We start from the raw sequence: 55,400 nt of genomic DNA, 5'->3' as shown, positions 1-55,400 counted from the left end.
CCGCGGTGACGGTGGCCTCAGACTCCCGCAGGTACCGTGCAGCTCGGCGAATGTCAGCACTGCGCACCAGCAAGTAGCGCCGACCGTCGACCTTGTGATCGGCGACGATGTCGTCGTCCCCAGTCCAACCTAGCTCGGCAGAGACGTCCGAGCTGAGCCGCACAAGGAGCGCGGCGAGGCTGCTAGGACTATCCAATTCGTCGTCGCGCTGCACCCCTCGCAGCCGAAGAGCCAGGACGAAGCTGAGCCGCTGCACCGTCTCCGCAGCCAAGCTCCACGGCAACGCGATGGCAACGCAGGAGGTGTCCGGTTCGCGGGGAATGTATCGCCTCCCTGCGTAGTGGACCGTTCCACACGCCACTTCCTCAGCGAAGCCGGCGCGCTGCCAAGGCGGCGTCGGATCGACACGCTCAACCAGCGTGGGCGGGGCGTCCGGCTGCACGACGTACTCCGGAGCGTCCATGATTGCCGCGGACTGAATGAGGCGCCGGTGAGCCTCCTCCCACGTGATCGGGATGCCGTGGCGCTCCACGTTCTCGACGACGCACGCCGCGTTCTCAAGCGCCCAATCTTGAAGGTCCATGGCAGCTCCCGCTGTTGAGGTCGGTCGGAACCGAACGGTCATGCCTTAAGAAGCAACCGTCGAGGTGGCGGATCGGACAGCTCAGCTCCCGACAGCTTTCGCCATGCAGCGTGTCGCCCGGCCGTGAGCTCACGCCCGGGCTCGGTGCCGACCACGCCGACGACGCCGACGACGCCGACGACGGGAGGGGGTACGACCGGGGAGCGACGATGACAAAGAAGGACGCAGCGGCGCGGACAGGGGCGAAGCGCCCGAACGGGGCTCAGATCGCGTCGGGCGGGTGTCGAGATGCAACGGAGATGGCCGAGCTCCCCGCGGGGAACTCTGACGAAACGGCCACGATTCGCCGGGCCTGTCGATGTCCGTGTCGCGCGGATCGCGGCTATGACCGGGCCGGTCTTGCGGCAGGACCCGGAGCGTCACATACGGGGCTCTGCACGGAGTTCGCTCGTACGTGACTGGCTCCGCCAAACTGTCGTTCCGCTCGCGTAGGCTGTGAACACACGTTCGAGGAGCCGCCCGTGCACACCGTCCGAGAAGTCGCCGACCGCTACGGCGTCACGACGAAGTTCCTCACGCTGGCTTTGGAGAAGATCGGCTATCACCTAGCCGAGCCAGACCAGCCACTGTCGGCAGCCACGGTCGCCCGCTTCGAGTCGGCGTACCGCGACAAGATCCGCGCTGCCCGGCCGGCTCCTGAGCCTGAATTCGCAGGCGAGACTGACGTCCAGCCCGCGACGCGCCACACCCGGCAGCCGAAGCCCCACGTCATGCGGGTCGCCCACGCCAAGGTCACCGGCAAGCGCGAGAACGGCTTCGCTGTTAAGGCGTTGCTCGACAGTCCTGGGCTGGTACACGCGATTGACGCGGCGGGGACGCAGGACGGCGACCCGTGGCACGGAGTGATCGTGCCCGGCGCGGTCCACTTCTATGGCGGTCCCATCGGCAGCGGCCCGCCCGCCGCGTGCGGCAGGAAGGTCCGCGCCGTGCTGGGCGACGAGTTCGTGCCCGAGGAGGAGGCCGTCGCGAACGGTCAGTGCCTGACGTGCGCTCGATTGGTCGCTGAGGGCAAGGGCTTCCGCACGCCGCCCGACCCCTACGGATACCGCTCGTACTTCTGCGAGGCGTACCTGCGAGTGCGGATCGACGGCGCGGTGACGGTCAAGGACTGCTCGTTGGGCGACTTCCACGAGGGCCCGCATCGCGCTCGCGACGGTGCGGAGTGGGACGTGGGCGTCGACGACTATGTGCCGTCGCCCCATGAGGTCGGCAGCCGCATAACCAAGGCCTCCTGAGCGCCCAACCACGCCGAGCCGGCGACCATCCCGCTGATTGACGTAACGCGAGTTGTTCAACAACACGTAGGCATTTTCAAAGTTCGCTGCATCTCGGCAGCGGGGGGACAGCCGCCGCAGCGGTGGCGGCGAACCCGCCACTGGTCGAGTGTCGTCGCGGAAGGCGCTCAGAAGGCTTCCTGACGCACTTTCGGTCCCGAATCGGCCCTTGTTGGGCGCACATGCCGCCCGGACTTCGCTCAGCGCGATTCTGAGCGAGGTGCTGTCACCGGGCAGGTCCCGCGTGCTCGGGGCCTGTTGGCGGCGCGTCGAGGCGCGGCGGGGGCGTGGTGGTTGTCGCTGCGAGCCGCTGCTCGGCTGCCCGGCGCCGGGACTGAGGATCGGCCTTGGCTGTCTTCTTGCGCTCTTCGGCGTTGATCTCATCGATGCGGGCCTGGGCGTAGGCCGGGCGGTTGCGGTCGCGCTCCATGCTCTCGGTGACGGTCTGGTGCTCGAGGATGCCGGGCGCGAGGTGCAGCTTCTGGCGCAGGCGTTCGAAGCCGTCGAGCCAGCGTTCGGAGCCGCGGGAGCCGAGGATGCGCGCGGCCTGGTGGATGAGCTTCTGGCGGACTTCGGTCTCGGACCAGTGTCCTGCGGTGCGCAGTAGGTGGTTGATCATCGCGTCGCCGAGCGGGGACGGGTTCTCGATGGCGGCGGTGATCGCGTCGGCGCCCTGGGTCTCGAACAGCTTGGCCGGGTCCAGGCCGTCGGGCAGTTCGAGCTGGGTGGGGTCGAGGTCCGCAGCGGTCAGGTGCCAGAAGGCCTTCTGCGCCGACTTCCACCCGGCGGGGTCGGAGTCGGTGGCCACGGCGATGTGGTCGCGGCCGTTGACGATGTCGATGTTGGCGCGCAGCAGCTTGATCTGGTTGATGGTGAGTGCGGTGCCCATCGGGGCGATGCCGACGGCTGCGCCGTTGCTGCCCAGAGTGATGGCCAGGGCGTCCATGGGGCCTTCGACGATGACCGGGAGCGCGTCGTTGGCGAGGAGTTTGCGGGCTTCGGCGTACCCGAAGAGCGCCTCGCCCTTGGTGAAGACCGGGGTGGTGCGGGTGTTGAGGTACTTCGGTCCGGCGTAGTCGTCGTCGGTTTTGGTGGGGTTGCGGCGGCCGACGAACCCGAGGATCGCCTCTCCCGTGGGGTCGTGGGGGTCGCGGATGGGCATGACCAGTCGGTCGCGGAAGAAGTCGCGGTAGTACGTCGTGCCGTCGTCGCGTTCACGCTGGGAGACGAGGCCGGCCTGTGCGAGTTCGTCGAGGGTGGCGCCCTGGTCGGTGAGGTGCCGCATCAGGCTGCGGCCACCTCCGGGTGCGTACCCGACGGTGTAGGTGGGGTGGTCGGCGAGGTCGGTCCCCATCCGCTCGCGCAGGTAGTCCGGCGCCCACGAGCGCGGGTAGCAGGACTCGAAGTAGGCCAGTGCTTGCTGGTTGAGTTTGTGGATCCGCTCGGCAGGGATCTCGTTCGGGTCGGGGAAGGCGTTCTCGGCGGTGACCTCGTCGGTCTGTTCCCACGGCAGGGGCGTCGCGTACGGGTCCTCGACGTACGGGTAGTCGACGGCCGCGATGGCGTCGTACGACGTCGGGTCGTGCTCGTCCGGTGGCGGTTCCCGGTCGACCGGCTCGGTGGCGAGGGCGTCGTACGGGGCGGGGGAGTGGAATGCGGGGGCGCTCTCGTCGTCGGGCTGGGCGCGGTAGAAGGCGGCCATGAACTCGTCGGCGTCCTCGGGTGGCAGCAGGTCGGGGTCCGCGGGGATCTCGTCCTCGGGGTACGGCGCCTCGTCGTCGCGGGGCGGCGGCGCTTCCGTCGGCTGATCGGTGAGCATGGCGATGCGGAGTACGAGTGCGTCGGCGACCTCGACGCCGGTCAGGCTCCCGTCTTGAGGGACGCCGGCCAGTGCGCTGGAGAGGATCTCGGTCGGACTCCAGCCGTGGTGCTCGCAGGCCTCGTCGACCGCGGCCACGAGCGCGGGCCAGGCGGGAGCCTTCTGCAGGTAGTCGGCCTTGGTGGTGCCGACGAGGTCGGCCAGTGCGGTGCGCCAGGTGGGCTGCAGCAGGTTCGCGGAGTGCTCGTCGGCGCCGAGTGCAGCCGGCCCGAGGTGGGGAACCATGCGCCACCAGAGCGCGGCGGCCTGCTGCTCGTCGGGCAGTGGCCGTGCGGCCGCGGCGGTGTCCGTGTCGGTGTCAGCCTGGCTGCCCGAGAGGGATGGATCGGTGGCGAGTGCCTGCTTGATGTAGTCGGTCACGGGCAGCCCGGCGCGCTCGAGCCGGGCGAGTCGCTGGCACAGCGGGGTGATCCACGGGTCGGCGCGGACGTTGTCGGGCAGCACCTGGTACCAGGCGCGTTGGGAGAACGGGTAGCTCGGACGTGCCGAGCGGACGGCCCGGTTGAGCTTGGCCTGGTAGGCACCGGGGGCGCCGATGGTGCGGTCGCCGGTGGGGCGCAGGTCGCTCTCGTCGGTCCCGGCAACGGCTCGCCAGACCGCGAGGTCGGCCCGCAGGTCGGCGTCCTCGTCCTCGAGGAAGGGCTGTGCCCACACGGGTGCGGTGGCTCCGGTCCATCCCCGAGCCTCCTCGCGTACGGCGTCGATCTGCTCTCGCACGAGCTGGTGGTAGGCGGACGCGAACGGCCCCCAGTCGTGGGCCTCGGCCAGCCGGGCGGGGATGCCGGGCAGCCACGCCAGCGGCCCGTCAGTGGAATCAGGAGTGGCCGGGGGAGCGTCCGGGTCGTGTGGCCGGGCCGCGTTGAGTTCAGCGATCCCATCATTAAGGAGGTCGTCGATGCGGGCGTCGAGCACGGCCGCGGGGTCGCGTGCATCGGCCAGCGAACCGACCCCCACGGCGGCGGTTAACAGCTTCAAGGGGCTGTGCTCGTCGAGCGCGATGAGGGCGAGATGGGAGCGCAGCGTCGGCCACGCGGGGGCCTCGGTGAGCCCGGTGAGTAGTGCTTCGGCGTGCGCGTCGATCTTGTCCATGCCGACCGGACCGATGAGGTTCTCGGCGCCGGCAGTGACGGCGTCGTGATAGCGGGCCGCCATGTCGCCGAGCAGCTGGTCGGGGTTGGTCTGCTCACGCAGCGCGGTGGTCGCGGAGACCGGCGAGCCGTCTCGGCGCAGCATCTCGGCGATCCGGTCGAGCGCTGTCGGCGGGATCAGCGCCTCGGGCCGGATCAGGTTGTGCGGGTCACCGTCGCTGGCGACGTTGAGATAGAGGTGGTTGGCGAACTTGCCACGCGACAGCGCGACGTAGAGCAGGTTGCGGTCTTCGTCACCGGTGAGGACGACGTGGCAGGTGCCGGTGGTGATGCCCTGCGCGCCGTGAACGGTGGTGGCGTACCCGAGCTGGACCGTCTTGGAGACGTAGTCGGAGGGCAGAGTGATGGTCTTGCCGAGTTGGTCGTGGACCACGCGCAGGGAGCCGTCGGCGTTGGCCTTCTTGACGTGCCAGCGGTCGCCGTTCTTGACCCAGTTGGTGCGGCTGATGGGTAGGCGGCGGTCGTTCTCGCGGGTGATGATCCGGTCCCCTGCGGACACCTTGGTGCCGTCGGCCAGCGTCAAGACGGGTCCGATCTCCTTCTCGTCGAGTCCGGCGAGGCGGTCGTTGCGGGCGCGGGTGTTCAGCTCGGCGACGAGGTCTCGGGTGGGCGCGATCAGGACTGAGTCGGTGCTGTCGGCCCTGTCGGCGGCCCACGCGGCATAGGCCTGGTCGGCACAGGCACCGAGGTCGCCCACATGGATGCGGCCCCGGTCGGCGTAGAACGCGATCGCCGACGGGTCGCCGTCGCGCAGCGCCAGGGTGGCGGCTGCTTCGGCGTGGTTGAGGCTGCCGTCGGGGTTGCGGAAGCGGTGGACTTCGCTGAGGGTGACGGCGCCGATCTGGTGGGCGATGTCGCGCAGGACGCCGCCGGCGGCGACCGAGGCGAGCTGTCGGTCGTCGCCGACGAGCCGCACCTGGCCACCGCGGGAGGTGATGTAGTCGATCGCGGCCGCCAGATCGGTGGTCGCGGCCATGCCCGCCTCGTCGATCAGGACGAGGGTCTTGGGGTTGATCCTCTCCATCCACGTGGGTGCTCCGCCGTTCTTGGCGTGCCACACGAGCTTGGCCAGCGTGTCGGCGCGAACCTTCTTTCGACCCGGGCGCCACGGCCCGTTCAGGAGCCCCTTGGCCTTCGCCGCCGCACCCGCATCGCTGGTCTCGGGGTTGATCGAGGCGCCGAGTTCTTGCGCCGCGACCGCGGACGGAGCGAGGCCGATGACGGTGCCGCCGGAGTCCTGCCAGGCGCGGGTGAGGACCTGCATGGCGGTGGTCTTGCCGGTACCGGCGGGCGCGAGGGCGAGCTGGACGGCGCGGCCGCTGGTGGCCATCTCGCGGACCAAGGACTGCTGGGCGGCGTTGAGCTGGAGCTCGTTGGCGGCGGCTTCGGCGATCGCGATGCCGACGCGCACCTCGCTGATGGTGCGGCCGCCGGTGCGTCGGGCGGACTCGACGATGCGCCGTTCGGCGTCGATCACGGCCTGGGATGTGTACTGGCGGGCGCCGGCGAGGCTGTAGACGCTGACGATCTCCTCACCGTGGCCCCCGTGTTCGCTGCGCTGTAGGGGAGCGGGGATCGGCACGTCCTGCGCGGCCGCAGTGGCCGCGTGGGTGAGCGGGTCAGGGTCGTTGAAGGCGATGGAGTGCTCGCCGATTGCGGTGGCCACCACGCGGTCGACGGCGGCGTCGAGGTCGGGCAGCCGGACGCCGTGGGCGCGGGCCTGGCGCTGCGCCTCGGCGCGCAGGTGCCAGACCTGCCACGTCGCACGGTCCTCGGCGACCCGCGCGACAACACGCTGCGCGGTCTCGGCGACCCACTCGTCGGTGACGTCCTGGGCGTCCGGGCGGTGCCCGAGACAGGCCTCGACCATGTCCCGGACGGCCTGCTCGCTGCCGATGATCGCGGCGGCCTCGGCCAGCCACGCGGCCCGCTGGTCGGCCTCGGCGCGGGGTGCGTGCTTGGCCTGCCGGGTCTGGTCCCACGCCTTCTCCGCGAGGGTGACGGCTTCACCTTCGGTCGGCGGGCGACCGTGCTCGGCCTGGAAGGCCGCCGCCAGCTCGCGGCGACGGGCATCGATGGCACTGTGCCGCTTGGACCAGGTCTGCGCCATTCGCTCGTCGACGCCGACGATCTCGCGCACGGGCCGCTTGTCGACACCCTTGTCCAACCCGCTCCTGCGGTTCTCGAAACGAACCCCCAGCCGGGCGATGAGCTCGGACTCGATGAGGGTGTTGTACATCTCCGCGAGGGTGACGTTGGCCTTGTAGAGCACCCGTCCGTCGACCGCGAGCCAGCGGCCGGTCTCGTCCTGGACCTTGTTGCTGACCGCGACGTGGGTGTGCAGGTGCGGGTCGGAAGAGCGTGCGTCGCGGTGGGTGAACATGCCCGCGATCAGGCCCTTCGCCTTGACCTGCTGGAGGCCGCCGCGGCCGCGGCGCGTGAACAACACCTCCTTCTCCAGCCACGACAGCGTGGCCTCGACAGCCGAGTGATGGGCGGCCTCGAGCTCCTTGGCAACGTCGCGATCGGCCAGCGCCCACAGCGTCGAGACGGATTTCACCGGAGCGAAGGTGAGGTCGTACCCAGCCACCGCGGTGGTCTGCTGGCGGGTGGCCTTGGCCATGAAGGAGCCGCGCTCGCGGTCATCGATCGGGGCCCGACCGTGCTCACGGAGGAAGTGCTCGTTGCCTAGTTCGGTGCGGATCTTCGCCCGCACCTCGGCCGGCACCGGAGTCTTCCAGTGCTCACCGTGGGCCAGGTTGTAGGCGACGTAGCGCTTCGCGGTCTCCTGGATGAACTCCGGCTGGTTGCCCAAGTAGCGGGCGAACACACGGCCGAGCTGGGAGGCCTTCTTGGCCTGCTCGACGCTCTTCCCCGCATCCAGGGCGGCGTTCTCCAGCCGCTCCGCGTCCGGGTGGCGACCCTCGCCGAACAGGTTCCGCATGTGGGCCTCGGTGACCTGCGAGCCCACCTCGAGGTCGAGCGCACCGAGCCCCGCACCGAACCAACGACCCGGCGACTCGCCCTTCTCGGCGTAGTAGTCGGCCAATCCCGCATGGCCGCGGTCGGTCGCATCGTGCACGGCGACCTGACGGGTCAAGTACGTATACCCGTCGCCCGCGGTCAGCTTGTGCACACCCATCACGCCTGGAGAAGCAACCGCGGCGACCCGGTTTCGGACACCTGCCCGGCACCAATTCCGTGAATGCATGGGGTGCGAGGGATCTGGTGAGTTCGGGAATGTGGAGAGTCGAGTGTCGGTGCTGGGTTCGTGGTGTTTGGAAATTTGGTGAGCTCGAGGTGTCCGATCCGGGTCGGTCGAGGTTGCTTCTCGCTTGTGAAGGGGTCGCGGTGGATTTCCGTGACGTGACGATCAAGGAGAGGTGATCCCCGATGGGGAAGGCGGCACAGGCACAGGCACGTCGGGACCGGGCTCGGGATGCCCGGCTGAAGGCGGCGCGGGAGCGCCGGCTGAAACTGGATCCGGATCAGCTGGCGCGGGAGCGGCGCATCGACGAGGCGTCGGTCGACGTCGAGGTCGCCTGGGAGGAACGGGCCCAGGCCGAGCAGGCGGTCACGGATGCGGAGATCGCGGCCGCGGCCGCGATCGAGCGGCTCGTCGCGGAGCGGCTCGCGGTCAAGGACGTCATGCAGCTGACCGGTCTCGACCAGGCGACGGTACGTCGACTGCGTCAGCTCGAGACCGACTCCAACGACGACGCCGGCACCACTGGTGAGGGTGCCGACGCCGAGGTGGCGTGATGGCGAGCCAGCCGACCATCGTGACCGGCCGCCGGCGGCAGCACGAGCTGCTGCGGTCGTGGTCGGGCTGGGCGCTGACCTCGATCCTGATCGACCCTGCCGAGGTCGCCCACGCCCGGGAGTCCGGCTGGCCGGGCACCAATCACCACGACCTTGACACGGGGGAGCGGATCGTCGGCACGGCTGGCGGGCTCGGGTTTGGCGTCGACGGCGGCTGGCACAACCCGGTCGAGGTGATCCCGTGGACAGAAGTCGAAGCGATCGCGCGCGCGGTGCCCGATGAGGTCCGTCAGCAGTTGGTGGAGTTCCGGGCGAGGTGGCGCGACCACCAGGTCGCCTACCCGCGGTTCGTCGCGAGCGCGGACGCGATCGGGTGTGGCGCGATCGTTCCCGGTCAGCCACTTACGCCACGCCAGGAGGCCTACGTGCGCGAGCACGAGGCCTTCGAGGCCAGCGGCGTGCTGCCGGCCTGGGAGCAGAAGCGGGCCGTCCTCGACGCGCAGCGGCTGGGCCTGCACGTCCGGGCGCTCTCCGTGGACGCCGATTCGGAGGCCGGTGATCTCCTTGAGCTGCTGGACGACCAGCAGGTCGACGGGAGCGCGGAGAGGCTGGGCACCGCGGTCGCGGCCGGGCCGCCAGCGTCGACGGATCGGCCGGCGCTGCGGCCGCCCTCACCCGGCACGACCCCTGCGGCGCTGGCAGCGGGATCGTCGAGCCCGATCGCGCCAACCAGGGGAGGAGTGGGCCGATGATCGCGAGCAAGCCGGTGCGGCTCCTGTCGCTGGCGATCGTGGCACTGGTGGTCCTCGTCGGCGTACGGAGCATCGTCGGCGGCATCGGCTCTAGCGGCGACCTGTTCGAGGGCGCGGGCGCCGACTCCGTGGCCGCCGCCGGCAAGCGGTCACCCGGCGTCGTCGCCTACGTCTTGGACGGAGACACGGTCGAGGTCACCACTCCGAATGGCCGCGTCGTCCGAGTGCGGTTGCTCGGCATCATTCATTAGTCAAGTCTGGTGTCGGGATTAGACCTGTCGCGCCCCGTGGGCAGCGAAGCTGTCCTAGTCGGCACACGGGCAACACCGAAAGGGAAGGTCCCGGTAGCGGGATTGACTTCTGCTGTGGGTATGTCACATAACGCCCCCGTCCCGGCTATAGAGTCCGGACGGCTCCTATGGGACGTCCGCCGGGTTGTCGGGCCAGGATGGGCGTCTAGCCTGTGCGTTCACCGTTCTGGGTTCCGCATGTGGGGACCGCCTGTAACCTGAGCGCCCAGTTCAGCCCCCTGCGGAGCTCGCAACGCATCAGGTCGCAAGACCGACGAGCCCTGGGGCTGTCGTGCCCCCAGTGCTGCCAAGTCATCGTTGCTTGCCAGATCGGGCGGGTCGGGGTAGGTGAGATGACCTCGTCGCATGGCCGCGTAGTGCGCCCCTGAGGCGGCTGGGACAGGCCGAGAGCGAGGTCGGCCAGGGTATTTCCCGCGAGGGTGTCGCTGCTGAGATACGGTTTCAGCCTTTCCAGCCGCCGATCATGTTTTCCAGCGTCGCGTTCGCTCGGTGTGAGTCTGTCAGCATTCGTCCATGCCGGCGGGCGGATCCTGGGCGGCTAGCCCACTGCACCGAGAGGGCCCAAGGAGAACGAGCCCTGACAGAGCCCCACCAGAGACCGCCTCCATAGGCCAAGTCGTCCATTCGACGGCCGACGAACGCGGCGACGGGTCGATCGCGCACTCCCTCCGAGGCGGCTGCCACGACGTCGACGACGCAGGCCGTCACGACGGCACGGCGTACCGACCGGCTCGCGATCGCACCGACCACGGCCGCCGGCCACCAGTGGCGCAGCAGCAGCGACGACTCCTGACGCAACGACCACCCGAGTCCGCGTGCGGAGAGCTGGGTTACGAGCCGGGGCGTGACCACGAGCTCGGGGAGACTCGCGGCGAGGGACGAGGCACTGCGAGCGAGGCACGCGGCCGCCACGGGCACGGACCAGCGTCGGCGAAGGAGCAGCGCACCGGCCGCCAGCGCCATGGCCGGCGAGAGCCGGGCCACGGCCGTGTGGTCGCCGTGGCGCTGGGCCAGCACCGCGCCCCCCGTGCCGTAGGCGAACTTGCGCCCCAGCCACCCGGCAAGCGTCGGCCGCGTGTCGTGTCGTGCGACCACCGTGGGGTCGTAGCGGACCGTGTGACCGGCGGCGACGAGGCGCCACACCAGGTCGACGTCCTCGCCGATCCGCAGCCTGTCATCGAACCCGCCGGCGAGCAGGTGCACGCGCCCGACGACACATGCGCTGGGCAGCCAGCCGACGGCCGCGCCGGGACGCACGGAGCAGGCACGACCACCCAGGTCGAGGGACGAGGTGTGCTCGTCGTAGCGCTCGTGCCATCGTGGCTGCACCGAGCGAGCCACGCTGACGACCCGAGGTCCCACCAGGGCCACGCGGGGATCCTCGAAGTGCCGGGCCAGTCGCATCAGCCCCTCGGCGGTCACTTCGACGTCTGAGTCGACGAAAGCGACGTACGGCGAGGTCACCGTCGCCAGCCCGGCGTTGCGAGCGCCCGCGGGCCCCACGTTGACCCGAAGCGGGACGAGGCGGGCACCGTGCCGCGCCACCACTTCGGCGACGGCCTCCGGGTCCGTCGAGCCGTCGTCGACAACGAGTGTGGGAAGCGGGTGCAGCGCCGCCAAGGCATGGTCCAGCTGCTCGGGCCGGTCTCGCACCGGGATCACCACGGTGATCGAGTCGGTCGGGGTCATCGTCGCCAGGACGGGGTCGGCGACGTTGGCATCGAGGAGGCGCTGGGCGAGCACACCGCTTCGGCGGTCGACGACGCGCAAGCGGCCGCGGTCCATCAGCTCGACGGCACCCTCCGTGAGCCTGATGGCCCGCAACGGCGAGCCACCCACCAGCACCCGCCCGTCACCCAGGCACCGTACGTCTGCGCGAATGCTGACCTCGAATCCGTCCGGCAGCCCGGCCGCGAGCGACGCCGTCACGGCGCGAAGCCGCCGTCCGCGTGCAACACACTTCCGTTCACCACGCTACCTGCGGGCGACGCGCAGAAGGCGATCGCGGCGGCGATCTCGGCCGGGTCGATCAGTCGGCGGATCAGCTGGTGGCTCGCGAGCTCGGCGGGCGTGACGTCGTAGAGGTCAGCGGTCGCCTGCAGCATCTGGCTATCGGTGGCACCGGGCGAGACGGCGCAGGCCGTGACACCCGTGCCGACCAGATCCGCCGCCAGTCCCTTCACGATGCCAACGACGGAGTGCTTGACCGCGTTGTACGCCGCCAGGTGGAACATGCCCTGGCTGCCGGCCGCCGACGCGACGGCCACGAACCGGCAACCCGAGGGGTCAGGCCCGGCCAGCATCGCCGGCACCGCGACGGCCGCCGTGTTCCAGACACCCTTGGCGTCCACGTCCCACAGCAGGTCGAGGTCGGCCTCGCTCGTCTCCCATAGCGGCGCCCCACCACGGATGACCGCCGCGGAAGCGACGGCGACGTCGAGTCGTCCCCAGGTCTCGAGAGTGCGCGCGACAGTCTCGGTCAGCGCACCCCGATCTCGTACGTCGACGACCCGGTGCAGCACGGCATCGCCATGGACAGCAGCGACGGCGTCGAGCTCGGCGCGCGTCGCAAGAGGCGCGCCCTCGCAGGAGTCCACCGCCATCACCCGGTAGCCGTCGGCGACCAGCCGAGCGACGGTCGCGGCACCGATCCCCCGGGCCGCTCCGGTGACCAGGGCGACGCGGCTCATGTCACCGGGACCGCGGCCCGTGCCAGGACGTCGCGCACCATGCGCTCGAACAGCAACGCCCCCTCCTTCGCCGAGGCACCGGCCGGATCGCCGAGCACTCCGTTTGCCGAGACGTCACGCACCCCGTTCGTAACGAGCGCGGGCAGGAGCTCCGTGAGGGGCCGGGTGTTGCCGGCCTCGGCCAGGTCGAGACGAACGGAGTTCGGGCACAGGAGCAGCATCAGCGAGGTCTCGGTGCGTCCGGCATGCAGGTCGACGTCCTCGGTCGTGCAGGGCGCCCAGGCAACATCGTGACCTTCGTCCACAAGTTGGCGTACTGCGTCGGTCAGCGCTTGCACGTTGCCGCCGTGAGCATTGACGAAGAGCACACGGCGCGTCCAGGTCCGCATGGACCGCACCAGCTCGACCAGCATCAGGTGCAGGACATCCGTGCCGATGGAGCTCGTCCCCGGGAACGCCTGGTGCTCACCGCTGGACCCGTAGACGACCGGCGGCGCCACCCAGGCGCCGCCTAGGGCCGCGGCGACGGCCTCCGCCACTCCGACCGCGATCGTGGCGTCCGTGTCGAGCGGCAGGTGCGGACCGTGCTGCTCGATCGACCCGACCGGCACCACGACGAGCTCGATCTGCTCGAGCTCGGGCCAGGTGGCGTCCGCGATCCGTCCACTCATGGGCCGGCAACCTCTGTTGCGTCAGCGCCGAGAGCGCGATGGAATCCGGCAGGCACCAGCACGTGGTCAGGAGTCAGCTCGTCGACCGAGGACACGCCCAGGCCCATCAGCGCCGAGTCGATGCCGCCGCGCAGGACGTCGAGGACGTTCTCCACGCCCGCCTGGCCGTTGGCTGCCAGCCCCCAAAGATACGCACGACCGATCATCACTGCGCGCGCCCCGAGGGCGACCGCCTTGACGACGTCGGAGCCGCGGCGAATGCCACCGTCCATCACGACATCGAGGTCGTGACCGACCGCGTCGGCGATCGGCTTGACCATCCGGATCGCGGCCGGCGTGCCGTCGAGGTTGTTGCCGCCGTGGTTGGAGACCGAGAGGCCGGAGACCCCGGCATCGCGGGCCCGCAGGGCATCGTCGACCCGGCAGACGCCCTTGAGCACGAACGGGGTGCCGCTGATCTGCGCCCACTGCTCGCGCATCCACGCCACGTCCTCCCAGGACGGCGGTGGCGTCGTCATCCACTCGTAGTAGGCCATGAAGAACGTCGGCGCACTCCCCAGCTTTCCATCGGCACCCTGGGGTGCGAGGTTGGGGGCGGTGAGGTCGGGGAGCTGCCCGGAGCGTCCGAACTCGTAGAGCCAGCGCGGCTTGGTCACGACCTTGGGCGCCATCCGCACCATCGTCTTGAGGTCGACCTTCTCGGGGATCTCTGGGCTGCCCCAGTCGCGGCCCATCGAGAACGACCAGTCGAGGGTGGCGATCAGACCGACTGCTCCTGCCGCGTGCGCGCGCTGCATGCGTTGCACCACGACGTCGCGATCACCGGTCCAGTACATCTGGAAGAAGGTCGCCGCTCCGGTCGCCGTGACCTCCTCGACGGACTTGGAGGCGAAGTTCGACAACCCCATGATCGTCCCCCGCGTCGCGGCCGCGCGCGCCACGGCCACCTCGCCGCCGGGATGCACCGCCTGGACACCGGTCGGGCTGATGAGGACCGGCAGCGAGATCTCCTGGTCGAGCACGGTCGTGGCCATCGACCGCTCCGCCTGCTGGCCCGCGACGTGCGGTGCGAAGCCGAGCTCGCGGAACGCCGCCTCGTTGTCGTCGATGGTCTGGCCGCGTTCGGAGCCGGCCACCAGGGCGCCGTACACCGGAGCGGGCAGCCGCTTGCGCGCTCGCCGTTGAGCGACGGCGACCGACTCGAACCAGGGGTTCTGCTTCCACGGGTTCTCGAGCTTCATCAGCAACAGCCGCCCTGGCTCGAAGGCTCGTAGCCGGCGAGCGGACTCTCCGCGCACGCCGACACCGGAGGTCGCGTCATCAGCTGGAGCAGCACCGGCTGGTTGCGCGTCGCCCCGGACCTCGAGTGGTCCTGACTGGCGGCCGGGATGCTCCGCTCTCCGGCCAGCGCCGTCTCCCCGTAGCCCTGGACGCACTCCGGATCGGGCCCGTCGAGCGGCAGGCCGGTGAAGAACTTCGCGGCCATGCACCCGCCGCGACACGAGTCGAAGAAGCTGCACTTCGCGCACGCACCACCGGTCTGCGGCGAGCGCAGCTCGGTGAACAGCTCGGAGGTCTGCCACACCCGCTGGAAGCCGCCCTCGGCCAGCAGACTGCCCGCGAGGAAGTTGTCGTGGATCGCGAACGGGCAGGCGTAGACGTCGCCGATCGGGTCGATCAGGCACACGACACGTCCAGCGCCACACAGGTTGAGCCCCGGCAGGCTCTCGCCGAACGCCGCGAGGTGGAAGAACGAGTCGCCGGTGAGGACGTCCTCACCGTGCGCCATCAGCCAGTCGTAAAGCACCTTCTGCTGGGCCGGCAACGGGTGCAGCTCGTCCCACACGTCCGCCCCACGACCCGACGGCCGCAGCCGGGTCAGCCGCAACGTCGCCCCGTAGCGGTCGGCCAACTCCTTGAACTCGTCGAGCTGCCCGATGTTCTCGCGGGTGCAGACGACCGAGATCTTGGCGTCCTTGAACCCCGCGTCCTGCAGGTTCTGCAGCGCGGCGAGCGCGGTGTCGTAGGACCCCGGTCCCCGCACGTAGTCGTTGACGTCGGCAGTCGCGCCGTCCAGCGAGATCTGTACGTCGACGTAGTCGGTCGACGCCAGGAACCGGGCGCGCTCCGGCGTGATCCGCACCCCGTTGGTGGAGAACTTCACCCCGACCTGGTGGTCGACGGCGTAGGCCAGCAGGTGCCAGAAGTCGGGTCGGATGGTCGGCTCCCCGCCACCGATGTTGACGTAGAAGACCTGCATCCGCTGCAGCTCGTCGATCACCGCCTCGCACTGCTCCGTGCTCAGCTCGCGCGGATCCCGCTTGCCCGACGAGGAGAGGCAGTGGGCGCACGCCAGGTTGCAGGCATAGGTGAGCTCCCAGGTCAGGCAGATGGGTGCGTCGAGCCCGAGCTCGAACTGGTGGATGAGCGAGCCGCCCACTGGTCGTTCCTGCACTGCCGTCATCTCGCCAGCTCCTTCTCGCGCGGCCGGATCATGTCGGTGCGGGCGAGGCCACGCAGCGCTTCGCCGTACGCCGCGTGCTGGGACGGCGGAACTCCCGCGGCGACCAGGGCCGACCGGACGTCCGGGTGCTCACCGAGCACCCGGACGACGATCACCAGCTCTGGACGCTTGAGGAAGGTGAGCTTGCGGTTGCCGAAGTGGTAGGCCAACGCACCGAAGGGCTCCGGGCGAAGCGCGACCGACGGCGACAGCGCCCAGGCCCCCTCCAACATGGGGTCCAGCAGGAGGTCAGGCATCAGTAGACGCCACACATGCCGTCGATCGAGACCTCCTCGATCAGGTCCTCGGCAACAACCTCCTCGGCGTTGTCGTGGGTGGTGTCTTCTGGGGGTGTCATGTCTCAACCTTTCGATCAGATGGCGATGTTGACGGACTTGTTCTGCGTGTAGAGATCGATGGCGCCTTCCCCGAGCTCGCGGCCCCAACCGGACTGCTTGAAGCCGCCGAAGGGCATGGCCGCGTCGAAGGCGTTGTGGCAGTTGACCCACACCGTGCCCGCGTTGATCTCGCGCGCAGTCCGGTGGGCCTTGGAGACGTCACGCGTCCAGACGCTGGCGGCGAGTCCGAACGGAGTGTCGTTGGCTTGACGACGGACCCCCTCATCGGCCTTGAACGGAGTCGCGACGGCCACCGGACCGAAGATCTCCTCGCGGTAGACGCTGAACGAGTCGTCCACATCGACCAGCAGGGTGGGCTCGACATAGAAGCCCTCCGTGCCGTGGCGAGCGCCGCCGGTTAGCGCGCGGGCGCCGTCGCGAAGACCTGCCTCGATGTAGCCGGTAACACGTTCGAGCTGGGTGCCGTCGACGAGCGGACCGACCTCGGAGGTGGGGTCGAGGCCGTGGCCGATCTTGCTCGCCCCGGCCACCTCCGCAACGCCTTGGGTGAACTCCTCGAAGATCGACTCCTCCACGAGCAGCCGCGTGCCGGACGTGCAGGCCTGGCCGTGGTTGAAGAGGAAACCACTGGCCACACCGGGGATCGCTGCGCTGAGGTCCGCATCGGCATACACCACCTGCGGGCTCTTGCCGCCCAGCTCCAGCGAGACCTTCTTCAGGTTGCCGCGAGCCGCGTCGACGACAAGCTTGCCGACCTCGGTCGATCCGGTGAAGGCGATCTTGTCCACGTCCATGTGCGAGGCCAGCGCAGCGCCGGCCTCGCCGTAGCCGGTCACGACGTTGAACACACCGTCGGGGAGACCGGCCTCGGCCATCACCTCGGCCAGGAGCAGCGCCGAGAGCGGCGTCTGCTCGGCCGGCTTGAGCACCGACGTGTTCCCGGTGGCCAGTGCGGCCGGCACCTTGAAGGCAGCCATCAGTAGCGGGAAGTTCCAGGGGACGATGCCGCCGCACACGCCGACGGGCTGGCGCAGCGTGTAGGCGTGCCACTGCGCGCCGGGAGCCCACGGGACCGAGACCGGGATGGTCCGGCCCTCGATCTTGGTGGCCCAGCCGGCGTAGTACGCGAAAAGCTCTGCGGTCCACAGGACGTCGACCGCCTGGGCGACGCCGGCAGACTTGCCGTTGTCGAGAGACTCGATCTGGGCGAACTCCTCCGCGCGATCGCGGATGGCCTCGCTTATCTGGAACAGGATGCGCTGCCGCTGGGCGGGCGTCCAGAGCGACCACTCGCCCTCGAACGCGGTGCGCGCGGCCGAGACGGCCCGGTCGATGTCTTCGGCGCCGCCGCGGGCGGCCGTCGTGAGGACTCGACCGGTGGCCGGGTCGATGGTCTCGAACGTCTCGCCGCTCGCGGCGTCCACCCATTCGCCACCGATGAACAGTTGCTTCGGGGCTTTCAGGAAGTCACGCACGGCAGGCAACACCGAAGCGTGCAGGTCGGGTAGAACAGCGGTCATGGGATGCCTCCGGGTACGGGGGCCAGCACCGTGCTAGGTCCATGAGACAGGATCACTCCCGTTGGTCCGCGCCGTTGTTCAGTCTCTGGACACTCCACGGCGACGACGACGGCGATCAAGGGCGATCAATACGTCGTGATGCGCAGCGTTCGCATGCGCGCGTAGAGAGTTGTGCGCGACATGCCCAGTTCGTCGGCTGCTCGCACCTTGTTGCCGTCTGCTGCCTTGAGCGCCGTGACGATCACGTCTCGCTCCGCCTGGTCCAGGGCCGTCAGCCGATGATCGGGCGACGTCACGCGGTACTGCTCCGGGAGGTCCGGCACGGTGAGGGCTCCGACAGTTCGCTGCTGGGCCAATTGGTGGATCACGGCCTTCAGCTCACGCAGGTTGCCCGGCCACGGTTGGGCGGTGAGGGCCCCGATGAGGCTCGGAGCCAGGTGAACCGCCCCGTTGGGTGCGACCTCGCTCAGCATTGCCGCAGCCAGGCCGGGGATGTCCTTGCGTCGCGCGGACAGCGGGACGAGCTCCTCTCGACTCATCGCCATCCCGGCCAGAGCGGCCGCGCGACCGGTGAGGCCCGAGACCGGTCCTGCGGTGAAGATCAGGTCTGGGCGCGGGTCCCGCTCCACCCAGTCGACGACGAGGTCGAGCAACTCATCGGGCAGCAGGTCGATCCCGTCCACGCAGACCGTCCCTTTCGGACGACGCATCGCGTCCTCGAACTCGCACGCCCACTCGGCACCACCTTCGAGGAGTGCCGCCGCAGGTCGCATCATCTTCAGCGGGGGATGCTCGGCCGCCAACTCCCTCGCCCGCGTGGAACGACCAGTTCCCGGGACGCCCGTGATGATGCGAGGGGCACCGATCTCCTTGAGCTGGGTCTGAGTCATCACCGCCCGAGCCCGGTCCCCGCTCACGCGGTCCACCCGCAGGAGCGCGCCCCGTCGAGCGCCTCCCACTCGCGAGATCTCGATGCTCACAGCGTCGCCTCCCTCGAGCGTGAGCTCCAGGGTCTGCTCCTGTCGCTGCGGCTCCTCGGCAAGCGCGCGAAGCAGCGCGATGTCGCCGGGACTGAGCAGGTCGTTGGCGGCGTGGTTGGACAACACGATGTCCTCCCCGATCGCCAAGATGGCTCGGCGGCGCAGGCCGGCGGCCGCCTGGAACGCCTGGAGCAGACTCTTCTCCGACGTTCGGCTTCCGTCGAGGAGTCGCTGCTCGATGTCGTGCACAGCCCGGGAGACCAGCGGCGGCAGGAGCGGGCTGCTCTGCTCGGCGATCGTCGTGATGTCGAGGACGCCTTCGATGCGTTTGGTGAGCGGGTGCCTGATCGGGTGGCCGTAGCAGCTGAACCTCTGGAGGGCCTGCGCGAAGTGTTCGCGCCCGTTGATGCTGATGCCCTGCCGGGTGACCATGGCGGTGCCCAGCGCGTTGGTGCCGATGTTCTCCTCCAGAAGGCTGGCTCCGAGCGTGACCTTGAGCGAGTCGAAGCCGTCCTCCAGGCGCGGGTCGTCGAACCATCGCCGAACGACGCGGCAGTCGCGGTCCACCAGCAGCGTGGAGTAGTTGCTTCCTCGCAGATGATCCTCGAGCTCTTCGAGCACCGGCGTCGCACCCGTCAGCAGCGAACTGCCCGGGTCGACGTCGTGGGCCGCGGTGTCGAACTCTGCGGACGGGTCGAGACCCGCCATGGTCACGCGTCTCCACGACAGCGCGATGTCTTCGCGGACGCTGGTGCGTGGTGGTCCAGCAGACAGGTGCGGGTCCATGTGGCGGGTTCCCTTCGCAGCCGGCGGCCGGGTGACCGCCGTCACAAAGTCTGGGGGACGCCGCGATCGCGACTTGTCCAGATATTGAACAGAATCTCTGCCGATATCTTGCCACGGTGTGAGCCCGATCACAACCTAGGAGCCCCTGTGAAGACCATCGCCGCCGTCGTTTACGAGACCGGTAAGCCGATTGAGATCGAAGAGCTCGACCTCGACGGACCGCAAGCCGGGGAGGTCCTGATCCGCTACACGCACGCCGGTCTGTGCCACTCGGACGTGCACATCGCGCATGGTGACCTCGAGGCGCGCCTCCCGATGGTGCTGGGCCACGAGGGCGCCGGCATCATCGAGGAAGTCGGCCCCGGCGTCACGCGCGTCAAGGTCGGCGACCATGTCGTCTGCTCGTTCATCCCCAACTGCGGCAGCTGTCGCTACTGCGCCAGTGGCCAGCAGTCGATCTGCGACATGGGTGCCACCATCCTCGAGGGCTACCTGCCGGGCGAGCGCTTCCCGATCTCCGGTCCGCGCGGTCAGTACGGCGCCATGTGCATGCTCGGCACCTTCAGCCAGTACGGCGTGATCCACCAGAACTCCTGCGTCAAGGTCGATGACGACCTGCCGCTCGAGAAGGCGGTCCTCGTGGGCTGCGGTGTGCCGACCGGCTGGGGCGCTGCCGTGAACACCGCCAACGTCAAGGCGGGTGACACCGTTGCGATCTACGGGATCGGCGGCATCGGCATCAACGCCGTGCAGGGCGCCCGCCTCTCGGGTGCCAAGAACATCGTGGCCATCGACCCGTTGGAGAACAAGCGCGAGAAGGCGATGGAGCTGGGCGCGACGCACGCCTTCGCCAGCGCCGAAGAGGCACAGGACAAGATCGTGGAGCTCACCCGTGGCCAGGGGGCCGACTCTGCGATCCTCACGCCGGGACTGCTCACCTCGGAGATCGTCGCCAGTGGCTTCAACGCCATCGGCAAGGGCGGCACCGTCGTAGTGACCGGGTTGAACAAGCTCGACGAGCAGAACATCGAGCTGCCCGGCTCGATCCTGACCCTGTTCCGCAAGACCATCAAGGGCAGCCTCTTCGGCGACTGCAACCCCACCGTCGACATCCCCAAGATCCTCGGCCTCTATCAGAGCGGCGACCTCAAGCTGGACGAGATCATCACGCGCACGTATCGCCTCGACCAGGTCAACGAGGGGTACGACGACCTCCTCGCCGGCAAGAACGTGCGCGGCGTCGTGGTTCACGAGCACTGAGTGAACACAGCACCGATTCCCGCCAAGGGTGCGACGACGTCCCTCGTCGCGCCCTTGGCCGCGGTCGCCCGCGCGGACGAGGCCCAGATCCTCGAAGCCGCGCTGCTCAGTGGCGCCCACGTGCTCCTCGAGGGCCCACCCGGGACCGGCAAGTCCACCCTGCTCCGGCAGGTAGCTCGCGATAGGGAGATCCCGTTCGTCCTGGTAGAGGGCAACGCGGAACTCACGCCCGCGCGCCTCATCGGGCACTTCGATCCGGCCCTGGTCCTGGAGCGCGGCTATGCGGCCGAGATCTTCGAGGACGGGCCGCTGCTCGAGGCGATGAGGACCGGCGGCCTGCTCTATGTCGAGGAGCTCAACCGGATTCCCGAGGAGACCCTGAACGTGCTCCTTGCCGCGATGTCGGAGAAGGAGATCGCCGTACCCCGTCTGGGACGCGTCTTCGCGGCGCCCGGCTTCGGCGTCGTCGCCGCGATGAACCCCTTCGACGCCGTCGGCACGGCGCGTGTCTCCAGCGCCCTGTATGACCGCACCTGCCGCATCTCGATGGGCTATCAGTCGGCCGAGGCGGAGCGCGACATCGTCTCCCTGCACTCCCCCGACATCGACCCGTCCTGGCGTGCCAAGGTGGTGGCTCTCGTGCGTGCCTCCCGCGAGCACGATGGCCTCGAGTGGGGTTCGTCGGTGCGCGGCGCGATCGACATTGCCCGGATCGCGGTGGAGCTGGCCGGGCTCCGCGGCGTGCCGGTCGATGACTGGCATGTCGGCCTGGCCGCTTCGACGGTGTCCCTCAGCGGCCGGATCCGACTCCACGACTCCACTGGCCGCAGCCCCGAGGACGTGGTGCGCGAGATGTACGAGCGGATCTTCGGGCCCGAGCCGACAGACGACTCGACGGACGACTCCGACTCCGAGGGGTCGCCGGGGGAACCCTGAGCCCGCCACCCCCGGCGGGCTCGCCCCAGCCGAAGCCCAGCCCGGAAGCGCGTGACCGCCCGCGCGGTGAGCGCACGACCGGCCGATCCGACCTGGCCCGCAACCCGCGGTTCGCCGAGCTGTCACCGGAGGTCGGCGTCCTCGACCAGGAAGCTCTGAACTCGGCGCTGGCGGACGGCGCCGACGAGACGCTGTCGCTGCTGGTAGAGATGTCGTTGGCGACCGACCCGGAACTTCGCAGCCAGGTGCGTCGCCTGGCTCCTCGGCTCATCCTGGATCAGACACGGCGTGGACTGCCGAAGTCATCCGGGATCTCGAAGCGGCGCATCCGCCCAGCCCTGGACGCCGGCGACGTCGACCTCGACCGATCCATGGACCGGGTGCTCTCAGCCCGCGCGGAAGGCCGCAGTGCGCGACTCGACGAGCTCCTCGTCAGCGACTGGTCGAAGCCTGAGCTCGCGCTGTGCCTGGTGATCGACAGGTCGGGCTCGATGAACGGTGCCCGCCTGACGACAGCGGCGGTGGCGGCTGCCGCTTGTGCCAGCCTGGCCCCCCGCGAGAACGCGGTGATCACCTTCGCCGCCCGGGTCGACGTGCTCAAGTCGATGACCGAGCGGCGATCGGCCAGCGAAACGGTGGCGTCGATCCTGTCCCTGCGCGGTCACGGGACGACCTCGCTGGCCGCCGCTCTCGAGCAAGCCCGCTCGCAGTTGACCAAGGCCGGCGCTCGGCGCAAGGTGACCCTGCTCCTGTCGGACTGCCGGGCCACCGAGGAGTTCGAGGCCACGGCTGCGGCGTCCAACCTCCAGGAGCTGATCATCCTGGCTCCGAGCGACGACGTGGAGGCAGCCGAACAGTTGGCTCGCGTCTCGGGAGCCGCCTGGGCCGCGGTTGAAAGCGTGCTCGACGTGCCGCGGCTGCTCAATCGGCTGATGGCCGACGACCGCGTCTAGGTGATCGATTTCAGCTCGGGGAACTTTGTAGAGGCCATGGAGCGGGCCATTGGGGCGAAGGCAACACATGACTCATGGGAAACGCGCGAAGAACAGGCGGAGCGACTGCGCGACAGACTTTTGAGCCGTCCCGGCGGGGAGGACCTCATCAAGGTGGCCGAGTGGGCGCTGACACTTGATGAAGACAATGACGACGACATGGCTTCCTTGGTCCGCGTTCTGCCCTGGATGGATCTCACCTCAATCAAGTGGCTATGGGAGTGGGATGCGCCGGCCTTTGGTCGGGTCATCCAGCGCTTTGCCGAGCACGTCGGTGTCGGCAGTTTCTCCTTTGAATACTGCGACACTCTCGCCAACTTTCTGCGTCGCGTGGCACGGGGAACTCAGAGTCCGAAAGCGTTGGGTCAGGTCGTCCGCGCTCTCGCGCGGCTCGGAACACACCACAACCGCTGGCACGTCCGCGATGTGCTTGTAGAGGTCCTGCAAGACGTCAAGTCCGAGGAGGCCGCCAGTGAGGCGGTGGAGGCGCTTCGCTCGATCCCACTCGACGAACTGCGTTGGTCGATCACCGACTTCACGATCCGAAGTCTCCCGGCGACGGTGCGGGCTGGGCTAGCGTCGCTCGTCGCGACCGCTTCTTAGATCGGATGCACCGGTAACGCGCGAGCGACTCTCGCTTTGCGTAGGCCGATAGGTGTCCCCTGAGTTGTTGCGCGTGTTGCAGTGTCTGCAGCTTTGGCCTTGGTGCGCGGCGCTTCCATCGATTCAAGATCCTGGTGAGAGATGGCTAGATCCGGGATTGGACATCCAGCGACCTAACGAGAATGCAGTGGGCGACGAGTAGCTGCTCGGAGCGATGCCGGGCTCAGGTTGCTGCACCTGCAGGAAGTCGTGTCTCCCCGTGCGGTATTGCAGCCAGTGGGTATTCCGTCGAATGTCGTCAGCTTCCCGGGGAGACGACAGCTACAGCCGCAACCCCATGCGGGCTGTAGTCGAGGCACTCAGGGCGGGAGTCCCTGCTGGAGCGAATCAGCGCTCTTACGGACACTCGGTCCATTCCCGCGTCCAGCAACCATGGCGCTAGATAGGGTCCACTCATGGCCGACCAGGAGTTCACCCCCATTCTTCCGCAAGACGGAGCGACAGAAGCTTGGGTCAGGTTGCCCGCAGGGAAGTACGTGGTGAGCGAGGCTATCTACAGCTTGGGCTCCCTCGACCACGACAGCTTCTGGAAGCCGCTCATTGATCAGCCCTCGGTGGGAGGCATCCGCGCCGGTGCATGGGCCGGACGGGCCGCCGCGGTCCTGGAAGCCAGCGAGATGGGCTTCCCCCTATCTGCCCCGAACTCCTGCACCGCGCTCAACGGACTCATCGGTGTGGTTTCCATAGACCTGCTCAAGGTCAATGGCGTGGATGTTGAGCCTCTCCTGGGCAAGGAGATCAACCTCGGGAACTGCTCCGATTCCATGCGCGAAAAGGCAGCCACCAACAGTAGGTTCGCCAAGGATCTGGACCGGGGGTTCTGGGTGGGTGGCCATCCCTACGTGGAAGTCTGCGAAGGAGACACCCTGACCCGCAGGCGCTTAGCGGCGGATCGCCTTGAGTTGGATCTCGCAGGGCTCATCGTGGATGCGAAGGCCTGACTCGCACAGTCACAATCGGTAGAGGAAGGTCGAGTCACCTTTGTAGACCTCCAGGCCACCCGCACCTGCCGGAACCAGCAAGGGCATGACGACGAAGCGCTTCCGCAGCTCAAGCCAGTTGGGATGCTTGAGCATGGCGGTGAGGTTGGCCCGATCCTCAGCGTCCGGGGTGATGTAGAAAATCTTCTCGAAGCTGGTGGAGCGGTAGGTCTGGAGAATGTCCTCCATCCTCGCCTTCCCCTTCCAGTTCAACTCAACCTCCACGGCAGCCTTAAAGTCGTCTCGCCCTACGACCAGATCCGGGATCTTCACTGCTGGCTTGCCCCGCACCTGGGTGACCTCCTCGGCTAGTGCGGCATAGGGAGCGGACTCAGGAAGGTGGGAACGGCGTCGAGCGGCAGTGATGAGGGGTTCGGCGTAGATGGTCCAACCGTTGGCTTGGAGACGCTCAGCGTTGCGCTCACGGACACGCTGATTGTGGCGAGCGGCATCCTCGTACTCCTTGGACCCGACCGTGGCTTCCAGCTCCTCAAAGCTGGTCATGCCGAGAACATTGAGCGAGCCGCCTTGGAGTGCAGCGCCGATGTAGGCCATCACGAAGTTGTGGGGCATGCGAGCCCACTGTGCTCGGGCGGGAGCCTTGGCCGGGATCACTCCCTTGAAGGGCGACTGCTTCACGCTCTTGGAGGTCGGTGCCCAGAGGCTGGTTGTGTCGTGGAGCGGACGCTCCGTGACGAAGCCATATTCCTGAAGCCCCTTTAAGCGTCTGTAGGCGTTCTTCTCGCTCGTGTTGTGGAGCAGGGCCAGATGCTTGGCCTTCGCGTACTGGAACTGGGTCAGGAACGCCAGGAAGTCCTTGTCCTGCTGGGTGAGCCCACGGCGATACCAAGTGGGGTGGGCAGCGTGGTTGGCCGCTCTCTTCACGGCTCGCTTCGCTTTGGCAGCCTCCCGTCGCTGCGTTTCCTCCAGGAGCTTCAAGGCCTCAGCCTCGTGGGGAGCCTTCTCGTCGGCGGTGAGCTTGCCGTAGTCACTGGCTCCCTCGCCGGATAGATCGAGCTTCCGAGGAGCGGGGGTGATCTCAAGGCGCGTAGGCCAGGGCGTCTCTGGCCGCACTTCTGGCTCCTCATCATCGTTGGCCAGGTGCTCCAGCTGTTCAGCTATAGCGTCTTTCAGCTCGCTTTCGCTGGGTGGCATTGGTGGGCTTGCTGGTGCTGGCAGGGGAAAGAGGGCGTCTAGCTTCGCGGCTATCCACGCCTCGTCCTTGCCCTGGGTTCGGTAGTTCTGTGCGGCGAGTGCGCGGTTGTCTTCGATGGTGCTCATGGGTTTAGTGGCTTCCGTGGGACCACACTGCCTTGGGAGAGCCGCGTGGTGGGGGTGTAACCCAGGCCAATATCGGGGTCCCAAGTCAGGTGCACCCTGTTGGCCACCCCCTACACGCACGCGCAGCAAGAACGGGGGAAAAAGCAAATGACGCTTCGCGTCATAGAAAGCACTGGCAGCGATGCTGCACAGTCAGAAGCTAGAACTGGCTGGACCAGTTCTGAGGGGAAGAGAAAGCTCTTCCCCTGACCCCATCCCGCCAGACCCCCAGAGGGGGCACTGTCGGCCGCCCAGTCAGGCACTGTAAACAGTGCGACAAGATGCTCACAAGGCGCGCAAGCGCTCTCCGCATTTCGGGTGCCCTTCGGGCCCCTCGCTGCGGTATGTAACAGGTCGACACCCCGATTCTCACCCTCCAAACGTGGAGAGGCGAAGCCCCGACACTGGGAGTAGGGGAGCGGGCAGCGGCAGCAGTGTGCCGCGCCTCAGCCCAGCGTCAGCAGGGCTTTCTTTTTTCTGGACCAGCTCTCGGCAGCTACTAGCACCTTCAGACCGAGGGTCTGTCTGGCCGGAGGAAGGGGACGGTTCAGCCACTAATGTGGACCCGACCGCACGACCCTGAAGACCGCTGGCGAGGTGCCTCGAGGATGCCCGATGACGACGCTGTCGAGGATTACTGCGACGAGTGTGGGGCCCTCATCACTTGGGGATCTGTAAAGACGCTCGTCACGTCTTCCGATGGCTCAGAACGCGTGCTTTGTGGTCCATGCGCGGAGGCCGAACACGACAGGCTCTGGAACGGTCCGTAGCGGGAAGTTCCTAGTCGCTTGCAACGGGGATGCCCCAGGCGGTGCCTTCCCGATTCAAGGGGTGCTGGTCAGAGTGCCAGGCGAATGAGTATCCAGCCGTCAACAGAAGGTTTGCCTGCGTCAAAGGCTTCGATGCCAATGCCGACGTCCACCGTGTGTGCTCGCTTCTGAACGTCACTGAATGCGCCCGCGAGGATCTGGCGCACGTGCTCGGCTGTGGGCTGGTCGGGAGCGGTGATCCCGGTCCCCCGAGGAGAGGTCGCAATGAGTAGAACCGGCATGGTCACATCATTGCGACTCGTACCGACAAGGTGTGGCGGCGGGGCCACGGCCAGTCAGAGCCAGTGGGAAAGTTTCTGTTTCACCCGGTCGAGCAGCGTAGCTACGCTCTACCACTTCGGTAGCCAGTGGACTCCTGCTCTAAGTCGCCGAGCGCAGGGCTTGGGCTTGCTGGTGCGCTGTCCTGAGCGTGCCAACAGCTTTGGACAACTTCGCCGAGGCCATAGGGAAAGGGACGGTGTACAGGTCCCACGTGACGCCGTCGTTGGTCTTATGTCGCTGAATCAGGTCAGGCTCGGTGATGGCCAGTCGTCTCACTGTGGACCGGCGCATTGGCAGGGGATGGGTGCCTCTGCCGTCGCTGATATCTGTACTCAGCGGTCAAGTCCTCAGCACCAAGGGGGTGTCCTATGGCTCAGTATCACGTCAATCCGAAGACCGGAGATCCCTCGCTATGTAGAGCTGGTGATCCGGCGAACTGCCCGTTCGGTGGTTCCGCTGGCCACACCCAGGACCCGCTTGCTTGCTATGAGATCTACGCCCGAGTCATGGCGGACTACCTCGTCCCTCGTCCCATCAAGGCATCTCAGCGAAAGTTTCCAGTGAGCGCTGAGCGACGAGCAGCAGTGGAGGCATGGGTGCACCCCCTTGTGCTTGAGAGGCGGGCACGACGAGCCGGAACACTCATCGGAGGCGGGTTGTGGTGAGTGCGAGGTTCCACATCAACAGCAAGGGTGACCCTGCTCCCTGCCGGGCCAGTATTCGCGACTGTCCGCTCGGCGGAGAAAGCCCTCATTTCGACAATGCGGAGCAGGCCGCTCGATGGGTCTTCGAGCAAGAACTGGCAGCGAGCGAGGAGGAGTTCTACAACCAGCGCCTCAGTGATGAAGCCATGGATGAATGGGACGACCAGTACCGACAGCAGGAGCTTGATCAAGCTGGGCTCGATGCATTCGACGCCTACAGACTCGAACCCGCTGAGATCGAAGCACCAGCTGACTTGCACGATTCCTTCGCGGTGTCCGCCCATGAGGAGAAGCGGCTGCTCGCCATGACCGAGGAGGAGCGGGAGTGGGAGTTCGGGCTGGACGAGGAAGCAGGCTAGCCAGGCCCTAGCCGCGTATGCGAGCTATTGCGGGTGGAGTTCATTCCGATAGTCAATCTCGGCCTGTTTCGCAGTGGGCCACTTGACTGAAGGAATCCAAATGATCGACACAGCTCTACCGGAGCCAACCCTGCAACCCGACGAGATACTCGTCCTCGACCTCCAAGCAGCCCGAGGCATGCTCTTCACTAAACGAACAAAGGTCGGCAAGACCTATGACAACGCGCTGAAGATCCTGGAAGAGGCCATCCCCACGATTCTCGTTCGCGGCTTTACTGTCGCCAAGCTCGGCAATGCTTTCCTCGCTGACCAATGCGGACTGACCGCCTACGAGGCGAAGGAAGCGAAGAAGCTACTGAGTCGTCAGGGGATCATCACGCTCGTAGAGATGAGCGTCGCAGGAAAGTCCGTGGCGACTTGGAGGCTCAACGACGCGCTACTGAGGGTGGAGAAGCGCAAGTTCAAGAACATCTGGAGTCTCCGCTACTACTGGCAGGAGGCCTTGGGTGCAGAGCGAGCAGATCGCCTGTGGGACCACTGCTATGAGAAGACCGATCCACGACGAACGCCTAAGAAGCTCCTCGTTACTGCTCGGACGCTCAACGAGGACGAGTGGGTCGAGCTGAAGAGTCTTGATAGAACACCTGTGTCTTGATGCGCTGCGAACTTGCACAACGACGCTCACGAAAGCCCCTGACGTTCCTTCAGTCTGTTGGGGGCTTTCGTATGGGAGCCGCCCAGGGACCGTTCGCCACGCTGCCGAACTCCACCCGCAATAAATAAGCTTCGCTAATGCTTGTTGGCAGGAGCTCCGCCGTGCGGGGCTCTGGTAACAGCCAGTCAACACTGTGGCTGTGGCAGCGTTGGGACTGTCGGAGCGCTGAACATTGGCATCGAGGTTCAAGCGCTGCGCAGCAGCAAGACGCTTCCGAAGCCCCCGGAGGGAAGGGGGCGAAGGGTGGCGCAGCCACTAGATCTAGGGGGTCTGGGGGAGGCGGTCATGAGCCGTCCCCCAGGTATCGGCACAACAAGTGACTCCGCAAGACAGGCAAGTGCAGCGGGCAAGAGGCGGAACGTGCCAGCGCCCCGCTGCCTTCTAACAGACTTTAAGAACCCCGCAGGCGCGGGTGGCCAGTTGTAAGGAAGCGTCTCCCGGCGAATGAGTCGCACGCGCACGCACGCGAGGCAGGGACGGGGCGGCGCCGCCGTGACCTTGTGTCGCTGACTTCCGATAGCTATCTCCATGAACAAGGACAGACTCCATAGAAGCCCCGATGGGGTCTACCGCAAATGCCAGATCCAAGTGGAGGGTTGCCCCTTCGAGGACCGAGAACACGTCACGATCACCCAGCTGGCGATGGCCGGGGGAGCCACCGTCAACTACGGCCATGGGGACCGGAAGATCTCGCGAGTAGTGGAGGGCGTCTTCATGGTGGAGGACCAGCGAAAGCGCTGGTATCGAGTGAACGGGCAATCGTTGAGCGGTGGAGCCTTGCGGGCATGGAAGCGGCTGCACTTGGAGTACTTCCTGGAAGTGGTCGCCGGACGCGTCAACTACGTGGCCGATCGCAATGCTCAATTTCGATCCTGAGATCACCCGCTACAGCCGCGCTGGTGCCTGGGTTAGCGCCGACGGTCGCTGCTGTCGCCGAAGTGTTCTCGGCGAAAGACTGGGTTCTGCACGGTCACGCAGCCGGTCGTTCCCCTCGACAGGCATCCCGTCCTGAGCAAGCCTTCAGAACTCACGGAAGAACGGCCCGACTACCTCAGTAGTCGAGCCGTTCGGCGGGTTTCAGCTCAGGAAGTTGGAGTGCACACCTTCTTCATAGCATCGAGATGAACCGCCGCCGTCGCTGTTGCCTGATCCTCGGTCTTCTCAATGTTGCCTCCCCAGGTACAGACAAGGACGGCACCGGAAGAAGAGCTAGCCACGAGCCCGGCGAGGGGAATGAAGCCCCCGGTGTCTGGTTCGCTTCCTACATAGCCCCAGGAGTAGCCCTCCGCTGAGATCTCCTTGAAGGAGCCTGCTCGGGCCGCCAGGAACGCCTTGTAGGAGGCGAAGCGTTGTGCGTCCTCGCTTCCAGCGCTCAATGCACTGAAGCCAATGACGTGCACCGGATTCTTGGGGTCTCGGGAGACACGGGTGAGGTCTTCCTCGCTAGAAACTTCGTCGCTCAACGGGGACGTGAGGGTTGGATCAACCGAGCGCACTGCCCGATCTGGAACCGCATTGACGGTCTTGGTGGGATCAACGGCGACTGTTGTTGCAGCGGGAGGCCTGGCCTCAGGCTTCTGCGTCCCTTTGTTGCTTGAGTTTGTGCAGGCGGTCAGGCCCAGGGCGAGGGTGAGTACAGGTAGCAGCAACGCCGCCTTAGGTGGTTGTTTCATGGTCTTCTCCTAGAAGGTCTGGTGTTAGGTGCCCTCCGCATTTGCGGTAGAGGGCGAGCACGAGCGCACGCTCGATGCGGATACGGCCGGTGTTGAAGAGAGGCACCTCTTCCCGGTAGAGCAGCTCGCGCATGCCCTTCGGGGTTAGCTCGAATAGTGCGGCGGCCTCACGCACGGTCATGAACTTGTTTGGTGCAGTCATGGGGTTAGTCCTCCTCTTTCTGATAGTGGAACGTATGGCAACTATCGGAACGAGAAGCACTATTCAGAACTGGCCGAAGGAGTTTCGGGAGCCCATTGTGGACTAAGTTAGTCCTGATAAAATAGAACTATTTAAAGAATGACCAACATCGGAGAATACAAATGCTCAAAAGAATCCTAATCGTGGTGGCTGCCGTCCTTGTCTGGCTCGCCGCCACCGCTGTTCCTTCGCAGGCCGCAGGCAACGGCATGCACTGCCACAACGGCGGTGACCCTTCGCAGACCTACTCCTACTGCACCGTGACCAGTGCCAATCCCACGATCACGAAGATCAACTACTTCCACGGCAACACTTTGGTGAAGCGTGTGCAGGGCGGACCGGGCACGAGCTACAGCACTCCGAAGGCGATCTTCTCGGCCAGCTGGTACCACCTCTATGGCAAGGTCTCGATCTTCACTGCTGATGGCGACCTCGTACAGCGACTGTCGGTCGACGTGACTGGCGACAACGACGAGAACAATCTCGGGGCCTATCCCTCGTTCAGTGACGCACCCACTACTAGTGGAGCTACCCCTGTCCCTGTTGCGAGCGGCCCTACTGCGCCCAAGTCTTGGGCCAAGGCGTGGAGCAAGAAGCGTTCTGGCTACGCCACCACGTCCAAGGTGGGGAGAACGAACGCCGTTACCACCACCACGCTTAGTAAGCGGGGAAAGGCAAAGAAGGCCATGGTGTCCTACCAGTGGTTCGTGGGAGGAAAGCTCGCCAAGAAGGGCTCAACGGCTGCTGCCCGCGCGTATCGGCCCGTTGCGTCGCAGGCCGGCAAGACACTGGTGCTCAAGGCGCTGATCTCTAAGGCTGGCTACAGGTCTCGTATCAAGAGCATCAGCTACGGACAGATCGCTCCAGCCTTCACGCCCCACCTCGGCGAATGGATTCTCTCCAAGGGGAGCGCCACCAACTACGACCTCTGCGGCGATGCGGAACAATCCATCGCGTTCACCGTGAACAGCAATCGAACCGTGACGGTTTCGCAGGCTGCTGGCATCGACACCAACTCCACCAAGCCTGTCTACGTAGACGGGAACTCCGCGACGCTGCCCATCAGCGCGACCAATGAAGTTCACGGCACCCTGACTGGGCTCCACGCCCTGACCTGCACCGGCGGATCGAGCAATGCCGCCACGCTGAAGGTCGACGTGCAGTTCAGCTCGGCGACGAAAGTCTCAGGCAGCATCCTGATCGCCGACGCCTCCCTCGCTCCCTCTGGTGCCCCTACGACCTTCGCGGTCGCGGACGGTGGCTACTACACCAGTTGATAGTTGACCGCGTGGAGGTTTCACAGTTGGTTCCTCGCAGTCAATAGGGTCGCAAGGGCCCCGGCAATCACTAGAAGCACTGTTCTCCGATGGTGTGATTGTCGGGGCTCTTGCTTTGCATTCTCCTGCTGATAGTGCTCACACCTATGACTTGAGCGAACTACTAGGAGAACGGACATGGACAATCAACAATTACGAAGGGCTGTGGGACTTGGATTTCTCACTGGTCTTTTTACGTTTCTAATACTCACCGTCGGAGGGACGATCAGTTCCGCAAGCGCTTGGGACGGCGTCGGCGGCGGTGGTTCAGGAGGGAGCTCCTGCAACGGCTACCAGGCCACCTGGAAGCTATACGGCAACAAGAACATGGCGCAGCCCACCCAGAAGCCCACGGCCAACACGAGCGCATGGAACGCCTTCAACTCCGATGCTGCTGAGTGGTGCGGCGGCTACGGCGAGAACGACCTCCCTGCGAGCCTGATCGCAGGCTGCAAGCGATCTACGTTCATCTGGGCCCTGATGACCTCGGCCTACAACGGCAACGGTGGCGACGGATTCCTCTCCAACGCTGCCTCCTCCAAGAACTCAAGCTCAGGGGTCGTGAACAGTTACATCGACGGCTTGGGCAACGGATCTGGCTACTACAACGACGCCCGTGACCGTATCGAGAAACTCGACACCCAGCACTACTCCGGTGGCGGCATGGTCATCGGCTGTAGCTATGTGTGGGACGACGGACCCGGCATCACCTGGGGTACCCAGTGCAGCGACCTGGCCATGTGGGATACCAAGGTGCACCTAGGCGGCGCGACCGCCACCGACACCTACGACACCGCCACTGAAGCCCGCTTGAACTGCCTTCTCCGCTGTCCCACCGTCGATACCAGTAAGGCTGACTCGAACTACCACAAGTGGGTGAGAGCATCCCGCGCACGAGCCTCCCAGAACGACGAAAGTGGCTGGGTGCCTCAGGAGAACAGCGCAGGTGACTCCATGAACGGTGACACCCAAGCGGCGCTCTCGCGACGAGGTGCCTGGTGCTTCTCGCGGCCCAGCGACACGCAGACAGTCACCCGAACCAAGGTCACTGAGTCTGACCTTCCCGGCGCCACCTACCCCTACCTGTGGAGGACCGAGGTCGCTGACGGAACCGGTACGACCCATCCAGGGCCCACACAGTTCACACCGCAAACCGCGGGCGACGTGAAGACGCCCTACGGCCAGCTCCTCGACAACGCCGCCGCTTCCGAAACGGAGCCAACGGCAACGCAGATCGCCATCGCGGGCAACGCCACCGACGCCGCTGATCACGGCAAGGTGACGCTTACGGACTCCAACAAGCAATGGCTGGCCGAAGGCGCGGTCCTGAACGTCACTGAGCGGACCTACTACGCATACCTAAGTCACTACACCCGTACCGAGCAGCCCCAGAAGTGCACGCAGATCCGCGGCTGGGCCTTCACCTACTCGCGCTGGGAAGACGTGACTATGACTCAAGGCGCATGGGCAGGCTGTGGGACCACGGGCACCGATTGGGTCAACAACGGTGCTTTCACCCTTTCCGAGGACTACTACATCCAGGCCCAGACGCCCGAACTGACCAACTTCTTCCAGGCGGTGAGCAATCACTGCAACGCCGACGGCTACGCATTGGCGCGGGGAGCGACCAATGGCAGGGGGACGGCCATCGAGCAAGTCGCCAACAACGACTCGTCAAAGAACTGGTCCGGCTCCCTCCTCAGCGCAAAGATCACCGGTACAGGCGCGGGAGACTCACCCGCCAACCACGCGCTGTGGGGTGCAGCTGGTTCTGACGCGAGAGGAACCGGCGGAGCAGGCTTCTACGACAAGGAATGTGCCTACGAAGGAGTCAAGGCTGATGGGGGTCCGGAAAGCACGATGCAGACGGATTTCCGAGATAACGAGTTCCATGATTTCGCTGTGGATCTATACCAGCCAAAGGCGCAGGGAGTGGTTCAGGAGGACGCCGGTCAGGCTGTCACCACCACCGTGACTCGCTGGCTGTTGGGCACTCCACAGGTTGCCCAGTTGGAGAACCAGGGGACCTTCAGCATGAAGAACCAAGCCGGTGAACCCATGTTTAGCCAGGGCAGCGAGGTTGCCGCGAGCCCGACAACGGGTCAACAGATGGCACCAGTTCAGAAGGACTGGGACACCGCTCCCTTCCAGTCCCGAAACCTCAGCATCACGGCTGGCCAGTCGAGCACTTTCAGGGTTGCTGCTAACTGGCCTTCTCGGGCGGCACGTCCGCAAGTATTCACCGTGAAGTGGGAGTACACACCCACTGTGCAGAACACCCTCCCGACCACAGTGGGCTTCAGCGCAGGTGGGACTCGCTACTACGAGCTGACCGTCGAAGGTGCTCGCATTCAGGGCAAGGTCAACGGCAAGTTTGGTGCGGACGAGTCTCCAGCCACTTACGGCTTGCAGACTGCCAACACTGGCACTGGGACGAGCAACAAGATTGACGTGCCGCTCTACTACGGCTCGGACCTTGATTCCTCCTACCAGTGGAAACAGGACCCACACACCTACAGTCCGTTCTATAGCTCCGTGAGGTTCGTTCGGGCTGCTGGTGACTGATAGTGATGTGTGAGGCTGAATGAGTTGTCGGCCTCACCCTCCTTGTGCGGAATGGTTACCCGCTACTGAAGCTCCCCAACTGTGATTGAAGTCGCCGGTTGGGGAGCTTCGCCTTGAGAGTTGCCCCTACTGCCCGCCTCCTGACTGGCGCGGGCACCACAGCAGTAGCCGACAGCTCTGCGGGTGGCAGGCGAGGTCTGTCGGTTTGCGTCACCTCGACCCCGTTGCATCCAGGCCGCAGGACACGGAACATCAATCCATGGCATCTCACGCGGCAACGCTGACCCTGCCCGAGGGCGTCTATTCCGACGGTGAGCACCTGTGGCGCGCCAAGGCAGGAGTCAGCTCAACCTTCGAAGAGCATGAAGCTGCGCGAGACCTATTTATGGACCTCCACCGCGACCAGTTCTGGAATCCCTGGCGCATGGAGGAGCAAGCAGGGGACCTCGAGCGCGCGCAAGAGGTCATGGAGGAGTGGGAGCGGGCAGAACCTGGCTTCCGGCAAATGACCAAACGGCAGATGCAAGCGCGGCTTGCACGCATGGACCGCGAGGCTGAGAAGCGCCTTGCTGCCAAGGACGTGGAGCGGGAGGCGAACCTTCAGTGCTACGACTCCGACCGCGACCAGGCCCGCCTTCGACTTCTCGAAGCCCGATGCGTTCTTGCGCACAAGGAGTCCGAGCTTGATGGGCTGAAGTCCGGTGAACGGTTTCCCGCCATGGCGCCGGAGCGGAGGGCTGCCGACATTGCCAAACTCGAAGCCGCCATTGAGGCGCTTCGAGCCACCGTGGGACGGCTCGTCCCGGTGGTGGGCGACCCCGAGGACGTCCCAGACGAGCACGGTCGCCTTCCCCGGGACCGGAGGAGCTTGGACGCACTACCTCTACAGCAAGCGGCGGATTGAGGAGGTCCGCGAACTCCGGGTCGGGGTGGTTGAGCTTGAAGGTCGCCTGAAGGAATCGACCGGCCGTTCGGAGCGATCAAGTATTCGCGCCGACCGTGACGTCACGCAATGGCGTCTCAAGAAGCTCCTCGAGGTTCCCCGGCAGGAGCACGCAGATATGTGCTCTGACTGCGCACTTCCGGCATACCAGCACGGCTATGTCACGCCGCCCTATGTCGGCCCGTGCCCCGCCTGGCCAGGACAGCGCGCCATCCACGCCGAACTCATGAAGATGCTTGAATCCTTCGCCACCCGGCGCAACGACCCGGCCCAGCCCACGGCACCCAAGCCCAAACCGCTCGCAGTCGTACCTTCAGGTTTGAGCATCAACGAGGTGGTCGCCCGGCTACAGGAGCTTCAGGCAGAGTTCCCCGATGCCGAGGTTCGCCGCGGCCGCGCGAACCGTTGGGAGTTGTGGCAGGGCAAGGCCGATTGAACAATGAAGCCATCTACTGTGTCTCCGCGCACCTGCCTAACTGTCGGAAGGTGTCGCTAGGGTCGAAGTCCCAGACTCCGAGACCAGGGAACGACCATGGCCAAGACCGTCTTCTACAGCTTTCATTACGACCGCGACGTGCACCGCGTGCAGCTGATCAAGAACATCAACGCACTCGAAGGGCAGCCACTCCTGAACTCGCAGCAGTGGGAAGCGGTTCAGCGCGGTGGGGCCGCCGCCATCCAGAAGTGGATTGACGGGGAGATGGCCTATAAGCGTGCCGTCATCGTGCTGATCGGCAAGGAAACTGCCGCCCGCCCGTGGGTCAAGTACGAAATCCAAAAGGCCTGGGCAGACAAGAAGCCGATGCTCGGGGTTCGCATCCATGGCATCTCGTCCATGGGAACGGCGGACTCCATCGGGGGCGATCCCTTCGCGGTGGCCGGCCTCTCTGGCGTCCCAATCTTTGACCCGACGGCCCGGGACTGGCAGAACCGAATCGATACCCAGGCCACGTACAAGGCATTGGCTAGCAGCATTGAGCATTGGTCCTCGCAGGGTGTGGTCCGCCGATGACAAGCAGCGGCCCATGTCCCTTCTGTCAGATCGTCAAAGGTGAGGACCCGAATGCTCGGGTCGTTTACCAAGACCAGAACGTCACGGCCTTCTTCCCTCTCACGCCTGCCACTCGCGGTCACACGTTGGTCGTCCCAAATAGGCACGTGGCCGAACACGTTGACCTGACCGATGCGGAGAGTCGGCAACTTGGCGCTGCCGTAAGGCGAACAGCGATCGCAGTCCGGTCGGCGGTATCTCCCGACGGGCTCAATCTCATCCAGTCGACTGGCGTAACAGCAACGCAAACCATTCCACATGTGCACTTCCACGTGGTGCCCCGGTGGGCTGGCGATGCTCTGACTCTGTCCTGGCCAGCCGATGCAGCCGAGAGCTCAAACGCCCAAGAGCAGACTCTCGCGCTCGTGCGCTCAACGCTGCCGTCTCGGGCAGGAGATGTTTCCCCCGAGGACAGGCGCCAACACCTGACATTCGTTCAAGCGATCGTCACGCGGATGTCGCAGGCGTCGTCTGCAGCCAAGACTTGGCTGCTTCCCATCGTCACGCTGACCTACGGCTACGCGGTGACGAAGCAACAGTTCTGGGTAGCCGTCCTTGGGCTGATCGCGGTCGCCATCTTTGGTCTCCTCGATGCCAACTACCTCAAGCAAGAGCGCGCATTCCGCAAGCTCTACGACAGTGTCTCAGCGGGGGGTGACATCCCGGCATTCGCCTTGAATCCCGCACTTGCAGGACCTGGGGGTACGAAGGTCAACTATTGGCCCGACTGGGAGGACATTCGTTCTTGGGCGGTGGCGCCGGTCTACGGTCCGCTGCTTTTGGCGGGGATCGCAATAGCTGTGTGGGCACACTGCCATTAGGCCGGTCGCCTGTCACTGCGCACCGGGCTAAAGGGACATTGACGCTGCGCCAGGTGGTGCCGTCACGCGCAGGCTACGACAACCCCACGTACGTGCCGCGCCCAGCTGCGAATGAGCCCAAGCGCTCTGCCTGACGTCCCGACTGCCGGACTACAAACGGGCGCAGGACGCCCGCGTCACGAACTTTCTCCAGAGTCTTGTAGAGGCCCAGGTACTCCTCGCCGGTGTAGGTGCCTGTTCCCGTTGTGATCGGACAGATGGCAACCTTCTCTGGCCCGTGGGTGCCGTCGAAGAACCCGAGTTCCCATGGCATCCATCTTGAAGTGGATGCGTTCTGAGAAGTTGCATACACAAGCGACTTGCACCTCTTCATCTGCTCGCGGAGGTGAGCTGCGGTGGTTGCATTCACGCTTCGCCTGTCGAGCTGCGGGTCTTCGAGCCAGTCGACGTATACCGTGAGCCCGTCTGCCTCCAGCGTGCGCTTCAAACCAAGAATGAGTAGGGCATCGCTGAAGCTGTGGCTCAGGAAGACGTCATAGTTGCCAGTTGCTGACTTCGACAGTCGGGAGAGCTCTGACTGCGCGGCACTCGCCGTCAGGCTGCCTGCCTGTTGCCGAAGTTCAGTTGCGGTGTAGTAGGTCATGGGTGGCTCTCTGGTCGACGCGGTCAGCGGCGCCCGGTGGGTCGCAACTGTCTCCCCGAAAGGCTATGAGACAGCGCCGACAGAACTGGGTGGCTCACGCTGTTCCGATTGCTTCGGTTCCCGAACGCTCGCACCGGCGCTCCAACACGACCGACCTCGTACCCGGCTCCCGCGGACAGCCGCATGCTCGAAACCCGTTCCGATATTCCACGTCGGAACCCGTTCGGGAAGTCAGGAGGAAGCCATGAAGTACGGCTACGGAAGGGTGAGCAGTGCTCGCCAGGACCCGTCAACCCAGATCGAGGAGCTCGTCCGCTACGGCGTACCCCGGGAGCACATCGAAACCGAAGTCGTCTCGGGCGCGAAGGCCAAACGCAAGGTGCTCTACAGCCTGCTCGAAGAGCTGACTTCGGGGGATGAGCTTCACGTGACCAAGTTGGATCGGCTGGGCCGCAGCGCCGACGAGCTGAACACCATCTCCAAGCACCTCGAGGCCAACAGCATCACGCTTGTCATCGGTGGCAAGGCCTACGATCCGACCGACCCCAAGGACGCACTCTTCTTTGGCATGCTCACCCTGTTCGCCGAGTTCGAACGTGCCCTGCTCATTGAGCGGACCAAGGATCGGCTGGACTACCTCCGGGACAACGGCATCAAGGTCGGCCGTGCGAGGGCGACTACTCCCGCCCAAGAGATTGCCATCTTCAAAATGAAGGACCGCGGGTTCAGCTACCGCGAAATCCGCGAGGCCACCGGATTGAGCAACGGCGTCATCAGCCGCATCCTCAAGGACGCAGATCTCGCGGAAACTTACGCGGCAGATCCGGCGCTACGGCGCGACGTGCGCAAGCTCGAATCAGACCGCGAGAAGGCCATGAAGCGGCTCGCATCGGAGTATGCCAAGGCCGCAGACACGGCCTGAACGACGAACGGTTTGAAGGGCGCCGTCGAGATACTCAGGCAGTGGATAACCGGACCGTGAACAGCCGCCAGCTTGAAGTACTCGCCTGGATCGTGGCGGGTTGCCCCGAGGGGGTGATGACCGGCACTACCCACAAGACGACCGCCGTAGCGCTACAGAACCGTCGTCTCGCAACGGTCACCAAGAAGAGGGGAATCTGGAAGGCAGAGCCCACTCCGGCTGGCCGCCACTTCGCAGCGCACGGAAGCTACCCCGACGGACACTGGCGCTCGACCTCGGCGGACCAAACCTTTACTCCGACACCACCGCCCAGGGCGAAGCCACAACGACCCGTCACGGGCCTACGTCCGACAGAACAGCTTGTCGCTGATGTGGTCGCGGCTGGAGGACGGTTGGAGTTGGCCGACATCGACCCTTCCTATTACGACAACCTGGTGCGGTCGGCCAATCGTCACGGCAAGGTCCCGGCGGGTCAGCGACTTGAGTTCAGCGGAGGGTGGCGCAAGGCGGCTGTGACCTTGACGGGTGAACCCATCCCTGCGGCGGAGGAAGCACATGAGGCTGCCAAGCCCATCATCGAGGTGCCCGTAGCTGAGCAGCTCCGGCGCCTTCATCCCGCTGTCGCCTCTGCTCGACAGGACAAGACGCGGCTGGCCTTCAAGGGTCCAGTGCGCAACCGGGCGCTTCGCGTGCTCGATGCACTCGCAAAGGAGGCGGTACGCCGGGGCTATGAAGTGTCGCGGGCCGAGGTCAACCCACGCGGTTATCGCGGCTCCTCCCGTGACAGCGATCTGGTCATCACCATCGGCGAGCACGACCACGCGCTCAGCGTGGTCGAGGACACGGACAGGACGCCCCACGAACCCACGGCCCGTGAGCTTGAGGAAGCGGCGAAGCCCTTCGGGCGGCGTATCCCGAAGTACGACCACACGCCGTCAGGGCGCCTAACGGTCCACATCAACGGCGGTTTAGGGGTTCGGCAGAGCCACTTTGGAGACACCAAGACCTACAACTTGGAGAACCGTCTTGGGGAGATCCTGCAGGAGATCGAGGGCCGCGCAGCCGCCAGCGAAGCACGCAGACTCGAACGCATCGCCCAAGCCGAAGCGGAGAAGCGCGCCTGGGAGGAGGTGCGCGACCAGGCGATCCTGGACGCTACAGAGGCCTACTACGCCAAGGTCCTCGCCAAGCAGGCGGAGCGATGGGAACGAGCCAACGAACTCGCCCGCTACCTCGACGCTATGGCCGCCCGCATCGAATCCCTCGACCCTGAACCGCGAGCCGCAGGGGAGGCGTGGCTGGCATGGTCACGGACCTACGTCGCCTCCCTGAGCCCCCTCGCGAAGAAGCTGCGCATGCCTGAGGCGCCGAAGCTCACCACCGAAGACATCAAGCCCTTCATGCGTGGTCTTTCGCCCTACGGGCCACGGGGATACTAGGGCGGGATGGTCCTAAAAATAGGCATCCTGAAGGAACTTGTCTGAGGCTTGATACGGCCAGCAGAGCCCGTTGTGGACTCCCGGAGCGCCATTCATGTTGGCGCCTATGACCAACAAGAACACCGCTGCCACCGCCCCTGCCACGCCCGTCGCGAAGAAGGCTGCTGCCAAGAAGGCTCCCGCCAAGCCTGCAGTCATCAAGGCTCCGGCCCCGGTCACGGAACCGACCGTGCTTTACGACCTGGACACCTTCCGCACGCTCAAGAAGGAGTCCACTGACGCGCTCAACGCGCTCATGTATGACGCCCGTCTCAAGCGGCCCAAGGGGTCGGCCACTCCGGAAGAGGCCGTGGCCAAGGTCAACGCGCTCATCGCCAGCTACCGCGAGTGGGTACGGCTTGTCGCCGAGGCCGCCACGCCGCTGGAAGTGCAGAGCAACTGATGGCCACCACCGTCGTAGTGGGAGTCCTGCCACCCTGCGACCTGTGCGAGGCCGACGCCTCCGGGTTGGAGCCGGAGACGGCTGCTTTCGATGCCAGGACCGTGACCGGCCAATGGGCCTACCTCTGCCACCGACACTACGAGGTCCACGGTGTGGGGCTCGGCACAGGGCAAGGACAGCGGCTCGTCCTCCGGGCGGCGCAATGAAGGCCACCGACGCACTTCGCGGCCACACATTGTTGCCGCCCGCCGACGTGCTTGCCCAGGTTCCAGCGCTCTATGCGACGGACGGGGTCCGCGTGGAGGAGAAGCTGATCCATGCGCGCTTCTACTGCGGTGCGGCTACCTGGCTAATGGCGGAGTTCGACGGCGAGCAACTGGCCTTTGGCTACTGCGATCTTGGCCTCGGATTTCCGGAATGGGGCTACTTCTCCATCCAGGAGCTCCACGAACTGTTGGTGGTCAAGGAGGGCATTCCCATCTACGTGGAGCGCGATCTGGCATTTGTGGCGCGCCCCTTCGGAGCCATCCGTCAGTAGCGGAGGGTGCGCTACGTTGGCGCCGAACCCGAACTTGGAAGGAAAGCCATGGCGCAGAAGGTAATCACGCTCATCTCCTCGGACTTGAGTGGAGCGGAGGGCGCTGCGGAGTATTCCTTCGCTCTTGATGGCGTGGAGTACGCCATCGACCTCACGGCCAAGGAGAAGGACGAGCTGGACAAGGCTCTTGCCCGCTTTATCGAGGCTGGCCGGAAGGTGGGTGCTCGCGGTCGTAAGGCAGCTAAGTCCGCTTCCGGCACCTCGGCCGCAGAGGTGCGGGCCTGGGGCAAGGAGAACGGCTACTCAGTGCCGGACCGAGGCCGTATCCCCGCCGAAGTTCGCGAGGCCTTCGAGGCCACGAACTGAGGCTGTTGAAACGCAAAGGGACCGACCTGATGGTCGGTCCCTTTTGCATATGCGTCTCAGCGGTGGTCATGACTACCGCCGAGCTAGTCGTGTGTTGTTTCAGGCAGCCCACCCTTCGTGGGGCGGAATCGGACCCCAGCGAGTGATGTGCATCAGGTGCGCGAAGTCCTCGTAGTCCAGGATCCTCTCGGCTTCCTCCAGGAGCAAGTCCATTGCGAAGCACCACTGGGAACCCGGAAGCGAACGTCTGTCGGCAAGGAGCGCTGAAACCTCCACGATGAAATCACCCAGCGTTCTCATGCCGCGTCCGTCTCGATGCTTCGGTACTCCTCTGCGACGTCCCATGCGCTCACCGGGCCCGTCAGCTCTGAGGCCAAGGTGGTCAGCATGTCGGCGCGGTCGCGCTCCCACTCGTCGTGCGGCTCTCCATCGAGTTCATCGTCACGGATAGCCGTAACCATCTCGGCCGCTCGATGGCGGAGTTCATGGAGTTCCTGTGACTCTCCAGCGAGCATGTCGCCCGAGTGGTGAAGAACAGTCTTCAGAGCGTTGAGGATGGCTGCCGCAGCGATGATCTGATCACCCTTCCACCTGCAGAAGCCCGTCCTTTCGCAGCGCCGGTAGCAGTCCTCGCACGCCGTGGCCTCGCTGGCGAGGGCAGCTTGGAGACGGTCGAAGAGCGGGTCAAGCACATCATCGAGGTGGCACAGCCAGTCCCAGGCGCCGTCGTTGTGCCACGGCCCGATACCCCAGGCACCCATCTCAGGCTGCCTCACCTTCGAGATCGTCCTCGGCTTCGTGGTCGAAGAAGTCCTCGCCCATCAGTTCGGTGACGAACTCGCGATAGGTGGTGCCGTCTTCCTCGGAGAGGTCGCGCTTCTTGACCAGTTCTCCGTTGAGGAAGGTGTCAGACACGGCCCAGTCCATGGCAGGGTCGCAGGCCTTCAGGACGATGGGCTCGCCGGGAACGAGCCGGGACAGTGCCGCCGCGATCGGCCCGGCAGGAGTCCAGGCGGTGTCGAAGCAGACCAGGCCCGCCGGAAGCGAGCTTTCGACGCATTCACTGTGGGATTCTGCATTCCACTTTGTGCCCCAGTGGGCTCTGTTCCATTCGTACCAGCACACTTAGCCGTTTTCGTGGCGGAGCTCTTCGTCAAGAGTCGATACCCATGCGAGCTCACCGTCCACCTCCTCGAAGGTTCCGCTGCCACGGCAGCCGCCGGTTTCGAGGTCCAGCGGGGGAGGAACGATCTGAGCGAAGTCAACCTCCCCGGCTTCATTGAGCAGGAGCGCAAGCACTTCGGCCTTTGCCTCAATCTGATTGGTTACCCAGTTTGGCATTTCAAGCTACCGCCTTCTTCATATTCGCCGGTACGTAGGTCGCACCGGAGCGTTCGTATTCGTCATAGGTCCGGAATAGGACCGTGATAATCACAGGGGGCTCACCGGCCTCTTGCTCGGCATAAACCACGGCAAAGTCGGGGCATGCATCCGCGACGGCCATCCGCCGCCCCATGGGCGCAGGCCGATCCATGTCGGGGTGCTGCACGATCCACTGCGCCACGCGAGTCGGGATCCGCATCTCGGCGCAGCGCTGACGGGCATGGTGCGTGAGATTCGGCAGGCGTGAGTCGCAACGGTTGGTGCGGAGGGTGTGAACCGACACTTCAAGCCACCTCGCCTCGGTTGAGCGCGAAGGCGACCTGGGCCCACTCGGGGTCAGCGCCGGGCTCACCCGGAAACTTCATGTTCGGGTCGGGAAGGATGATCTGGAGCGCCGGGACCGTGAAGCCGGCGAAGTTGATGGCAGCGAACATTTCCGCGGCGTGGGGATCAACGGCTACGACGCGCGCCGGAGCTTGGGCGAGCAGGCTGCCCGCGGGGAGCGTCACGGCCACCGGGCTGAAGGGGAGTTCGCAGTCGTCGTCGTATGCCGCCGCGGCGTTGACGAGCATGCCCAGAAGCTGGGGTTCGACGGGGCCAGTCACGAAGATTTCCGGGCGGCCCTTCAGGATCCGTCCGATCGAGTAGGCGAAGGGGACGCCGCCGAAGACGACCTGGACTTGGTGGCCGTGATCGCGGATATTCGCAAACAGGGCGTCGGTCTCGTTGCTGAGCTTCTTCTTTGCATTCATTTCTGTCTCCTAGATTTCTGTGGGCCTTGTGCCCTTTCGAGTTGATACGCGGTCGAACAGTTCAAGCGGTCCGGTAGCGGCGCCCATTTGGTGTTGAGCCCTATCCGCTACCGGCGGCATATTTTGGGCCTCCGTCGCTTTGCCATCGGAGCCACCTCCATTCCCTTTTGTATTTCGAATTCTTCTTACATTCAAATAATAAGGGAAATGGAAGAAGAAATGCAAGTCGAAAATGTGAATTAGAAGGGAATTGAAAGAATTAAAAAGAATGGCGACAAACAAATAGGCCTCTGACCTGCACTAATGCAAATCAAAGGCCGGAAAAATAGTTCAAGGCAATATCTCACTATTCGAGATATTGCCTTGAATTGAAGAAGAGTTTTAGTTGTTGGTGCTTCGTGAGGCAACCTCAGATCGCGGCGCGGAGGAGGAAGGTCGCTCCGCGAGAGGCTGGGTTCGCCTAGCGCCCGAGCGCTTCGTTGAGCGTGATGACAACAGCCTCCGTCACTTCGGCCACCGCATCCTCTTTGGGGTCGGAGAGGGCAAACCAGATGGCGGGGACGACCTGCTTTGGGACGTAGAGGATCGAGAGGTCCTCGTACCAGGACTCCCATTCGGGAATGGTGATCAGCACGTCGAAGTCGCCCTCCTCGGGGTCCTCGTAGCGCTCAAGAGTGACGGCGGTGATGGCGGGAGAGGTGGAAGCGTCCACGCTCTTGTAGTCGCCCAGCTTGTCCGTGAAGTAGGTCTTCACCTGCTTCAGGTCGTCAATCACCACGGTGCACTCCGATCCTCAACGGTGGCTTGTTCCACCTCGATGGGCATCGTATTTGGCGCTCGAAGGACTCGCATCGACCTCGAGTGAGATCGTGCCGAGGAGGCTGCTAGTTCGAGTTGTAGCCGAAGGTTCCCGATGCAAGCGCTTCCTTCCACCACTTCTCCCGCGCAAGAACGAACTTCTGGTCAACCCTTGAGTTGAAGTTCTCGAGGATCGAGTACTGGAAGTTGGCGGCGACGTACTCCGGGCCATAGCTGCTCACGATTCCGACGAGCTCCTTGTTGCCGCCGTGGCCGTTCTTCACGTAGGCGCGCCAACGGTCGAGGAGCATGCCGTTGTCACCCGTGGCTGAGCCGACGTAGTGCTTGCCGTTGTGCATGTCGGTGATGAGGTAGACCGCCTTCTGGCCCTCCAGCGCGGCTACCCAGTCGCGCTTGTTGCGATCCAAGACTGCTTTGAGTTGTTGGAACGACAGCCGGACCCTGTCGTAGCCAGGGAACTCCACGCCATCGAAGATCGCGGGAAGGACCTGAACCACCTCAAGATCGCCGAGGGAATCCAATAGTCGAACACCACTCCGACTCGTCCGGTGGTAACGAACGATTGCACGGCCGAAGAAGGGCGCGAGGCGCTCGATCTCCACCCCTTCGTAGTTGGTGCCTTCCTTGACTCCAAGTTCCTTCGTGACCTCCTTGGCTGTGGTTAGGAGCCAGGTTCGATCGGACATCGCAAGCAGGTTGAGGGCAATGTCACCCACATTGAAGTTGCGACGTTCTCTGCGCCAGAAGAGCCAATGAACGTTGACGAGATCGGGGTCTCGCACGTACTCCTCAAGCGGGTCAGCGATCCCATTGAAGTTGTTGAACTTGACCTTGGTTCTCGTGAGCTCGTCAGGTGTGAGCTGGAGCAAGGTGCGAAGCGGCAGCACGTTGGAGTCAGGCACGCCAGGAGTATCCCGCGACCGTGGCAGCAAATTGAGCGCCAACCCAGCGATACCTGGGGTCTATGTCGGTTCCCCCAACCATAATCCCGGTGTGAGTGTTCTCTACCGAGCCTTGTGGACCTGCGCCCCCGACGACGCAGAACAGCACCTTCAGCAAGCCCGCGAGCTGTTTGCAGCGTGGGCGACCGAGGCCACGGGCGACGTGCCCCAGCTCAGCGACGGGCCGACCGTCGTGACCTTGCAGCGTCTGCGTATGCCCGAGCGGCAGCCTTACACCGTTGAGCGGTCGGTCAGCGTCCGCGCCGTTGAAGACAACGAGGGAGCTCACGGATTCGAAGGCACTACTCGCGAAACCTCTGCTGGAATGACCTGGACCACCATCGTCCGCGTGGTTGCCGTCGCTGGCGGAACGCATGTTTGGGTCGAAAACCAGGCTGAATCTGAGCGCCTTGTCGGCGTTCGGCTTGCGGTCGGGCGGCCACGCATCGTGGACGACCTGCTCGCAGCTTGTCCTAGTGCGCGCCTCGGCGGCAGCGGACTGATGGTCGAACCTCAGCCGATTCCGAGCGGTGCCGTGCCGATTCTGGTGGAGCACCTCCAGTCACCCGACCGGACGCTCCCCGTCATCGTCGTGAGCCAACCCAACAATGACGATGGTGACCCTGGAGCGTGGCTCCGTCGCGCATCAAGGATCGCTCGCCGAGTGTCGGGCGTGGCAACGGTGGCGACCCTCGACCGTGCGGCGGTTGTCGCGTTCAGTAGCGAGCTTGGGCCGTTGGCAACTTGGGACGGAAGCATTCGTGTGTACTCGCCGGTGCCGGTTGCGGACGGTGAGGGATATCGCCACCGCTACACCCTCCGCCATCTGCTTGAAGACGAAGCATCTGAGCGCGCTCAAGTGGATCGAATCGTCTACGGCGTATGCGCGCTGTCTACGCGACGACGCCCGCCTGCCGAACTCGACATCTTCGCGACTCCGGTCGCGGCAGTGGACCTCTCCAACTTCATGTCCATCGACGATGCCGACGGCCTCATCCGTGAGCTGCAATCGCAGCTGGATGCTGTCCAGGAGGACGCGAATGAGACGGTGGAGGAGCACGATGCGCTCGCCCGGGACCTGAGCATGAAGGTCGGGCATCTGAGCCGACTGCAGAAGGCCCTCAACGAGCAGGGGCTTCACAACCTCTTCTATGAGACCCAGCACGACCTCGGCGCAGGAATCCCTGATGAGGCTGACAGCGTGGAGACGGCCATCATCCTGGCGATGGACTGGCTCAGCGACTGGCTCGTCATTCACGACGACGCACCGCAGGCGCTAGACGGCATCAACACCTCCGCGAAGGCGGGTGCGTGGGGGAACACCACATGGCGCGGCTTTCGTGCGTTGGCCGCGTTCGCCGAGACACGAGATGGGGGCGGCGGCTTCGCGGGCACCTTTTATGACTGGTGCAAGAGCGATCCGCCACTCGGCTGGCCCGCGACCCCGAAGAAGTTGTCCATGGCCGAGAGCGACACTGTCCAGAAGAACGCTGTGCTTTCAGCCAAGCGCGTGTTGCCCGTCTCGACGGAAGTTGACCCCGAGGGGAGCGTGCTCATGCTTGCCCACCTCAAGATTGCCGAGGGCGGCGGAAATCTCGCCCCAAGGGTCTACTTCTATGACGACACGGCAGGGCCGACGAAGAAGGTCCATGTGGGGTTCGTTGGTCCCCACCACTTGATGCCTAACACGAGGTCGTGAACTAACGCGGCAGACCGCCTGGTCTCGAGGTGGGCCGGATCAACCACTGTGCGGGCAACTGACGTCGGCCAGCCTGCTCAAACTGCGCCCGGACGCCCAGCGGCATCACCGATCGCTACCCGTGTGGCCTTCGCAAGTTCGGCAAGATTGGAAAGAGCATCACAGAGGTCATCGACTTCCTCCCGAGTCAAGGTCAGTTGATCGTCCCAGGCTCCGGCAGCCACGTCTTCGAGCAAGCTGGCCACGCGTGCGAGGACGGAGTGTGCGTCGTTCGCGGCGTCGTGGAGGCTCTGGTACCGGGTCATACCTTCACCTCGGTACACCCCGGCACGTAGGACATGTCGGAGTCGCGGGATGCCCAAGAGATCCCTTCCGACCAGTCGCCGCTCGGCGAGAGTGCGCACCAGACCACGTTCTGGTTGTAGCTCCAGCGACCGGTCGCGCGCCCCATGCGCGCCTCGAACTCGCCGCGTGCAGCAAGGCGGGCAAGCGTTGCGCCCAGAAAGGCGGAGGCGGTGTAGGTCTTCGATTTGATGGCTGTGTGGCCGTAGCGGTCGACCAGGAACTTGAAGGCGTCCGGGTATTGCGCTGCGAGTGCGTGCTCGATGACGCCGAACTCGACCCAGGTCGTTCCGAACTGGGAGACGATCTCGGGCAGCGCGACGTCCAAGCCGAGCTGGGAAGCAAGCTCCCCGATCTCCGGCAAGTCCGGCGGGGGAGGCATGCGCTCCCAGCTATAGGTACCGGGGTAGGCGTGGCCCGACCCGAGCGGGCACGTGAATGCCCATCCGCCGCTCTCCGGCACCAGGACGCCTTCCTGAGGGTCTTCCTCGGTGTGCATCGGGCATACCTCACGCATTGCCTTCGCCTCCGTTGATCGCGCTCCGGGCGCTGTTGAAGATTGCTGCCGTGGCGGGCGCGATCCAGTAGCTGGCGCTACCTCCCACGGGGCCGTCGTCGTACTGAACCGGCAGCGGCCGACCTACAGCATTCGCGTGCCGCCCAGGCCAAGCCAGAACTCCAGCGACGCCGTACTTGCCGTTGGGGATGCCGAGGCGATCTGCGATTTCCTCTCCGCTCACCTTGTTTCCCGGCTCGTCAAGCAGCAGCTCGAACATGGCCGTGGCGCGTTCCGAGAGCTTCGACCACACGACCTGGGCCTTACCTAGGTCGTCGTCGCTCTGGCCCCACGGGGCAACGGCCACACTCGCGGCGGGGGACGCCGGGGCATCCTCACCAGCGAGCCAGGCACTAAAGAATCCGTAGAACTCCGCAACACGGTCATCCGGAACTGGAACTGTGACGTCAGGCATGGTGACTCCTCTCTACATTTGATGACTCTTAGCCATGAAGGAAGGGTAAGACCTAGGTAAGAGCCAAGTCAAGACCCATCCTTGAGGGAGTGCACCTAAGACGGGCCTCGTTCGGCGACTCGGGTGTCGTCAATCTGTCGGCGGGCTCCGTCATCGTCAGCTCCATGAGTGAGCACTACCTGTACGTCGCCTGCAGCTGTTTCAGGGATGGCCGCACCACTGAGCCACCCTTCCCGCGGGCGAAGCTCGGGTTCGATCGGTACGGCAACGTGAAGCTCGCCGCCGAGAAGTCGCCAGAAGACTCCCCGGATGGGCTCTGGGAATGGCGCGACAACAAGGCATGCGAGCACCACGACATGAGGCTCGTTGACCGCATCTATGAAGGCTCGCGCGCTGACTGGGATTACCCCTACGTAGAGCAAGCGATTGCGGGGGAGGGATTCGAGCGGCTCCGCGAGTTGCTGCACCGTGATGTGAGCGGCGATGCCGCCATCTTTGCCACGGCTGATGAGGCTGCAGCTGGGCTGGCCGAGATGCAGGAGCTTCTCGACAAGCCGACCGGCATCACGTCACGGGTGCTGATGGACCCGCGAGGACGGGTATCGAAGGCAATTGACCGAGACGGATACGACGGAAACACCGAGTTCACTCAGGTGGGCGCCTATCGGGACTACCCCTCGGTCCGCATTGAAGGTGTCGCTGAACTCGGGATCGAAGGTTTCGAGTTCGTCCTCCGCGAGTACGGGGGCAAGGACTGGGAGCACAGCAGGTCGCAAACCATGCAGGTCTTCCAGACGGGCCGGGACGAGATCTACATCGGTGGGTCGTTCCTCCAGCGGACCTTGTTTTTGCCGGGCGAGGGGTCGCACCCGTCCTGGGGGTTGTCGCCGCGGCTCTGGTTCATCAGCGGTTACCCGGAGCCGTCTCGGCGCGAGCCCTACGTGCCCGAGCTCCTCAAGGTGGAACTCCAAGAGCAACGAATGGTCGATCTCGACTACCGACTGACGGTCTTCAGGGACGTCCTCGAGGCATCCGCCAGCACTGGCAACCCGGTGGTGTCCTACTACAGCGGGCACAGCCTCGGATTCGAGCAGTAGCACCGGGCAGTACGTCGCACCTCGCAGTCAGGCAGCAGTAGCTGCGGACCAACGCGGTGCCATGCGATCAACGACGGATCGTGCGGGAACGAGGCTCGATGTCAGAGAACGTCAGCAGGGGAGCGGGCCGAAGCCCTGGGCATACGCCAAGACGTCTAGCGCGTGGAATACATGACGAATCGTGTGTCTCTGGCTTCACTCACGACGGCTACAACCCTTTCTGACCTGCAGTCATTCCCGACATACCCCACCACACGTACCGACCTGGTTACCTGTCGTGGCCTACTGCCAGCCCCCGGGGTGGCTTTGGCGAGGCCCATTCGCGGTACTCCAGTCGGACGCGCTGGTCACGTCCGAGAGCGAGTCACACGCAGGCGTTACGAACGGGTATGCCGTTGAAGCGGTCGCGGAGCCACGTCGGCCCGGTGAGGCTTTCCTGGAGCACGAGGTTCATAATGTGCCCAGCGCCGGTTCCGACGGCGAGTGTCGGCAGTGGCGAGCGGTTGAGAACGGCGGTGGCTCCACGGGCGCACCACTGACGAACGACTGCCTTCGCAGGCCCGGAGGGGACCACGTCGTCGTTGTCGCCGACGGCCACCATGATCGGCGCCTGAGGAGGCGCCGTGCCGACCCTCATCTTGTTCAGGTAGGAGCGGGTGAGCGGATTCGAGTCGAGCATCTGGGTGATCGACTGCCCCGTGGTCGTCCAGGTTCGTGATGGAACGCCCCCGAACCGAAGTCCTGTCGTGAAGATGCACTGGGTGCTGGTTGCCCTGAGCATGGCTTTTCCGGCGGTGTTGAGTCCTCGTTCGATCACCTTCCGGGTGGCTGGCTCGTCGGCGATCATTCCGTTGAGGAAGTACCCCACGTAGCCGGATGCGATGGTTCCGTCCATGTGCTCGAACGTGGCCCGGTCATCGAACGGACCGTCGCCGGAGAAGGTGCCGACGACGTGCAGCTCGGGCGCATAGCTCCCGGCCAACTGTCCACTGGCGGCAGCGGCCTGCCCTCCTTGGGAGTAGCCGAAGAACCCGACTGGTCCGTTGGCCGGGATCCGGGTCCCCGGCACGTGGCGTGCCGCCCGGGCTGCGTCGATCACGGCGTGCGCCTCTGCGGTCGGGTTCAACCAGGTGTGGAGGCCGGGAGTGCCGAGTCCTTGGTAGTCGGTGACGACCACGGCCATGCCTTGGGCAAGGAGCCAGTTGATCACCACGATCTCGTAGCCGGCGATGATGCCTGCTGACGAGCTGAGTCCGACTGGTGTGGTGAGTGTCTTAGACGGGGCGCACTCGTCGCCCTCGCCCTGGGTCCCTACAGCGACGCTGACCAACGGGCGTGGACCCCGCCCGGTCCACGGAAGCAACGGGTCGAGAACGGTGCCAGTGACAGCGATCGGCGTGTGGTTCATGTCGGTGCTTCGGTACATGATCCGCGTCGCGCGTGCCAGCGCCAGTGCAGCCGCGGGTTGAGAGCGGATGATCGTTCCCGGACGACCGTTGGGCACGGAAGAGGGCGGTGTGTAGAAGCCGTCCCCAGGAGTGAGGGCCGTTCCGCTTGTTGGCGCCAGCACTGCCCCAAGGAACCCGAGTGTGGCAGCGGCGACTGTGAGAGAACGGACACCGATTCGACGCATGAGCACTCCTGACGATAAACAGTTCGTATGGACTGTTTGTAGTTTAGGCGTCGGGCGCTGTCAACCGAGCGAATTGAGGGTGTCGATGCAGGAACGCAGCAATCGGTCCAGGTCGGCCGTCCTGGACGCGGCGATCGCGCTGCTGGTTGAGCGCGGTCTGCCCGCTGTGACGACCCGCAGCGTGCAGCAGGCCAGTGGGTTGGCCAGGGGCGGCTTCCTTCACCACTTCCCGACGAGGGAGGCGCTTGTGGCTGACGTTGTGCGCGAACTCCTGCAAAGGCGTGCCCATCGAGCCGAAATCGTCATCGCCGAGATGGAAATGGGCGCACCCGGCGACCGCATCTCGGCGGCAATCCGGGCCGGCTCCGTCCTGTTCTCAGGTCCCGACTTCTTGGCCGAGCAGGAACTCTGGACGGCGGCTCGAACCGACCCGGCCCTGAGGGACGCACTCGCGCCCGTCGTCGGCTGGTTGGACGCGAAGCTGGCCGAGCAGCTCCCACGGCTCTTCGGAGAAGAAGCTGCTGCGAACCCCAGATTCCCGCTGGTCGCGGAGCTCTCGGTCAACCTATTGGTCGGGCTCGCGGTCACCGCGCCGATCACCGGACTGGCTGGCCGTGAGGCATTGGTGGATCAATGGTGCGAGATCGTCAGGCCCATTCTTGGGGTGCACTGATTTGGGCGCGCGAAACCTCGATTCCCGAGGGCCCAGCCACGCGGTGAACTATCGAGTTCTGAGGTCGGTGCTGCGCCTGTTGATGGGCCTGATGGGTGGCAGTTGGAGGATGCCACCGACGGCGTCATCGCACTCCTCGACGAGCTCGGCGTCGAACGAGCCGTGTTCTGCGGCTTCTCGATGGGTGGCGTGATGGCGGTCGACATCGCGAGGCGGCATCCGGGTCGGGTCGCCGGGATCGTGGTTCAGGCATCGGCCGCCTGCTACACCACGACAGCTCGAAACCGAACCCTGTGGCGGATGCTTGCACTGGTCATCCCGGAACTCGGCCGGAGCAACCGCGTCCTGCAAGGCCAACTCGTTCTCACGCTGACGCAGCTCGACACGCCGGATCTTGCCCGAGATGGTCTTCGGCAGCTCACCGAACTCGAGCCGCCGGATGCGGAGGTACGGCGCCAGGTGCTCGCGCGCATACTTCAGGATCTCGAAGGCCGTCTCGGCGGTCGGCTCGTGGCCGGGCGCCAGCACGACGTACGCCTTCGGGACCGCCAGCCGCACTGGATCGGGCGCCGGCACGACGGCAGCCTCGGCCACCGCGGGGTGCTCGATAAGCACGCTCTCGAGTTCGAAGGGGCTGACCTTGTAGTCGGAGGCCTTGAACACGTCGTCGGTGCGCCCGATGTAGGTGATGTAGCCGTCGGCGTCGACGGAGGCCACGTCACCGGTTTGGTAGACGCCGCCGGCCATCGCCTCGGCGTTGCGCTCGACGTCACCGAGGTAGCCCGTCATCAGGGGAAGCGGACGCCCGGTCGGCCCCTCGAGGTCGAGGCAGATCTCTCGCCCTCGGCACCCGCACCGGAAAGCCGTTCACCGGTCGACGGATCCACCAGCACCACGGGCACACCGGGCAGCGGCCGCCCCATCGAGCCCGGCTTGACCAGAGCGCCCGGGACATTCCCGACGACGGCCGTCATCTCCGTCTGCCCGAAGCCGTCACGCAGCGTCAGGCCCCACTTCTCCCGGACCTGGGCTATGACCTCGGGGTTTAGCGGCTCGCCGGCGCCGATGATCTGCCGCAGCGCACCGGCTCCTCCCGAAAGGTCGGCCTTGATCAGCATCCGCCACACCGTCGGCGGCGCACAGAAGGTGGTGACCTGTTCCTGGCGCAGCGCGGCCAGCAGCGACGGCGCGTCGAAGCGCGTGTAGTTGTAGATGAAGATCGTCGCCTCGGCGATCCAGGTCGCGAAGAAGCAGGACCACGCGTGCTTGGCCCAGCCGGGCGAGCTGATGTTGAGGTGCACGTCGCCGGGTTGCAGGCCCAGCCAGTACATCGTCGTGAGGTGGCCGACAGGGTAGGAGGCCTGGGTGTGCTCGACCAGCTTCGGCTTGCTGGTGGTGCCCGAGGTGAAGTAGAGGAGTAGCCGGTCCTCCGGCGTCGTCGCAGGGTGCTCGACACCGGAGTCGTCGAGGCCTTGATGCTCGCTCAGGTCGTGCCAGCCGCCCACCGCTCCAACCGAGATCCGGGTGTAGTCACCGGCCACCTCGTCGAACTTAGCGACGTCGGCAGCATTGCAGATCACGTGCCTGGCCTCGCCTCGAGCGATCCGGTCGGTCAGGTCTGCGGGCCCGGCGGCGGTGGCGGTCGGCATGATGACCGCGCCGAGCTTCATCACGGCGAGCATGCACTGCCGCAGCTCGATCTGATTGCCCAGCATGATGATCACCGAGTCGCCCTTGCGCACGCCTCGCTCGGCCAGCCAGCGGGCGACCTGGTTGGAGCTGCGCCGCATCTCGTCGTACGACGAGGAGGAACGGGTTCCGTCCTCCTCCAAGATCACCACGGCCGGCTGCTCGTTCCCGGCAGCGACCTGGTCGAACCAGTCGACGGCCCAGTTGAACCGCTCTCCCACGTCCGACCATCGGAAGGAGCCGAGGGCCTCGGCGTAGCTACCGGACAATGAGATCAGCTGGTCGCGCGCGGCGCGGTAGGTGGAGGTCGGTGAGTTCATGGATGCTGCTCCCTTTCGACTGGGTTCATGCTCACCCGCCTGCGCGGCCGACCCTGTTCATAATCTGCACATGCTCGGACCCCTGCCGTGGCTAGTCTGCCGAGTATGGAGTCGTACGCCGCCGGTGAACTCAAACCCCCGCTGCTGGAGGAGACGATCGGGGCCAACTTCGAGCGCACCGTCGCCGCCCATCCCAACCGCGAGGCCCTGGTCGACGTGGCGAGTGGGCGGCGCTGGACCTGGGCCGAGCTCGACCGCGACATCGACGCCCTCGCACGCGGCCTGCTCGCGGCCGGGCTGACCACCGGGGACCGGGTCGGGATCTGGGCGCCGAACTGCGCGGAGTGGGTGCTGGTGCAGTACGCCACCGCGAAGCTCGGCATCATCCTGGTCAACGTCAACCCCGCCTACCGCACCCACGAGTTCGCCTACGCCGTCAACCAGGCCGGCGTGCGCCTCCTGGTCAGCGCGGAGAGCTTCAAGACCAGCGACTACCGCGCGATGGTTGCCGAGACGCACGCGGAGTGCCCAGCCCTCGAGCGGGTCGTCTTCATCGGCACCGACGACTGGTCCGACCTGGTCGCGTCCGGTGCGGGCGTGCCGGAAGGCGCGGTGGCGGAGCGGATGGCCGAGCTCGAACCAGGCGATGCGATCAACATCCAGTACACCTCCGGCACCACCGGCCGCCCCAAGGGCGCGACGCTGAGCCACCGCAACATCCTCAACAACGGCTACTTCGTGACCAACCTGATCGACCTCGGTCCCGACGACCGCCTCTGCATCCCGGTGCCCTTCTACCACTGCTTCGGGATGGTGATGGGCAACCTCGGCTGCACCTCCCACGGCGCCACGATGGTCATCCCGGCGCCCGGGTTCGACCCCGAGATCACCTTGCGCACGATCGCCGCGGAGAAGTGCACGGGCGTGTACGGCGTACCGACGATGTTCATCGCGATGCAGAACCACCCGAGCTTCGCCGAGCACGACCTGTCCTCGCTCCGCACCGGCATCATGGCCGGGTCGATCTGTCCGGTCGAGGTGATGAAGCACTGCGTCGACGACATGCACATGGCCGAGGTCTCCATCGCCTACGGCATGACCGAGACCTCGCCTGTCTCCTGCCAGACGCGGTCCGACGACGACCTGGACCGGCGCACGTCGACGATCGGTCGCGCGCACCCGCACGTGGAGATCAAGATCGTCGACCCCGTCACCGGCGACACCGTCGAGCGCGGCCAGCCGGGCGAGTTCTGCACCCGCGGATACTCCGTCATGCTGGGCTACTGGGAGGACCCCGAGAAGACCGCGGAGGCCATCGACAATGACGGCTGGATGCACACCGGTGACCTGGCCGAGATGCGCGAGGACGGCTACTGCAACATCGTCGGCCGGATCAAGGACATGGTGATCCGGGGCGGCGAGAACGTCTACCCGCGCGAGATCGAGGACTTCCTCTACGCGCACCCCGACATCGAGGACGTCCAGGTCATCGGCGTCCCCGACGCGAAGTACGGCGAGGAGCTGTGCGCCTGGATCAAGCTCAAGGCCGGCGCCGCCGAGCTCGATGCGTCGGCGGTTCGCGCGTACGCCGACGGCAAGCTCGCGCACTACAAGATCCCGCGCTACGTGCTGCTCGTGGACGAGTTCCCGATGACCGTCACCGGGAAGATCCGCAAGGCCGAGATGCGCGAGGAGACCGCCAAGCGGCTGGACCTCGGCTAATGGCAATACCGTTCAGTTAGGGCGGAGTTACCGTGTAGGTCGGTAGGCCCTTGGGCTGGGGCCAGGTGGCGTGATGGGCGCGTTTGACGTGCCACTTGACG

The 55,400-nt window shown here is 65.5% G+C and carries 55 protein-coding genes and 2 pseudogenes (1 of these 57 running past the window's edge); 28 read left to right on the top strand and 29 right to left on the bottom strand.

Annotated elements, in window-relative coordinates:
* On the bottom strand, positions 1–583 hold the 5' portion of the coding sequence (locus ASD30_RS09920; RefSeq protein ID WP_056680844.1) for a hypothetical protein. Its footprint begins 116 nt before the window's first position; the window shows 583 of its 699 coding nt (coding positions 1–583); the start codon lies at positions 581–583; its stop codon lies off the left edge, out of view.
* Between the two features lie 521 nt (positions 584–1,104).
* Between ASD30_RS09920 and ASD30_RS09915 the strand changes: the two genes are divergently transcribed.
* A complete protein-coding gene (locus tag ASD30_RS09915) occupies positions 1,105–1,878 on the top strand; it encodes a hypothetical protein (protein WP_056680841.1) in 774 nt (257 codons plus the stop codon).
* 265 nt (positions 1,879–2,143) lie between these two features.
* Here the strand turns inward: ASD30_RS09915 and mobF are convergent, their stop codons facing one another.
* Positions 2,144–8,086 carry a MobF family relaxase gene (gene mobF / locus ASD30_RS09910; protein WP_056680838.1) on the bottom strand — a complete coding sequence of 1,981 codons (5,943 nt, stop codon included), beginning with the start codon at positions 8,084–8,086 and terminating at the stop codon, positions 2,144–2,146.
* A 251-nt stretch (positions 8,087–8,337) separates the two neighbouring features.
* Between mobF and ASD30_RS09905 the strand changes: the two genes are divergently transcribed.
* From ASD30_RS09905 to ASD30_RS09895, 3 genes are read left to right on the top strand one after another with little or no spacing between them, the layout of a single operon-like run.
* A complete protein-coding gene (locus ASD30_RS09905) occupies positions 8,338–8,706 on the top strand; it encodes a hypothetical protein (RefSeq protein ID WP_056680836.1) in 369 nt (122 codons plus the stop codon).
* Positions 8,706–9,458, top strand: coding sequence for a hypothetical protein (locus ASD30_RS09900; protein ID WP_056680833.1), 753 nt, complete (start codon positions 8,706–8,708; stop codon positions 9,456–9,458). Before ASD30_RS09905 ends, ASD30_RS09900 begins: the two co-directional genes overlap by 1 nt.
* A complete protein-coding gene (locus ASD30_RS09895) occupies positions 9,455–9,709 on the top strand; it encodes a hypothetical protein (protein WP_056680829.1) in 255 nt (84 codons plus the stop codon). Before ASD30_RS09900 ends, ASD30_RS09895 begins: the two co-directional genes overlap by 4 nt.
* A gap of 501 nt (positions 9,710–10,210) precedes the next feature.
* On the opposite strand, the gene mftF is transcribed toward ASD30_RS09895, so the two are convergent.
* The 9 genes from mftF to ASD30_RS09855 form a co-directional block, all read right to left on the bottom strand.
* The gene (gene mftF / locus ASD30_RS09890) at positions 10,211–11,698 is read right to left on the bottom strand and encodes a mycofactocin biosynthesis glycosyltransferase MftF (RefSeq protein WP_235532556.1); all 1,488 of its coding nucleotides are present in this window, start codon (positions 11,696–11,698) and stop codon (positions 10,211–10,213) included.
* A complete protein-coding gene (locus ASD30_RS09885; RefSeq protein WP_056680827.1) occupies positions 11,695–12,459 on the bottom strand; it encodes a mycofactocin-coupled SDR family oxidoreductase in 765 nt (254 codons plus the stop codon). The genes mftF and ASD30_RS09885 overlap by 4 nt, the downstream gene beginning before the upstream one ends.
* Positions 12,456–13,130, bottom strand: a complete 675-nt coding sequence (gene mftE / locus ASD30_RS09880) for a mycofactocin biosynthesis peptidyl-dipeptidase MftE (RefSeq protein WP_056680824.1) — start codon at positions 13,128–13,130, stop codon at positions 12,456–12,458. The genes ASD30_RS09885 and mftE overlap by 4 nt, the downstream gene beginning before the upstream one ends.
* Complete coding sequence (gene mftD / locus ASD30_RS09875) at positions 13,127–14,371, bottom strand: pre-mycofactocin synthase MftD (protein WP_056680821.1); 1,245 nt, start codon at positions 14,369–14,371, stop codon at positions 13,127–13,129. The genes mftE and mftD overlap by 4 nt, the downstream gene beginning before the upstream one ends.
* The gene (gene mftC / locus ASD30_RS09870) at positions 14,371–15,594 is read right to left on the bottom strand and encodes a mycofactocin radical SAM maturase (protein WP_056680818.1); all 1,224 of its coding nucleotides are present in this window, start codon (positions 15,592–15,594) and stop codon (positions 14,371–14,373) included. The genes mftD and mftC overlap by 1 nt, the downstream gene beginning before the upstream one ends.
* Positions 15,591–15,890, bottom strand: a complete 300-nt coding sequence (mftB, locus tag ASD30_RS09865) for a mycofactocin biosynthesis chaperone MftB (RefSeq protein ID WP_056680815.1) — start codon at positions 15,888–15,890, stop codon at positions 15,591–15,593. Before mftB ends, mftC begins: the two co-directional genes overlap by 4 nt.
* Positions 15,890–15,991, bottom strand: coding sequence for a mycofactocin precursor MftA (gene mftA, locus ASD30_RS26035; protein ID WP_082563732.1), 102 nt, complete (start codon positions 15,989–15,991; stop codon positions 15,890–15,892). Before mftA ends, mftB begins: the two co-directional genes overlap by 1 nt.
* 15 nt (positions 15,992–16,006) lie before the next feature.
* Positions 16,007–17,512 (bottom strand): aldehyde dehydrogenase family protein, encoded by a 1,506-nt coding sequence (locus tag ASD30_RS09860; RefSeq protein WP_056680814.1) that lies wholly within the window; start codon positions 17,510–17,512, stop codon positions 16,007–16,009.
* Between the two features lie 125 nt (positions 17,513–17,637).
* The gene (locus ASD30_RS09855) at positions 17,638–19,278 is read right to left on the bottom strand and encodes a sigma-54-dependent Fis family transcriptional regulator (protein ID WP_082563731.1); all 1,641 of its coding nucleotides are present in this window, start codon (positions 19,276–19,278) and stop codon (positions 17,638–17,640) included.
* 147 nt (positions 19,279–19,425) lie between these two features.
* On the opposite strand from ASD30_RS09855, the gene ASD30_RS09850 reads away from it, so the two are divergent.
* The 5 genes from ASD30_RS09850 (at position 19,426) to ASD30_RS09830 (ending at position 24,070) form a co-directional block, all read left to right on the top strand.
* Complete coding sequence (locus ASD30_RS09850) at positions 19,426–20,538, top strand: NDMA-dependent alcohol dehydrogenase (protein WP_056680811.1); 1,113 nt, start codon at positions 19,426–19,428, stop codon at positions 20,536–20,538.
* Positions 20,539–21,474, top strand: a complete 936-nt coding sequence (locus ASD30_RS09845) for an AAA family ATPase (protein WP_082563730.1) — start codon at positions 20,539–20,541, stop codon at positions 21,472–21,474. It begins immediately after the preceding gene.
* 209 nt (positions 21,475–21,683) lie between these two features.
* Positions 21,684–22,427, top strand: a complete 744-nt coding sequence (locus ASD30_RS09840) for a vWA domain-containing protein (RefSeq protein WP_200951129.1) — start codon at positions 21,684–21,686, stop codon at positions 22,425–22,427.
* Entirely contained in the window at positions 22,428–23,069 is a 642-nt protein-coding gene (locus ASD30_RS09835) for a hypothetical protein (RefSeq protein ID WP_056680803.1), read from the top strand.
* Between the two features lie 455 nt (positions 23,070–23,524).
* Positions 23,525–24,070, top strand: a complete 546-nt coding sequence (locus ASD30_RS09830; protein WP_056680801.1) for a hypothetical protein — start codon at positions 23,525–23,527, stop codon at positions 24,068–24,070.
* A gap of 9 nt (positions 24,071–24,079) precedes the next feature.
* Here ASD30_RS09830 and ASD30_RS09825 read toward each other — a convergent pair whose 3' ends face one another.
* Together ASD30_RS09825 and ASD30_RS27500 are read right to left on the bottom strand one after the other, a co-directional pair.
* The gene (locus tag ASD30_RS09825; RefSeq protein WP_156393592.1) at positions 24,080–25,390 is read right to left on the bottom strand and encodes a hypothetical protein; all 1,311 of its coding nucleotides are present in this window, start codon (positions 25,388–25,390) and stop codon (positions 24,080–24,082) included.
* An 877-nt stretch (positions 25,391–26,267) separates the two neighbouring features.
* A complete protein-coding gene (locus ASD30_RS27500) occupies positions 26,268–26,480 on the bottom strand; it encodes a hypothetical protein (RefSeq protein WP_156393591.1) in 213 nt (70 codons plus the stop codon).
* A 701-nt stretch (positions 26,481–27,181) separates the two neighbouring features.
* On the opposite strand from ASD30_RS27500, the gene ASD30_RS09815 reads away from it, so the two are divergent.
* The 3 genes from ASD30_RS09815 to ASD30_RS09805 all read left to right on the top strand — a co-directional run bounded on the left by ASD30_RS09815 (position 27,182) and on the right by ASD30_RS09805 (position 29,174).
* A complete protein-coding gene (locus ASD30_RS09815) occupies positions 27,182–27,583 on the top strand; it encodes a hypothetical protein (protein WP_156393590.1) in 402 nt (133 codons plus the stop codon).
* A gap of 100 nt (positions 27,584–27,683) precedes the next feature.
* Positions 27,684–28,238, top strand: a complete 555-nt coding sequence (locus tag ASD30_RS09810) for a hypothetical protein (protein WP_056680789.1) — start codon at positions 27,684–27,686, stop codon at positions 28,236–28,238.
* A 588-nt stretch (positions 28,239–28,826) separates the two neighbouring features.
* Positions 28,827–29,174 (top strand): hypothetical protein, encoded by a 348-nt coding sequence (locus ASD30_RS09805; RefSeq protein WP_056680787.1) that lies wholly within the window; start codon positions 28,827–28,829, stop codon positions 29,172–29,174.
* Positions 29,175–29,380: 206 nt separating this feature from the next.
* Here the strand turns inward: ASD30_RS09805 and ASD30_RS26535 are convergent, their stop codons facing one another.
* The gene (locus ASD30_RS26535; protein WP_156393589.1) at positions 29,381–29,971 is read right to left on the bottom strand and encodes a hypothetical protein; all 591 of its coding nucleotides are present in this window, start codon (positions 29,969–29,971) and stop codon (positions 29,381–29,383) included.
* A complete protein-coding gene (locus ASD30_RS09800) occupies positions 29,955–30,173 on the bottom strand; it encodes a hypothetical protein (RefSeq protein WP_156393588.1) in 219 nt (72 codons plus the stop codon). Before ASD30_RS09800 ends, ASD30_RS26535 begins: the two co-directional genes overlap by 17 nt.
* A gap of 185 nt (positions 30,174–30,358) precedes the next feature.
* On the opposite strand from ASD30_RS09800, the gene ASD30_RS09795 reads away from it, so the two are divergent.
* The 6 genes from ASD30_RS09795 (at position 30,359) to ASD30_RS26030 (ending at position 36,908) form a co-directional block, all read left to right on the top strand.
* Positions 30,359–31,489: a hypothetical protein gene (locus tag ASD30_RS09795; protein ID WP_235532555.1), complete on the top strand. Its 1,131-nt coding sequence runs from the start codon at positions 30,359–30,361 to the stop codon at positions 31,487–31,489.
* A gap of 177 nt (positions 31,490–31,666) precedes the next feature.
* Complete coding sequence (locus ASD30_RS09790; protein WP_156393586.1) at positions 31,667–34,093, top strand: hypothetical protein; 2,427 nt, start codon at positions 31,667–31,669, stop codon at positions 34,091–34,093.
* 259 nt (positions 34,094–34,352) lie between these two features.
* Positions 34,353–34,997, top strand: coding sequence for a hypothetical protein (locus ASD30_RS09785; RefSeq protein ID WP_056680775.1), 645 nt, complete (start codon positions 34,353–34,355; stop codon positions 34,995–34,997).
* Between the two features lie 25 nt (positions 34,998–35,022).
* On the top strand, positions 35,023–35,472 hold the full coding sequence (locus ASD30_RS26890; protein WP_162250937.1) for a hypothetical protein: 450 nt from the start codon (positions 35,023–35,025) through the stop codon (positions 35,470–35,472).
* Positions 35,473–35,568: 96 nt separating this feature from the next.
* Complete coding sequence (locus tag ASD30_RS09775; RefSeq protein ID WP_056680769.1) at positions 35,569–36,048, top strand: TIR domain-containing protein; 480 nt, start codon at positions 35,569–35,571, stop codon at positions 36,046–36,048.
* Positions 36,045–36,908, top strand: coding sequence for an HIT family protein (locus ASD30_RS26030; RefSeq protein ID WP_082563729.1), 864 nt, complete (start codon positions 36,045–36,047; stop codon positions 36,906–36,908). The genes ASD30_RS09775 and ASD30_RS26030 overlap by 4 nt, the downstream gene beginning before the upstream one ends.
* 73 nt (positions 36,909–36,981) lie before the next feature.
* On the opposite strand, the gene ASD30_RS09765 is transcribed toward ASD30_RS26030, so the two are convergent.
* Positions 36,982–37,551, bottom strand: a complete 570-nt coding sequence (locus tag ASD30_RS09765; protein ID WP_056680763.1) for a TIR domain-containing protein — start codon at positions 37,549–37,551, stop codon at positions 36,982–36,984.
* A 244-nt stretch (positions 37,552–37,795) separates the two neighbouring features.
* Here ASD30_RS09765 and ASD30_RS09760 point away from each other — a divergent pair, with 244 nt between their 5' ends.
* The 5 genes from ASD30_RS09760 (at position 37,796) to ASD30_RS09735 (ending at position 41,258) form a co-directional block, all read left to right on the top strand.
* A complete protein-coding gene (locus ASD30_RS09760; RefSeq protein WP_056680760.1) occupies positions 37,796–38,473 on the top strand; it encodes a recombinase family protein in 678 nt (225 codons plus the stop codon).
* A 398-nt stretch (positions 38,474–38,871) separates the two neighbouring features.
* A complete protein-coding gene (locus ASD30_RS09755) occupies positions 38,872–39,912 on the top strand; it encodes a hypothetical protein (protein WP_156393584.1) in 1,041 nt (346 codons plus the stop codon).
* 106 nt (positions 39,913–40,018) lie between these two features.
* The gene (locus ASD30_RS27155; RefSeq protein ID WP_056680754.1) at positions 40,019–40,354 is read left to right on the top strand and encodes a hypothetical protein; all 336 of its coding nucleotides are present in this window, start codon (positions 40,019–40,021) and stop codon (positions 40,352–40,354) included.
* A 202-nt stretch (positions 40,355–40,556) separates the two neighbouring features.
* Positions 40,557–40,892 (top strand): DUF2958 domain-containing protein, encoded by a 336-nt coding sequence (locus tag ASD30_RS26520; protein ID WP_056680747.1) that lies wholly within the window; start codon positions 40,557–40,559, stop codon positions 40,890–40,892.
* 48 nt (positions 40,893–40,940) lie between these two features.
* Positions 40,941–41,258: a histone-like nucleoid-structuring protein Lsr2 gene (locus ASD30_RS09735; RefSeq protein WP_056680744.1), complete on the top strand. Its 318-nt coding sequence runs from the start codon at positions 40,941–40,943 to the stop codon at positions 41,256–41,258.
* 296 nt (positions 41,259–41,554) lie between these two features.
* On the opposite strand, the gene ASD30_RS09725 is transcribed toward ASD30_RS09735, so the two are convergent.
* From ASD30_RS09725 to ASD30_RS09700, 7 genes are all read right to left on the bottom strand, one after another.
* The gene (locus tag ASD30_RS09725; protein ID WP_156393583.1) at positions 41,555–42,034 is read right to left on the bottom strand and encodes a DUF4259 domain-containing protein; all 480 of its coding nucleotides are present in this window, start codon (positions 42,032–42,034) and stop codon (positions 41,555–41,557) included.
* On the bottom strand, positions 42,021–42,383 hold the full coding sequence (locus ASD30_RS26515; RefSeq protein ID WP_156393582.1) for a hypothetical protein: 363 nt from the start codon (positions 42,381–42,383) through the stop codon (positions 42,021–42,023). The genes ASD30_RS09725 and ASD30_RS26515 overlap by 14 nt, the downstream gene beginning before the upstream one ends.
* Positions 42,384–42,599, bottom strand: coding sequence for a hypothetical protein (locus ASD30_RS09720; protein ID WP_056680737.1), 216 nt, complete (start codon positions 42,597–42,599; stop codon positions 42,384–42,386).
* 1 nt (position 42,600) lies between these two features.
* Complete coding sequence (locus ASD30_RS09715) at positions 42,601–42,924, bottom strand: hypothetical protein (RefSeq protein ID WP_056680734.1); 324 nt, start codon at positions 42,922–42,924, stop codon at positions 42,601–42,603.
* Between the two features lies 1 nt (position 42,925).
* Positions 42,926–43,393 carry a DUF4262 domain-containing protein gene (locus ASD30_RS09710; protein WP_056680730.1) on the bottom strand — a complete coding sequence of 156 codons (468 nt, stop codon included), beginning with the start codon at positions 43,391–43,393 and terminating at the stop codon, positions 42,926–42,928.
* A gap of 460 nt (positions 43,394–43,853) precedes the next feature.
* A complete protein-coding gene (locus tag ASD30_RS09705; RefSeq protein ID WP_156393581.1) occupies positions 43,854–44,171 on the bottom strand; it encodes a hypothetical protein in 318 nt (105 codons plus the stop codon).
* Between the two features lie 106 nt (positions 44,172–44,277).
* Positions 44,278–45,114, bottom strand: coding sequence for a GIY-YIG nuclease family protein (locus ASD30_RS09700; RefSeq protein ID WP_200951128.1), 837 nt, complete (start codon positions 45,112–45,114; stop codon positions 44,278–44,280).
* A gap of 91 nt (positions 45,115–45,205) precedes the next feature.
* Between ASD30_RS09700 and ASD30_RS09695 the strand changes: the two genes are divergently transcribed.
* Positions 45,206–46,852, top strand: coding sequence for a hypothetical protein (locus tag ASD30_RS09695; RefSeq protein ID WP_056680724.1), 1,647 nt, complete (start codon positions 45,206–45,208; stop codon positions 46,850–46,852).
* A 77-nt stretch (positions 46,853–46,929) separates the two neighbouring features.
* Here ASD30_RS09695 and ASD30_RS09690 read toward each other — a convergent pair whose 3' ends face one another.
* From ASD30_RS09690 to ASD30_RS09680, 3 genes are read right to left on the bottom strand one after another with little or no spacing between them, the layout of a single operon-like run.
* The gene (locus tag ASD30_RS09690; protein WP_056680720.1) at positions 46,930–47,157 is read right to left on the bottom strand and encodes a hypothetical protein; all 228 of its coding nucleotides are present in this window, start codon (positions 47,155–47,157) and stop codon (positions 46,930–46,932) included.
* Positions 47,154–47,693 carry a hypothetical protein gene (locus ASD30_RS09685; protein WP_056680717.1) on the bottom strand — a complete coding sequence of 180 codons (540 nt, stop codon included), beginning with the start codon at positions 47,691–47,693 and terminating at the stop codon, positions 47,154–47,156. The genes ASD30_RS09690 and ASD30_RS09685 overlap by 4 nt, the downstream gene beginning before the upstream one ends.
* A gap of 10 nt (positions 47,694–47,703) precedes the next feature.
* A complete protein-coding gene (locus ASD30_RS09680) occupies positions 47,704–48,165 on the bottom strand; it encodes a DUF6416 domain-containing protein (RefSeq protein ID WP_056680714.1) in 462 nt (153 codons plus the stop codon).
* Between the two features lie 164 nt (positions 48,166–48,329).
* On the opposite strand from ASD30_RS09680, the gene ASD30_RS09675 reads away from it, so the two are divergent.
* The gene (locus ASD30_RS09675) at positions 48,330–49,262 is read left to right on the top strand and encodes a hypothetical protein (protein WP_156393580.1); all 933 of its coding nucleotides are present in this window, start codon (positions 48,330–48,332) and stop codon (positions 49,260–49,262) included.
* Positions 49,263–49,626: 364 nt separating this feature from the next.
* Here ASD30_RS09675 and ASD30_RS09670 read toward each other — a convergent pair whose 3' ends face one another.
* Positions 49,627–50,670 (bottom strand): alpha/beta fold hydrolase, encoded by a 1,044-nt coding sequence (locus ASD30_RS09670; protein WP_162250936.1) that lies wholly within the window; start codon positions 50,668–50,670, stop codon positions 49,627–49,629.
* Positions 50,671–50,893: 223 nt separating this feature from the next.
* Between ASD30_RS09670 and ASD30_RS09665 the strand changes: the two genes are divergently transcribed.
* Together ASD30_RS09665 and ASD30_RS27935 are read left to right on the top strand one after the other, a co-directional pair.
* Positions 50,894–51,568, top strand: coding sequence for a TetR/AcrR family transcriptional regulator (locus ASD30_RS09665; protein ID WP_082563725.1), 675 nt, complete (start codon positions 50,894–50,896; stop codon positions 51,566–51,568).
* A gap of 180 nt (positions 51,569–51,748) precedes the next feature.
* A pseudogene (locus tag ASD30_RS27935) lies at positions 51,749–51,829 on the top strand (hypothetical protein); the annotation flags it as partial.
* 192 nt (positions 51,830–52,021) lie between these two features.
* Here ASD30_RS27935 and ASD30_RS27930 read toward each other — a convergent pair.
* Both ASD30_RS27930 and ASD30_RS09660 read right to left on the bottom strand, forming a co-directional pair.
* Positions 52,022–52,315 (bottom strand): annotated as a pseudogene (locus tag ASD30_RS27930) (AMP-binding enzyme); the annotation flags it as partial.
* A 41-nt stretch (positions 52,316–52,356) separates the two neighbouring features.
* Positions 52,357–53,577, bottom strand: a complete 1,221-nt coding sequence (locus ASD30_RS09660) for an AMP-binding protein (RefSeq protein ID WP_327152725.1) — start codon at positions 53,575–53,577, stop codon at positions 52,357–52,359.
* 105 nt (positions 53,578–53,682) lie between these two features.
* Here ASD30_RS09660 and ASD30_RS09655 point away from each other — a divergent pair, with 105 nt between their 5' ends.
* Complete coding sequence (locus ASD30_RS09655; protein WP_056680703.1) at positions 53,683–55,299, top strand: AMP-binding protein; 1,617 nt, start codon at positions 53,683–53,685, stop codon at positions 55,297–55,299.
* Positions 55,300–55,400: the final 101 nt, after the last annotated feature.

Source organism: Nocardioides sp. Root140 (genome assembly GCF_001426745.1).
Classification (GTDB): Bacteria; Actinomycetota; Actinomycetes; order Propionibacteriales; family Nocardioidaceae; genus Nocardioides.
The sequence above is the reverse complement of the archived record's forward strand: the minus strand, read 5'-3'. Positions and strand labels throughout refer to the sequence as shown.

What these genes read in the sequence shown, in the direction of transcription:
- ASD30_RS09895 (WP_056680829.1), top strand. Translation starts at nt 9,455, where the DNA reads ATGATCGCGAGCAAGCCGGTGCGGCTCCTGTCGCTGGCGATCGTGGCA.
- ASD30_RS09680 (WP_056680714.1), bottom strand. Translation starts at nt 48,165, where the DNA reads ATGCCTGACGTCACAGTTCCAGTTCCGGATGACCGTGTTGCGGAGTTC.
- ASD30_RS09710 (WP_056680730.1), bottom strand. Translation starts at nt 43,393, where the DNA reads ATGAATGCAAAGAAGAAGCTCAGCAACGAGACCGACGCCCTGTTTGCG.
- ASD30_RS09670 (WP_162250936.1), bottom strand. Translation starts at nt 50,670, where the DNA reads ATGAACCACACGCCGATCGCTGTCACTGGCACCGTTCTCGACCCGTTG.
- ASD30_RS09810 (WP_056680789.1), top strand. Translation starts at nt 27,684, where the DNA reads ATGATCGACACAGCTCTACCGGAGCCAACCCTGCAACCCGACGAGATA.
- ASD30_RS09735 (WP_056680744.1), top strand. Translation starts at nt 40,941, where the DNA reads ATGGCGCAGAAGGTAATCACGCTCATCTCCTCGGACTTGAGTGGAGCG.
- ASD30_RS09885 (WP_056680827.1), bottom strand. Translation starts at nt 12,459, where the DNA reads ATGAGCCGCGTCGCCCTGGTCACCGGAGCGGCCCGGGGGATCGGTGCC.
- ASD30_RS27500 (WP_156393591.1), bottom strand. Translation starts at nt 26,480, where the DNA reads ATGCCGGTTCTACTCATTGCGACCTCTCCTCGGGGGACCGGGATCACC.
- mftC (WP_056680818.1), bottom strand. Translation starts at nt 15,594, where the DNA reads ATGACGGCAGTGCAGGAACGACCAGTGGGCGGCTCGCTCATCCACCAG.
- ASD30_RS27155 (WP_056680754.1), top strand. Translation starts at nt 40,019, where the DNA reads ATGACCAACAAGAACACCGCTGCCACCGCCCCTGCCACGCCCGTCGCG.
- ASD30_RS26520 (WP_056680747.1), top strand. Translation starts at nt 40,557, where the DNA reads ATGAAGGCCACCGACGCACTTCGCGGCCACACATTGTTGCCGCCCGCC.
- ASD30_RS09660 (WP_327152725.1), bottom strand. Translation starts at nt 53,577, where the DNA reads ATGAACTCACCGACCTCCACCTACCGCGCCGCGCGCGACCAGCTGATC.
- ASD30_RS26535 (WP_156393589.1), bottom strand. Translation starts at nt 29,971, where the DNA reads ATGAAACAACCACCTAAGGCGGCGTTGCTGCTACCTGTACTCACCCTC.
- ASD30_RS09790 (WP_156393586.1), top strand. Translation starts at nt 31,667, where the DNA reads ATGGACAATCAACAATTACGAAGGGCTGTGGGACTTGGATTTCTCACT.
- ASD30_RS09805 (WP_056680787.1), top strand. Translation starts at nt 28,827, where the DNA reads ATGAACAAGGACAGACTCCATAGAAGCCCCGATGGGGTCTACCGCAAA.
- ASD30_RS09840 (WP_200951129.1), top strand. Translation starts at nt 21,684, where the DNA reads ATGTCGTTGGCGACCGACCCGGAACTTCGCAGCCAGGTGCGTCGCCTG.
- ASD30_RS09800 (WP_156393588.1), bottom strand. Translation starts at nt 30,173, where the DNA reads ATGACTGCACCAAACAAGTTCATGACCGTGCGTGAGGCCGCCGCACTA.
- ASD30_RS09785 (WP_056680775.1), top strand. Translation starts at nt 34,353, where the DNA reads ATGGCATCTCACGCGGCAACGCTGACCCTGCCCGAGGGCGTCTATTCC.
- ASD30_RS09685 (WP_056680717.1), bottom strand. Translation starts at nt 47,693, where the DNA reads ATGCACACCGAGGAAGACCCTCAGGAAGGCGTCCTGGTGCCGGAGAGC.
- ASD30_RS09905 (WP_056680836.1), top strand. Translation starts at nt 8,338, where the DNA reads ATGGGGAAGGCGGCACAGGCACAGGCACGTCGGGACCGGGCTCGGGAT.
- ASD30_RS09855 (WP_082563731.1), bottom strand. Translation starts at nt 19,278, where the DNA reads ATGGACCCGCACCTGTCTGCTGGACCACCACGCACCAGCGTCCGCGAA.
- ASD30_RS09760 (WP_056680760.1), top strand. Translation starts at nt 37,796, where the DNA reads ATGAAGTACGGCTACGGAAGGGTGAGCAGTGCTCGCCAGGACCCGTCA.
- ASD30_RS09775 (WP_056680769.1), top strand. Translation starts at nt 35,569, where the DNA reads ATGGCCAAGACCGTCTTCTACAGCTTTCATTACGACCGCGACGTGCAC.
- ASD30_RS26030 (WP_082563729.1), top strand. Translation starts at nt 36,045, where the DNA reads ATGACAAGCAGCGGCCCATGTCCCTTCTGTCAGATCGTCAAAGGTGAG.
- mftA (WP_082563732.1), bottom strand. Translation starts at nt 15,991, where the DNA reads ATGACACCCCCAGAAGACACCACCCACGACAACGCCGAGGAGGTTGTT.
- mftB (WP_056680815.1), bottom strand. Translation starts at nt 15,890, where the DNA reads ATGCCTGACCTCCTGCTGGACCCCATGTTGGAGGGGGCCTGGGCGCTG.
- ASD30_RS09655 (WP_056680703.1), top strand. Translation starts at nt 53,683, where the DNA reads ATGGAGTCGTACGCCGCCGGTGAACTCAAACCCCCGCTGCTGGAGGAG.
- ASD30_RS09765 (WP_056680763.1), bottom strand. Translation starts at nt 37,551, where the DNA reads ATGACCTACTACACCGCAACTGAACTTCGGCAACAGGCAGGCAGCCTG.
- ASD30_RS09830 (WP_056680801.1), top strand. Translation starts at nt 23,525, where the DNA reads ATGGCCGACCAGGAGTTCACCCCCATTCTTCCGCAAGACGGAGCGACA.
- mobF (WP_056680838.1), bottom strand. Translation starts at nt 8,086, where the DNA reads ATGGGTGTGCACAAGCTGACCGCGGGCGACGGGTATACGTACTTGACC.
- ASD30_RS09690 (WP_056680720.1), bottom strand. Translation starts at nt 47,157, where the DNA reads ATGACCCGGTACCAGAGCCTCCACGACGCCGCGAACGACGCACACTCC.
- ASD30_RS09720 (WP_056680737.1), bottom strand. Translation starts at nt 42,599, where the DNA reads ATGCCAAACTGGGTAACCAATCAGATTGAGGCAAAGGCCGAAGTGCTT.
- ASD30_RS09825 (WP_156393592.1), bottom strand. Translation starts at nt 25,390, where the DNA reads ATGAGCACCATCGAAGACAACCGCGCACTCGCCGCACAGAACTACCGA.
- mftE (WP_056680824.1), bottom strand. Translation starts at nt 13,130, where the DNA reads ATGAGTGGACGGATCGCGGACGCCACCTGGCCCGAGCTCGAGCAGATC.
- ASD30_RS09860 (WP_056680814.1), bottom strand. Translation starts at nt 17,512, where the DNA reads ATGACCGCTGTTCTACCCGACCTGCACGCTTCGGTGTTGCCTGCCGTG.
- ASD30_RS09900 (WP_056680833.1), top strand. Translation starts at nt 8,706, where the DNA reads ATGGCGAGCCAGCCGACCATCGTGACCGGCCGCCGGCGGCAGCACGAG.
- ASD30_RS09675 (WP_156393580.1), top strand. Translation starts at nt 48,330, where the DNA reads ATGAGTGAGCACTACCTGTACGTCGCCTGCAGCTGTTTCAGGGATGGC.
- ASD30_RS09665 (WP_082563725.1), top strand. Translation starts at nt 50,894, where the DNA reads ATGAGCACTCCTGACGATAAACAGTTCGTATGGACTGTTTGTAGTTTA.
- mftD (WP_056680821.1), bottom strand. Translation starts at nt 14,371, where the DNA reads ATGAAGCTCGAGAACCCGTGGAAGCAGAACCCCTGGTTCGAGTCGGTC.